Source organism: Paenirhodobacter populi (assembly GCF_004022215.1).
Lineage (GTDB): Bacteria > Pseudomonadota > Alphaproteobacteria > Rhodobacterales > Rhodobacteraceae > Rhodobacter > Rhodobacter populi.
In genome coordinates this window covers 113,009-168,946 of sequence record NZ_SAUZ01000006.1, presented here as the reverse complement: position 1 = coordinate 168,946, position 55,938 = coordinate 113,009, and the positions used below count along the sequence as shown (strand labels likewise).

The window sequence follows — 55,938 nt, the reverse complement described above, 5'->3', positions numbered from 1 at the left end:
GCCAGCCCTCGACCCCCGCTCCGGCGCTGGCGCGGCGCGCGCTGGCGGAGGCGCTGGAACAGGACACCCTGGGCTATACCGTGGCGCTCGGCCTGCCGAAGCTGCGCGAGGGGATCGCCGCGCTTTACCGGCGCTGGTATGGGGTCGACCTCGATCCGGGCCGGGTGGTGGTGACGGCGGGCTCCTCGGGCGCCTTCGTGCTGGCCTTCTCGGCGCTGTTCGACGCGGGCGACCGGGTGGCGCTTGGCGAGCCGGGCTATCCGAGCTACCGGCAGATCCTGCGCGCCATGTCGGTCGAGCCGGTGGGTTTCCCGACCCGCGCCGAAAACCGCTATCAACCCGTGCCGGAGGAGATTCCGCAAGATGTGCAGGGGCTGATCGTCGCCTCGCCGGGCAATCCCTCGGGCACGATGCTGGGCAAGCCGCAGCTTGCCGCGCTGATGGAGACCTGCGCCGCGCGCGGGATCAGCTTCATCTCGGACGAGATCTATCACGGCCTGCATTACGGCCCGCGCGCGGTCTCCGCGCTGGAGGTCTCGGACGAGGCCTATGTGATCAACTCCTTTTCCAAATATTTCTCGATGACCGGTTGGCGGATCGGCTGGATGGTGGTGCCCGAGGATCATATCCGCATCGTCGAGCGTCTGGCGCAGAACCTGTTCATCTGCCCGCCGCACGCAAGCCAGCTGGCCGCGCTCGCCGCGCTGGATGCGGTGGACGAGCTTGAGGCGAACCGCGCGATCTATGCCGAAAACCGCCGCCTGATGCTGGAAGGGCTGCCCAAGGCCGGGTTCACGAAGATCGCGCCGCCCGACGGAGCCTTCTACATCTACGCAGACGTGTCCGATCTGACCACCGACAGCGGCGCCTTCGCGCGCGAGATCCTCGACAAGGCCGGGGTGGCGGTGACGCCGGGGCTGGATTTCGATCCGCTGCGCGGGGCGCGGACCCTGCGGTTTTCCTATGCGCGCTCGACCGCCGAGATCGCCGAGGCGCTTGAGCGGCTTTCCGCCTTCATGGCCGCACGCTGAGCCGTTCCGTCCGGCGCCGCTCCGGGCTATAGTCGGAAAAAACGGAGCAGGCGAAAATGGGGACAGGCTTTGGCGCGCGCGCGGGTGCGGCGGTTCTTGCGGTGCTTTTCTGGCTTGGCCTTGCCGTGGCGGGGCTGGCGCAGCAACAGCTTTCGGGGCTGGCGCGGCTTGATCCGGCGCGCAGCACCCTGCTCGACGACGCCCGCGGGGCCGAGATCGTTCTGGGCATCAGCCAGCCGGTGCCGTTCCGCGCCTATCTGCTGGATGATCCGCCACGCCTTGTCGCCGATTTCCGCGAGGTCGATTTCGGCCGCGCCCGGCCTGACGCGCCAGCCGAGGGCGGGCTGATCCGCGACATCCGCTGGGGCGGTTTCCGGCCCGGCTGGTCGCGGCTGGTGGCGGAGCTGACGGGGCCGGTGCGGCTGGACGCGGCGGTCGAGGAAACCGGCGAGACGCCGCGGATCGTCCTGCGCCTCTCGCCCGCGAAGCCCGAGGATTTCAACGCCCGCGTGGGTGCGCCCGCATCGGCGCTGTGGGATCTGCCGCAGCCCGTGGACGGCGGGCCGCCGCATCTGCGGCAGGACGGATCGGCGCCGCTGCGCGTGGTGCTCGACCCCGGTCACGGCGGCATCGACCCGGGGGCCGAGTTCGGCGCGCTCGACGAGGCGGTGCTGACCCTGACCTTCGCGCGCGAGCTGAAGGAGATGATGACCCGCGCCGGCATGCAGGTGACCCTGACCCGGGACGAGGATGTCTTCGTGTCGCTCGAGGCGCGGGTCACCAAGGCGCGGGCGCTTGGCGCGGATCTGTTCCTGTCGCTGCATGCCGATGCGCTGCCCGAGGGGCAGGCCACGGGCGCGACGATCTATCTGCTCAATGACACCTCGGGGGACCGGGCCTCGCAAAGGCTGGCCGAGCGGCATGACCGCGCGGATCTGCTGGCGGGGGTCGATCTGACGGGGCAGGACGATTCCATCGCCTCGATCCTGATGGACATGGCGCGCTCGGAAACCCAGCCGCGGTCCGAACGGCTGGGCCGGGCGCTGGCCGCGTCGATCAAGGGGGCGGGGCTCGGCATGCACCGCCACGCCATCCAGCACGCCGATTTCGCGGTGCTGAAATCGCCGGACATTCCCTCGGCGCTGCTGGAACTGGGGTTCCTGTCCTCGCCGCGCGACCGCGAGAACCTGCTCGACCCGGAATGGCGGACGCAGATGGCGCGGGCGATCCTGACCGGGGTCGAGGTCTGGGCCAGTGCCGATGCGGCCGAGGCACGGCTGCTGCGCCAGTAGCCCCGCGAAAAGCGGCTTCCCGCCCGGCTGACGGCATCTTGTTTTGACCCGCGCGCGCCTGCGCGATATAGGGCTGTCCTGATCCGGGGCACGGCCTGCCCCATGGGGGTGACTGTTGATCCGTTTCGTCCTGTCCACTTTCGGGGGTATCTTCTCCTGGATCGTCACCGCGATCTTCTTCGTCGCGCTGACGGTCGGAGGCGTCTTCTGGATGTATTCGCGCAACCTGCCGAGCTACGAGCAGCTGGCGCAGTATACCCCCAAGACGATCTCGCGGATCTATTCGGGCGAGGGCAAGCTGATCGACGAATTCGCCGAGGAACGGCGCATCTTCGTTCCCGCCGACCAGATGCCCGATCTGGTGAAAGAAGCCTTTGTTTCCGCCGAGGACAAGAATTTCTATTCCCACGGCGGGTTCGACGCGCGCGGCATGGCGGCGGCGGCGGTGGATGCGGTGCGTTCGGGCGGGCAGGACATGCGCGGCGCCTCGACTATCACGCAGCAGGTGATGAAGAACTTCCTGCTCGACGGCTCCCGCTCGATCGAGCGCAAGATCAAGGAACTGATCCTTGCCTCGCGCGTGGAAAAGGCGCTGTCGAAGGACCGGATCCTCGAACTCTACCTGAACGAGATCTATCTGGGCCAGAACTCCTACGGCGTGGCGGCGGCGGCGCAGACCTATTACAACAAGACGCTGGACCAGTTGACGGTGGGGGAGGCGGCCTATCTCGCGGCGCTGCCGAAGAAGCCCGCCGGCCTGCATCCGGTGCGCAACTACGACGAGGCGGTGGAGCGGCGCAACTACGTGCTGCGGCGTCTGTATGAGGACGGCCACATCGACAAGGCGGTGATGGAGGCCGAACAGGCCGAGCCGCTGAAGACCGTGCAGCGCGGCGACTATCCGCCCTTCCGCGAAACGCTGCCGCCGCGCGACTATTTCACCGATGAGATCCGCCGCCAGCTGTCGCGCAGCTTCGGGCAGGACGAATTCTTCGGCGGCGGGCTGACGATCCGCGCGACGATCGACCCCGACATGCAGGCGCAGGCGGCGCAGGCCTTGCAAGCCGCGCTGGAGAAATACGACCGCGGCCGGGGCGTCTGGCGCGGCACCGGGGCGACGATCCCGGCCGAACAGCTCAAGACCGAAACCAACTGGCGCGCCGCGCTGCTGAAGGTGCCGACCGACAAGGCCCCGCGCGATGTCGCAGGCTGGCATCCGGCCGTGGTGCTGGAGGTCGGCGACCGCTCCGCCCGCATCGGGATCGAGGGCGTGCCCGAGGATGAGGACGGCCATTTCATCACCGCCGCCGATGTGACCTGGGCGCGCAAGCTGCGCAGCGACGGCACGCTGGCCGCGCGGGCCAAGGTGCCGGGGGATCTGGTCTCGGTCGGCGATGTGGTGCTGGTGAAGCTTTTGCAGACCGACGGCGGCAGCCGCTGGTCCCTGCGGCAGGTGCCGCTGGTCGAAGGCTCGTTCATGGCGATGGACGTGAACACCGGCCGGGTCATCGCCATGCAGGGCGGGTTCAGCTACCAGTCCTCCGTCTTCAACCGCGCGACGCAGGCGATGCGCCAGCCCGGGTCGAACTTCAAGCCCTTCGTCTATGCGGCGGCGCTGGATGCGGGCTTTTCGCCCGAGACGATCGTGGTCGACGCGCCGATCGAGGTGAACACCCCGCAGGGCCTGTGGCGGCCGAAGAACTCCTCGAACCGCTATTACGGCCCGACGCCGATGCGGACCGGGCTCGAACAGTCGCGGAACCTGATGACGGTGCGGATCGCGCAGGAAATCGGCATGGACACCGTGGCGGGCTATGCGGAAAAGTTCGGCGTCTACAATCCGATGGGGCATTATCTGGCGAATGCGCTCGGCTCGCAGGAAACGACGATGTTTCAGCTTGTCTCGGCCTATGCAATGTTCGCGAACGGCGGGCAGAAGGTGGAACCGACGCTGGTCGACCGCGTGCAGGATCGCTGGGGCCGCACGGTCTATCGCCACGACCAGCGCGTCTGCGACGATTGCGGCGATCTGAACCTGCGCAACGGCGTCGGCCCGCGGATCGAGACGCGACGCGAACAGCTCATCAATCCGATCACCGCCTATCAGATGATCTCGATGATGCAGGGCGTGATGAACCGCGGCACCGGGCGCGGCATTTCCGTTCCGGTTCCGGTCGCGGGCAAGAGCGGCACGACCAACGACGCCAAGGACGTTTGGTTCACCGGTTTCAGCTCGAACATCGTGGCAAGCTGCCATATCGGCTACGACCAGCCGCGGACATTGGGTGACAGCGCCTTTGGCGCGACGCTCTGCGGCCCGGTGTTCCAGCAGTTCATGACGGCGGCGGCCAAGGTCTATGGCGGGTCCGAATTCAAGGTGCCGCCGGGCGGCTATTGGGCCAAGTTCAACCGCTTCACCGGCGAACGGCTGCCCGACGACGCCACGGGCGATTTCGTGCAGGCCGAATACATGCGCGAGGGCCAGGATCTGATCGCGATGGGCGTGGTGGTCGACGGCGGTTTCGCCATGGGTCAGAACCTGCCGCTGTTCCAAGAGGGCGAGACGGATACCGGCGAAGCCGCCATCACCACGTCGAGCGGCCAGCAGAAGATCGTGCCCGGCAAGGCCGATTTCGGCACCGTCAGTTCGGGCGGACTATACTGATCGGCCGGGGCTGCGGCGACGGGCGTGCTTGCCCGAAGCCCGCCCAGGCTGTATCACGCGCCAGATAAGCAAGGGGAAAAGAACAGATGCGCGCCGAGACGCAGAATATCGTGGACGCCATCCGCAAGACGCTGAAGCTTCTGGGCCAGCGGATGGACGTGGAAACCGCGCCGCACCGGCTGGAGGAATTCAACGCCCTGATCGAGGATGGCGATCTGTGGTCCGATCCCGCGCGCGCGCAAAAGCTGATGCGGGACCGGCAGGTGCTGCTCGACCAGATCGAGACCTACAAGCGCATCGACCGCGACCTGACCGATAATGTGGACCTGATCGAACTGGGCGAGGCCGAGGGCGATGCCGACCTGATCGGCGAGGCGGAAAAAAGCCTGAAGGATCTGAAGGTTCTGGCCGACCAGAAAGAGCTTGAGGCGCTGCTGGACGGCGAGGCGGACGGCAACGACACCTTCCTCGAGGTCAATTCGGGCGCGGGTGGCACGGAAAGCTGCGACTGGGCCTCGATGCTGGCGCGGATGTATGTGCGTTGGGCCGAGAAGAAGGGCTACAAGGTCGAGCTGCAATCCGAAACGCCGGGCGAAGAGGCGGGGATCAAGTCGGTCTCCTACAAGATTTCCGGCCCGAACGCTTATGGCTGGCTGAAATCGGAATCGGGCGTGCACCGGCTGGTGCGGATCTCGCCCTATGATTCCGCGGCGCGGCGGCATACGTCGTTTTCCTCGGTCTGGGTCTATCCGGTGGTGGACGAGAATATCGACATCGTGGTGAACCCGAACGACATCCGGATCGACACCTACCGCTCGACCGGGGCGGGCGGGCAGCACGTCAACACCACCGACTCGGCGGTGCGGATCACCCACTTCCCGACGGGCATCGTCACGACCTCGTCGATGAAATCGCAGCACCAGAACCGCGAGGCGGCGATGAACGCGCTGAAGGCGCGGCTCTACCAACTCGAACTCGACAAGCGCAACGCGGCCATTTCGGCGCAGCACGACGCCAAGGGCGAGGCCGCCTGGGGCAACCAGATCCGCTCCTACGTGCTACAGCCCTACCAGATGGTGAAGGACCTGCGCACCGGATACGAGACCTCCGATACGCAGGGCGTGCTGGACGGCGACCTTGACGGGTTCATGGCCGCGACACTGGCACTGGGCGTCGAAGGCAAGAGCCGCGCCGACGCCCAGGCGGAGGGCTGACCGGATGGCGGCGCGGGTCTATATCACCGGCGCCGCTGGCTCGGGCACCTCGTCCCTCGGTCGGGCGCTGGCGGAACACCTCGGGGTGCCGCATCTCGATACCGACGATTTCTTCTGGGCGCCCACCGACCCCCCCTATACCGAACGCCGCCCGGTCGAGGAACGGCTGGCCCTTATCGCCGCCGCGCAACTGGCCGAGGGGCCTGAGGGCGGCTGGGTCCTGTCCGGTTCGGCCGATGGCTGGGGCGAGATGGCGATAAACGGCACGGGCCTGATCGTCTTTCTGGTCACGCCGATGCCGGTGCGCCTTGCCCGCATCCGCCGCCGCGAGGGGGAGAAGTTCGGCGACCGCATCCGCCCCGGCGGCGATCTGTTCCACAATCACAGCGAATTCCTGAAATGGGCGGCGGCCTATGACGACCCCTATTTCCGCGGTCGCAGCCTGCAACGGCACCGCGAATGGCTGGCGGGCCGGTCCGAGCCGGTGCTGGAGCTTTCGGGCGCGCAGCCGGTCGCGGACCTGGTAAAAAGCTGTCTCGCCCGCCTCGGGGCGTGACGGCGGCGCGCAATCCGCCCTTGCCTGATTTCCGCCCGCCCATTACTAAGCACCGCACCGGGTGATTAGCTCAGTTGGTAGAGCGCTTCGTTTACACCGAAGATGTCGGGGGTTCGAGTCCCTCATCACCCACCATTCCCAACAGATCGCAGACCATTCCCCCTGATGCGGGCATTCCTGAAACGGGTAAAACCCGCTCATACATGACCGCAAACCCGCGAACCTCCCTTTCGTGTTTCCATAAATATCCCGGGGGTGAGCCCGGAACGGGCGAGGGGGCTGGCCCCCTGCTCCCCTATCCGCGCGCACCCGGTTCCGGTTTCTAAACCTGATCCCGGCGCGTCTGCCCAAGATATTCCGCCAGCACCGGCGGCGGATCGTCCAGCAGCACCCCGGTCGGCTGCGGAGCCAGCGCGCGGCCCTCGGCCACCAGCACCGTTTCCGGGCACAACGCTCGGGCGTCCTGCGGATCGTGGCTGACCATCAGCACCGTGGTGCCCTGTTCACGCGCCATCTCGGCGCATAGCGCCAGCATCTCGCCCTTCAGCGCCGGGCCGAGCGCGGCGAAGGGTTCGTCCAGCAGCAGCATCGGCCGCGCCCGTAGCAACGCTCGGGCAAGGGCCACGCGCGACTGCTGTCCGCCCGAAAGCTGCGCGGGTTTGCGCGCGCCAAGGCCGGTCAGCCCGACGCGGGCCAGCGTGGCCTCGATCCGGTCCCGGTCCTGCGCCGACAGCCGCAGCTTCGGATCCAGCCCAAGTCCGATGTTCTGCGCCACGGTCAGATGCGGGAACAGGTTCTGGTCCTGAAACAGGATCGACAGCGGCCGGTCCCCCGGCGGCATCCCGGTGATGTCCGCGCCGTTCCACAGGATGCGCCCCGATTGCGGCGCAAGAAAGCCGGCGATCGCCGACAGCAGCGTGGTCTTTCCCGCGCCCGAAGGTCCCATCAGCGCGACGCGCGCACCTGTCGTGATCGCCAGATCGGCCTCCAGCCGGAAATCGCCCAGTTGCAGGTGAAGGTTATCGAGGGTCAGCATTCTGTCCGATCCGGTCGAAGGCCCAGAACAGGGCGAAGGTCAGCGCCATCAGCAGGCAGGCCGCCGCCGCCGCAAGGTCCATCCGATAGGCGCCCATCAGTTGATAAAGCGCAAGGGGGAGCGTCTGCCTCTGCCCATCCGAAAACAGCGTGATGACGCCCAGATCGCCCATCGAGAACGCCGCCGCCAGCCCCGCCGAAAATCCCAGCGGCCGGGCAAGGCGCGGCAGATCCAGCAGCCGCAGCCGCGCAAGGCCGCGCAGGCCGAGCGAGGCGGCCAGCCTGTCGTAATCCGCCCTGAGCGCGCGGGCCTCGGGCATCAGCAGGCGCAGCGCGAAGGGCAGGCTCATCAGCGCATTGGCCAAGAGCGTGACGGGCAGGGCAAGCGTCACGGGATTGACGAAGGGGCGCAGGATCAGGAACAGCCCCGTGCCCAGCACCAGCGACGAGGCGGTCATCGGCAGCGTGCCCGCCACCTCGGCCCACCTTGCGCGCGGCGCGGCCAGCGCCAGAGGCAGCGCCAGCGCGAGCGTCAGCACCGTCGAGCCAAGCGCGATCGCGACCGAGGTGCCCGCCGCGCGCAGGATCGAGGGCGGCAGGTCGAACAGCGCGGGCAACCCGCGCAGCAGGATCGTGGCCAGCGGCAGCAGCAGGAACAGCGTCGCCGCCCCCAGCACCAGCGCATCCTTGACCCGCGCCCCGCGCACGGGCGGCGCATCCGCCCGGTCGAGCCCGGCGCCAAAGGCGGGCGGCGCGGTCAGCGCAAGGCTCGCCAGCAGCGCTATAACCGAAACGCCGATCTGCACGAGGGCCAGCGCCGCTGCGCGCCCGGCATCGGCGTCGAAGCGGAAGGCCTGATAGATCGCCAGCTCCACTGTCGTCGCGCGCGGGCCGCCGCCCAAGGTCAGCGCGATGGCGAAGGAGGTCAGGCAGACAAGGAAGATCGCCAGAAACGCGCCGGGCAGGACGGCGCGCAGCATCGGGCGCTCGATATGGCGGGCGACCTCGGCCCGGCCGAAGCCGAGCGCGGCGGCCAGCCGCAGCCGCTCGGAGGGCACCGCCTGCCAGCCGTGCAGCACCATCCGCACCGCCAGCGGCAGGTTCAGGAACACATGCGCAAGGATCACGCCCTGCGCCCCATAGACCGTCACCCCCGGCAGGCCGAGCGCCTCCAGCCCCGCATTCACCATCCCCCGCCGGCCGAAGACCGCGACCAGCCCCATCGCCGCGACGACCGTGGGCAGGATGAACGGCGCCCCCATCAGCGAGATCAGCAAGCCCCGCCCCGGAAACCGCCGCCGCGCCAGCGCGCGGGCGACCGGCACCGCCAGCAGGCACGACAGCACGGCCGAGACGGCGGCCTGCCAGAGCGTGAACCACAGGGCATCTATGTCGCCGGAGCCAAGACCCGACAGCCCTCCGGCGTGCCGGATCACCGCCGCGAGAGGGCCAAGGATCGCCGCCGCCACAAGGATCGCGGCAATCCGGGCGGGCCAGCCCTGCGCCGTCAGGGTCCGGACCGCCGCGCGGGCGGGGTGTCGCGGCGCGGCCCCGGCGGGTTTCACCGGCGCAGGGCCTGACGCCATTCTTCGGTCGCTGGGGCGCGCAGGGCCTCGGCTTCATCTTCGCTGAAGAACAGGGTTTTCTCGGGACGGGGCAGGGCGGCGAAGGCCTCGGGCAGGAAGCCGGGCTTCTCGATCACCGGATAGGACCAGTTCGCCGTGGCGATCATGCCCTGAAAATCGTCGGACAGGATGTAGTCGAGGAATTTCTGCGCCAGTTCCGGCTGCTTGGCGTTTTTCAGCGCCGCCGCCGTCTCGGTCAGGAAGTAGTGCCCCTCGGGGAAGATCGCGGCGGCCTTGGTGTCGTCGTTCTCCGCGATGATGTGATAGGCGGGCGAGGTGGTGAAGGACAGCACCATATCGACCTCGCCATCGGTAAACAGGCCATAGCTTTCGGACCAGTCCTGCGTCACCGTCAGGATCTTGGGGGCGAGCTTTTCCCACGCCGCTTCGGCCTGATCGCCATAGATCGCCTTGACCCAGAACAGCAGCGCAAGGCCGGAGATCGAGGCCCGTGGATCCTGAATGGCGATCTTGTAGGCATTGGCGGGCGCGTCGAGCAGATCCTGAAACGACTGCGGCGGATCGGAAAGCTTCGTCTTGTCGTAGATGAAGGCCGTCTCGCTCCAGTTGAACGGCAGGAAGGTGTCGTCGGTCCATGCGACGGGCAGGGTGAGGCGGGAGATATCCTCGTTATGGGGCGCGAAAAGGCCGGTGGCGCGGGCGCGGGCCAGAACGTCGGTGGTCAGGCCGATGACGGCATCCGCCCCGGTCCGCTCGCCTTCCAGAAGGATGCGGGGCAGCACGTCGCCCGCGACGAATTTCAGGTCGCAGTCGCAGATCTTCTCGAAGCCTTCCTCGATCTTCGGCCCCGGGCCCCATTCCGAGGTGAAATATTCCGGCGCATAGACCGTCAGCACGGGCTTGTCCGCGGCGAAAGCCGCCCCCGACACAAGGGACAGCGCGCAGAGCGGGGCCGCCAGCATGTGGATCCTGTTCATTGTTCCTCCGCATTCCAACTCTGGCCGACGGGCGGAGCGAAGCCGGGGAACCCGGATACCTTCCCTCCGCCGGTGCTAACCGGTTCAGGTTCAACGGGTTCGCGGTATCCGCATCTCAGCCGGGCGCGCTGGGCACCCCCGGCACCCCGAGGTGACATCAAGCATAGGCGATGGCGCGCGTCCCGCAAGGGGAATCCGCTTGAGCGTCCGCCCCCGCCCCGCTATCCCGAAAGGGACAGCTATCGGGAGGCCCGGGATGAGCTACAACACCTTCGGACATCTGTTCCGCGTCACCACTTGGGGCGAAAGCCACGGGCCCGCGCTTGGCGCGACGGTGGATGGCTGCCCGCCGGGCATCCCGGTGGACGAGGCCTTCATTCAGGTGTTCCTCGACCGCCGCCGTCCCGGCCAGTCGAAGATGACCACGCAGCGGCAGGAGGCCGACCGGGTCAAGATCCTGTCCGGCGTGTTCGAGGGCCGCACCACCGGCACGCCCATTCAGCTGATGATCGAGAACACCGACCAGCGCAGCAAGGATTACGGCGAGATCGCCCGCCAGTTCCGCCCCGGTCACGCCGACATCACCTATCACCAGAAATACGGCATCCGCGACTATCGCGGGGGCGGGCGGTCCTCGGCGCGGGAAACGGCGGCGCGGGTCGCGGCGGGCGGCGTCGCTCAGGCGGCGCTGCGCGCGCTGGCGCCGGGGCTGCGGATCACCGGCTACATGGTGACGATGGGGGTGAAGCAGATCGACCGGCTGCGCTTCGACCGCGAGGAAATCCTGCGCAACCCGTTCTTCATCCCCGATGCGGCGGTGGTGGACGAATGGTCGGATTACCTCGAGGCGATCCGCAAGAACCGCAATTCCGTCGGCGCGACGATCGAGGTGGTGGCCGAAGGCTGCCCCCCCGGCCTCGGCGCGCCCATCTATGCCAAGATGGACAGCGATCTTGCCGCCGCGATGATGTCGATCAACGCGGTCAAGGGCGTCGAGATCGGCGAGGGCATGGCCGCCGCGCGCCTCACCGGCACCGACAATGCCGACGAGATGCGCATGGGCGGCAACGGGCAGGTCGTCTACGAAAGCAACCATGCGGGTGGCATCCTTGGCGGCATCACCACGGGCGAACCGATCGTGGTGCGCTTTGCGGTCAAGCCGACCTCCTCGATCCTGACACCGCGGGATTCCGTGGACGTCGAGGGCCATGACGTCGAGGTCGTCACCAAGGGTCGGCACGATCCCTGCGTCGGCATCCGCGCCGTGCCGGTGGCCGAGGCGATGATGGCCTGCGTCATCCTCGACCATCTGCTGCTCGACCGCGGGCAGACCGGCGGGGTGCGCGGCCGCATCGGCTGAGCCGGGCTTGCCGCAAACGGATTGCGGTCCTAAGTTAGACGGACTGACCCGGAAGGGAAGCCGATGACCGCCACAGATACGACGCCGACGATCCGCAAGGGACGCAAGTTCGCGCAGGTGCTGGAAGGCGCCCGCACGATCTTTCTGCGCGACGGGTTCGAGGGCGCCTCGGTCGACGAGATTGCCCGCGTGGCCGGAGTGTCGAAGGCGACGCTCTACAGCTATTTCCCCGACAAGCGGCTGTTGTTCCTTGAGGTCGTGCGGGGCGAATGCGCCCGCCGCGTGGACGATGCGGAACGGCCCCTGCAGGCGACCACCTCGGCGCCCGAGATGCTCTGCGCCGTCGGCAGCCGGATCGTCGATTTTATCGTGTCGGATTTCGGCGTGGCGATGTTCCGCTTCGGCGTGGCGGAAGGGGAACGTTTCCCCGACATCGGCCGCGATTTCTATGAAGCCGGGCCGATGATGCTGCGCCGTCGGCTGGTGGCGCAACTGCGCGAATTCGCCGCGCGGGGCGAGCTGGCGATCGAGGATTTCGATCTGGCGGCGGATCAGTTCGCGGAATTGTGCAAGGTCGATATCCAGTCGCGGCTGATCCTTGGCGTCAGCAGCCGCATCACCGCGCGCGAACGCAACCGCACCATCGCCGGCGCGGTCGAGATGTTTCTGGCGCGCTATGGGGCGGCGCGGACGTAGCGTGCGGCGCCGGTTCCCAGAATGACGAAAAGGTCGCCCTGCGCGGTGATCCATTCGCGCCACGTCTGGCCTTGTCGGGCCTGACAGACGTCGAGGTCGGGCAGGGCTTTCAGCATTTGCGGATTGACGGACTGCATCGGCAACATGCCGTCTGGCGCTGTTTTGAGAAGTCGATGCAGGGCTGTGCGCAGCTTTTCGTTCTGCGTGGGTGCCGCAGCGGCCGGGGGTGCCGCTGGCGCGGCGACCGGAGGCGCTGAGATCGGCTGCGTGTTCTGGTTGGGGACGGATTGGGGCAAAACCGTATAGCTTTGTGCCGCCTTGCGCAGGCGTTGCGACAGGTTTTCCGTGCCGATGCAGTGAAATGGCATCCGCCGCTCGCGCAGGTAATGCGCCAGATGGCAGAAATCCCCGTCTCCCGTCGCCAGCACGATCCCGGTCACCGCGCCGCCCAGAATCAGATCAAGCGCCTCGATGCAGATCAGCAGATCGGTGGCGTTCTTGCCGGTGCCGGAATGGATGAAACGCAAATGGGCCTCTTGCAGCCAGCCATTCGCGGTGGCGGCGTTGCCATAGACCCTGCGCACGGACAAAAGACGCTTGTGCGATGCGGCCCTGAGGATTTCGGGATAGAGACTGGATCGGATATTGTCTCCGTCGATCAGCAGTGCGAAGGTTGGTTCGGTCATACTCTGGCCCGTGGTTTTGGGCATCAGATCCCGGCAATGCGGCGAAATCGCGGCTGGGGCGGGGTCAATTCTGGCGCAGGCGGGCCCACAGCCTGCGGTGCAGCGCGAACAGCAGCACCGTCAGCAGGCCCAGCAGTCCGACGGCAACGAAACCCGCGCGCTTGCGAGCCTCGAGCTTCGGCTCCGCCGTCCACATCAGGATGGCCGAGACGTCCTCGGCCATCTGCGGCAGGGTGGCGGGGGTGCCGTCCTCATAGGCGACCATGTCCTCGAACAGGACCTGCGGCATCGCGGTCCAGCCGCCCGGGAAGACGGGGTTGCGGTAATAGACGGTGCCCGCCTCTTCCTTCGTATCCTCGGTGAAGGCGGCGAGATAGGCGGCGATGTATTCCGGCCCGCCCTGACCGCGCCAAAGCTGGGTCAGCCCGGTGCCGAAGGGGCCGTGGAACCCGGCGCGGGCCTTGGCCATCAGGCTGAGGTCGGGACCCATCCCCTCGCCCTCGCGGGTGGGGAAGGGGTCTGTCGCCTGACGCGGGCGATCCGCGCCATCGGCGGTCGGCACGGGGTCGAGCAGGTCCATCAGGTCGCGCAACCGATCCGCCGTCAGCATGGGGCCGCCCGGCTCGGTCAGGCTGCGCAGGGGCACGTATTTCAGCCCGTGGCAGGCGGAGCAGACCTCGGAATAGACCTGAAGCCCGCGGCGGAGCTGCGCGGTGTCATAGGTGCCGAACGGCCCCTCGAACGAATAGGCGATGTCGGGGACGGGTTGCGCCAGCGCGGGTCCGGCGCAGAGGATGGCGATAAGGGCGGCGCGGATCATTTCCCGGCCTCCTCGATCGTGTCGGGGGCGGGGCGGGACTTTTCGAAACGCGGCAGCAGCGGCAGGATCACGAGGAACCAGAGGAACCAGTAACCCGTCGCCGCCAGCGCTATCCCGTCGTAGGGAAAGGCGGCGGGCCGCGCGCCGACCCATGTCAGCACCGCGAAATCCAGCACCAGCAGCCAGAATCCCACCCGGAACAGCGGCCGTTGCGCGCCCGAGCGCACCGCCGACCGATCCAGCCACGGCACGAGGATCAGCACCAGCAGCGATCCGAACATCGCGAGGACGCCGAACCTTTGCGCGTCGATCACGCCAAAGGTCAGCCTGTCCGCCGCGATCACCACCCAGACATCGGCGGTGAAGGCGCGCAGGATCGCGTAGAAGGGCAGGAAATACCACTCCGGCACGATATGCTCGGGCGTCACCAGAGGGTTCGCCTCGATGTAGTTATCGGGATGGCCAAGATAGCCGGGCATGAAGGCGGTGACGGCGGCAAAGATCACCAGCACCAGCGACAGCGCCGCCAGATCCTTGATCGCGAAATACGGCCAGAAGGGCAGGGTGTCGCGCCGCCGCCCCTCCGGATCGCGGCGCGGCTCGACCCCCGCGGGGTTGCTGTTGCCGGTGGTGTGAAAGCCCCAGACATGCAGCGCCACCAGCGCGACCATGATGAACGGGATCAGGAAATGCAGCACGAAGAAACGGTTGAGCGTCGCATTCCCCACCGATGGCCCGCCCAGCACCCATTCCTGCAAGGCCGGGCCGATGCCGGGGATCGCGCCGAAGATGTTGGTGATGACCGTCGCCGCCCAATAGGACATCTGCCCCCAGGGCAGCACATAGCCGGTAAAGGCCACTGCCATCATCGCCAGATAGAGCATCATGCCGATGACCCATGTCAGCTCGCGCGGGGCCTTGAAGCTGCCGTAGTAGAGGCTGCGGAAGATGTGGACATAGACGGCAAGGAAGAACAGCGAGGCGCCGTTCTGATGCACGTAGCGCAGCACCGCGCCGCCGTTCACGTCGCGCATGATATGCTCGACCGAGGCGAAGGCCAGCCCGATCTGCGGCGTGTAATGCATCGCCAGAACCACGCCCGTGGCGATCTGCATCACCAGGCAGAAGACCAGCACCATCCCCCAGATCCACCACCAGTTCAGGTTGCGCGGCGTCGGGATGCTCAGCGTGTCATGGATCAGCGCCATGACCGGCAGACGCCGGTGCAGCCATTTGCCAAAGCGGGTGCGGGGGGCGTAAGGCATGCTCAGCCCAGCCGGATCGTCGTGTCGTCGATGAACCGCGCCAGCGGCACCGGCAGGTTGCGCGGCGCGGGGCCTTTGCGGATGCGGCCCGCCGTGTCGTAATGCGATCCGTGGCAAGGGCAGAACCAGCCGCCGAAATCCCCCGCGCCGTTGCCGACCGGCACGCAGCCCAGATGGGTGCAGACGCCGACCATCACCAGCCATTCGCCCGCCTCGTCCAGCGTGCGGTTCCCGTCCTGCGCATCCGTGCCGGGACGGTTGGCGTTTTCCGCCTGTCGGTCGATCAGCGCGGCCAGATCGACGGCGCGCGCGGCCGCGATCTCCTCCGGTGTGCGGCGGCGGATGAAGACGGGCTTGCCGCGCCATGTCACCGTCAGTTGCATGCCCGGCTCGACGGCGGAGACATCGACCTCGACCGAGGCCTCGGCCCGCACGTCGGCCGAGGGGTTCATCTGGTCGATCAGCGGCCAGACCGCCGCGCCGGTGACCACCGCCCCGGTGCCAAGCGTCGCATGGCACAGAAAGTCGCGGCGATTGCCGGTTTCATCCTCTGGGGGCATGGTCACTCTCCTTCGGGGCCATTTCTATCCGCCCCCGCCGCCCCCGTCGAGCCCGCCTCCCGCCGCACCTCGAAGGCCGCGCAAAAGGCGCGCGCCTCTCCCCTTCATTCTTCCATAAATATCCCGGGGGTGAGGCCGCAGGCCGAGGGGGCTGGCCCCCTGCGCCCTCTCCGCCGGGCGGATCAGTCCGGCGCCAGCATATAGCCCAGCCCGCGCACCGTCTGCAGGTAGCGCGGCTCGCGCGGATCCGGCTCGATCTTGCGACGCAAACGGGTGATCTGCACGTCGATCGCGCGGTCGCCGGTCGTTTCGTCCGAGGGCGCGGTGCGGTCGCGGCCAAGCTCGTCGACCAGATCGGTGCGCGTCACCACCTCGCCCGCGCGGGCGGCGAAGATCCGCATCAGCACGCCCTCTGTCGCGGTCAGACGCACCGGGCTTTCGCCCTGCCACAGCTCGCCCCGGTCCTGATCGTAGCGCAGCGGGCCGAGCGTCAGGTATTTCGGCCCGGTCGCCACTTCGGAGGGCATCCGGCGCAGGATGGCGTTGATCCGCAGGAGCAGTTCCTTCGGCTCGAAGGGCTTCGGCAGATAGTCGTCGGCGCCGGCCTCCAGCCCCTCGATCCTTTCGCGCGTTTCGCCGCGGGCGGTCAGCAGCAGGATCGGCGTGCGCATCTTGCGGCGCAGGTCATGCGTCAGGCTCAGCCCGTCCTCGCCGGGCATCATCACGTCCAGAACGATCAGGTTGAATTCCAACCCCGCCAGCAGTTTGCGCGCATGCGCCGCGTCGCGCGCCGTGGTGACCAGAAAGCCGTTGCGGACAAGGAATTTCTGCAACAGGCCGCGGATCCGTTCGTCGTCGTCGACGATCAGCAGGTGGGGGGCATTGGCTTCCGCAGGCATCAGGGCTGATCCTTCAGCATCTGATAGTGGCGGCGCATGTCGGGGTCCATCATCTGTTCCAGCACCATGCGGAACCCGGCCACTGCCTGCGGCCCGGCGGCGCGATAGGCCCCGCGCATGCGGTTGCGCTGCGCCTCGGACAGTTCGCGTTCCAGCACCTGCCCCGCCTCGGTCAGATACAGATGCCGCGCGCGGCGATCCCGCCGGCCGATGCGGCTTTCGACCAGACCATCCTCGATCAACGTGCGCAGCACGCGGTTGAGCGACTGCTTCGTCACCCCCAGCACGGACAGCAGCGTCGTCACCGTCAGCCCCGGCTCGCGGTTGATGAAGTGGATGGCGCGGTGATGCGCCCGGCCGTAGCCGTGCTTTTCCAGAATCCGGTCCGGGTCGGCGGTAAAGCCGCGGTAGGCGAAGAACATCGCCTCGATCCCGCGGCGCAACTGCTCGTCGGTCAGGAACAGCAGGGTTTCTCCGCCCTGCGTGCCGCTGTCTGCCATGTGTAACCTTCCTCGCTTTTCCGCGATTTTAGGGCAGCCTTGTTGACTTTCCAAGAATCAATTGTTACCGACGCGCATCTTTTGCGCAACTTTATGACCATGATGGCCGATAACGGCGCAATATTAGCAAAATTCCGGGGGATGAAGGAGCGTAAAATGACCGGGTCGTATGAAGATCGCGATGGCTGGATCTGGATGGACGGCAAGATGGTCGAGTGGCGCAACGCGCAGGTCCATGTCCTGACCCATGCGCTGCACTATGCCTCCTCGGTGTTCGAGGGCGAACGTTGCTACGACGGCAAGATCTTCAAGGGGGTCGAGCACAGCCGGCGCCTGCGCAGATCGGCCGAGCTTCTGGACATGGAAATCCCCTATTCGGTCGAAGAGATCGAAAAGGCGAAATACGACATGCTCAAGGCGAACGGCTGGACCAACGCCTATGTCCGCGCGCTGGCCTATCGCGGCGCGGGGGACGAGATGGGCGTTTCCGCGGTCCACAATCCGGTGCGTCTGGCGATCGCGGGCTGGGAATGGGGCGCCTATTACGGCGACGCCAAGATGAAGGGCGCGAAGCTCGACATTTCCAAGTGGAAGCGGCCCTCGCCGGAAACCATCCCGGTGGCGGCGAAGGCCTCGGGCCTTTACATGATCTGCACCATGTCAAAACACGCGGCGCAGGCCAAGGGATGCTCGGACGCGCTGTTCTTCGACTATCGCGGCTATGTGGCCGAGGCGACCGGGGCCAACATCTTCTTCGTCAAGGACGGCGAGGTGCATACCCCGCTGCCGGATGCGTTCCTGAACGGCATCACCCGGCAGACGGTGATCGATCTGCTGAAGCAAAAGGGCATCCGCGTCTGGGAACGCCATATCGAACCCTACGAGATGGAAGGCTTCGAGCAATGCTGGCTGACCGGCACGGCGGCCGAGGTGACCCCGGTCGGCGAGATCGGCCCCTATGCCTTCGAGGTCGGCGCGCTGGCCCGCGATATCGCCGAAACCTACGAAAGACATGTCCGCGCCTGAGGGGTCGGGGCGCCCCGAAGGGGGCGCCGCGCTCAGGTGACGGGGCTTTCCTGCCGGTCGATGCGCAGGAATTCCTGCACCTTGCGGGCCGTGCGCGTGGTCACCGGGCGCTGACCCAGTTCCTGAACCGCGGGATGGACGCCTTCGCGCCGGGCGAGATCCAGAAAATGCTTCACCCTTGCACCTTCGGCCTTCGGGTTCGCGCGGTCGATGAGATGACGTGTCATGGGGCTGCCTCCTTCAGCTGGTTCATGTTCCCCATATAGCACCGAATCGGACCTATTGCGATGGCGCGAAGCGTCGCAGGCCGTAAACGATACGTCAGCCCTGCGGGGTGGAGGCCTTGCGCTGCTTGCGCCGCTCGATCCCCAGCTGCCGTTCGCGGAAGATGATCAGCACCCCCGCCGCGATCACCACCGCCGCGCCCAGGAGCGTCGTGGCGGCCGGAACCTCGCCGAAGATGTAATAGCCGATCACCAGCGCGAAGAGGATCGAGGCATAGTCGATCGGCGCCAGCAACGAGGCATCCGCATAGCGATAGCCCGTCGTCATCAGGATCTGCGCCGCCCCGCCCAGAAGCCCCGCGCCGATCAGCAGCACCGCCTGTTCCGGCGTCGGCATGACCCAGCCGAAGGGCAGGGTGAACAGCGACAGCGCCGAGGCCGTGCAGGCGAACCAGAAGGCGATGGCCGTGGGGCGCTCGAAATTGACCATGCGGCGGATCTGCACCGCCGCCAGCGCCGAAAACCCGGCCCCGATCAGCGCCAGCATCGCGCCGAAGGTTTCGTTGCTGGTGCCCATCGTCTCGCCCACATGTCCGCCAAGCTGCGGCCAGAGCACGATCAGCACCCCGGTCATGCCGATGACCACCGCCGAGATCCGCACGATCCGCACCCGCTCGCCCAGAAACAGCGCCGCGAAGACCACCGTCAGGATCGGCGCGGCATAGCCGATGGCCGTCGCCTCCGGCAGCGGCAGGAAGGCGAGCGCGGCGAAGTTCAGCGCCATCGCCGTGGTGCCGATGATGCCGCGCAGGATGTGGCTTCCCGGTTGCTTCACCGCCAGCCCGCCGTGCAGCCCGTGCACGATCACCAGCCAGCCCAGAATGGGGATGATGCCGAAGAAGGAGCGGAAGAACACCAGTTCGCCCGGCGGCACGGTATCGGCCGTGGCCTTCAGCATGGCGGACATCGCGACGAACAGCACGACCGACGTGAGTTTCAGCGTGATGCCCTTGATCGAGGAGGAGGGGACGAACTCGGCGGCGGGCATGATGCCGCTTCCCTATCCATCCATGCGGGGGGTTGCAATATGCGGTTTAGCGGCCCAGCCGAACCAGCGCCCACTGCGCTGCTTCTGCCACGGTCGGGTCCGGATCGGCGGTCAGCGGCCGCAGCGCCGGGGCCAGTCCCGGGTCGGCGGAATTGCCGATCGCATAGGCGACGTTGCGCATCATCCGGTTACGCCCGATCCGCTTGATCGGCGAGCCCGCGAATCGCGCGCGGAAGGCCGCATCGTCCAGCCCCGCCAGTTCCGCCAGCGGCGGCGCGCCCACCCGTGCGGCATAGCCGATCTCGCGCGCCTCGGCGGCGAACTTGTTCCACGGGCAGGCGGCCAGACAATCGTCGCAGCCATAGATCCGGTTGCCCAGCAGCGACCGCAATTCGGGATCGACCGGCCCCTTGTGCTCGATCGTCAGGTAGGAAATGCAGCGCCGCGCATCCAGCCGGTAGGGCGCCGGAAAGGCCTTGGTCGGGCAGGCGTCCAGACAGGCGCGGCACGATCCGCAATGGCTGACCTCGGGCGTGTCGGCGGGCAGCTCGAGCGTGGTGAAGATCGCCCCCAGAAAGAACCAGTTGCCCAGATCGCGCGACAGCAGGTTGGTATGCTTGCCCTGCCAACCCAGCCCCGCCGCCTGCGCCAGCGGCTTTTCCATCACCGGCGCGGTATCGACGAACACCTTGATCTCGCCCGGCAGGCCGCGCCGCCCGGCCTCTTCCAGCAGCCAGCGCCCGACCCGCTTCAGCCGCCGCTTCACCAGATCGTGGTAATCCTTGCCCTGCGCATAGACGCTGACCGCGCCGCGGTCGGGCATCCGGGTCACCGCGCGCGGGTCGTAACCGGGGGTATAGACCTCGGCCAGCATGATGACGGATTTCGCCGCGGGCCAGAGCGCCGCCGGATCGCCGCGCCATTCCACCCGCTCGGCCATCCAGCCCATGTCGCCATGATAGCCCGCATCCAGAAACGCCCGCAGCCGCGCCATCGCCTCGGGGATGGCATCCGGGCGCGTCACGCGCAGCGCGGAAAACCCCTCGGCCAGCGCCCTGTCGGTCAGAAGGGCTTTCAGCGCTTCCACCGGCGTTCCATCTGCGCGCATGCCAGAACCACCCGGACGACTCCCTTTCCCCTTCGTGTTTCCATAAATATCCCGGGGGTGAGCCCGGCACGGGCGAGGGGGCTGGCCCCCTGCACCCCCTCCACGGATACCGCGATCAGGATATCACGATCCGGCCCCGCCAGTCCCCCGGCAACGCCGCCTCAGAAATCCAGTTCCGCATATTGCGGCGCGGGCGGCATCCCGGGCAGCTGATCCGCCAGCAGCGAGCGGAACGCCGGGCGCGACTTGATCTTGGCATACCAGTCCTTGACCGAGGCCTGCCGGTCCCAGTCCACGTCCGAGATATAGTCGAGACAGCTCAGATGCGCAGCGCCGGTGAAATCGGCGAGCGTCATCACATCCCCCGCAAGCCAGCGGCGCTGATCCAGCAGCCAGCCCATGTAGTCGAGGTGGAACTTGATCGCGGCAAGCCCCTCCTTCACCGTGCGGCTGTCGGGGTGGCCCTTCTTCATCACCCGCTTCCAGACCCGTTCGTTCATGATCTTGCGGGTGACCTCGGCGTTGAACTTGTCGTCGAACCAGCCGCAGATCCGGCGCACCTCGTAGCGCGCCTCGGCGCCGCGCGGCATCAGCGGCGGGTTCGGATGCGTTTCCTCGATATATTCGCAGATCGCCTGGCTTTCCGGCAGGGTCAGGTTCTCGGTGCGCAGGATCGGCACCTTGCCGGCCGGATTGCGGCGCAGGAAATCCGGGCTCGGGTCCCAGTATTTCTCTTCGACCAGCTCGACCTCGATCTTCTTTTCCGCAAGCGTCAGGCGCACCTTCCGGCAGAAGGGCGAGAGCGCGACATGATACAGGCGGTTCATCGACTGTCCCGGATTGTGGTGATTTCCCCTGTGATACGCGCGGGCGGACGGGGGATCAATGGCCGAAGGGTTAATTGCGCCGGCCTCGGCCCTTTGGTGCCGGTTCGGGCAGCAGCTCGGCCAGCAGGTCGATCAGCCCGCGCAGCCAGTCGGCATCCTCCCAGAGATCGGCCTCGATCCGCCACCAGGGTTTCGCGCCGGGGTAGGGGAAGCCCTCGACCGGATCGCCAAGGTAGGCCGTCACCGCGGGCAATTGCCGCACGAACAGCGCATCGTCGCACAAAAGCGCCAGCGTCTTGTTGCCCTGCTTCACCGCATATTCGCCGAACATCCTGTGCAGCCGGACCCGGCCGCCCAGTTGTTCCAGCAGGAAGTCCGCCGTTTCGGGGGCCGTCGCCATCAGAAGCTCCGCCGTGCGCGCAGCGCCGCCGAGATCGTGCCATCGTCGAGGTAGTCGAGCTCCCCCCCGATCGGCACGCCCTGCGCGAGGCTGGTGATCCTCACGCCTGTCGGTTCCAGCGTCTCGGCGATGTAATGGGCGGTGGTCTGCCCCTCGACCGTGGCGTTGAGCGCGAGGATCACCTCCTGCACCCCCTCCGCCCCGATCCGGTCGAGCAGCTTCGGGATACCCAGTTCCTCCGGCCCGACGGCTTCCAGCGCCGACAGCGTGCCGCCCAGAACATGGTAGCGTCCCTTGAAGGCATGGCCGCGTTCCATCGCCCAGAGGTCGGCCACATCCTCGACCACGCACAATTCGCCCGTGGCGCGGCGGGGATCGGCGCAGATGTCGCAGATCTCGCCGGTCGAGATATTGCCGCAGACCGCGCATTCCCGCGCCGTATCCGCGACATGGCCCATCATCTGCGCCAGCGGCGCCATCAGCCCGGCGCGCTTGCGGATCAGGTGCAGCACCGCGCGCCGCGCCGAGCGGGGGCCAAGCCCCGGCAGCCGCGCCATCAGCGCGATCAGGTCCTCGATCTCGTCGCGCGCGCCGGACATCAGAGCGGCGGCAGGTTCACGTCGGTCGGCAGGCCGAGTTCTTCCAGCAGCTTGCGCTGTTCCTCCTGCGCCTTGACGGTGGCGCGCGCCTGCGCATCGCGGATCGCGGCAAGGATCAGGTCCTCGACGATCTCCTTTTCCGAGGCGACGAGGATCGACGGATCGATGCTCAGCCCCGTCAGTTCGCCCTTCGCCGTGGCGCGCACCTGCACCAGCCCCGCGCCCGATTCGCCGGTGACGGTGATCCGGCCCAGCCCGTCCTGCAGCGAGGCCATGCGTTCCTGCATGTCCTTTGCCGCTTTCATCATCTTGGCCATGTCACCAAGCTGACCCAGTCCCTTGAACATCGCCTTCTCCTCGGTTGGCAGGGGTCAACCGTCCTCGAACGGGTCCCATTCATCTTCGACTTCGGGCAGGGCTTCGGCCTGCTGTTCCTGCACGATGTCGCGGGCGAGAGTGATATCCTCGAATTGGGCGGCGGGGAAGGCCGCGAGAATGGCCTGCACCACGGGGTTGCCCTCGCGGGCCTCGTTCTCGGCGGCGATCCGCCCGGCGTCGCGGACTTCGGCGATGGTGGGGGCGCCGCCCTCGTTGACAATGCTGACGCCCCATCGCGCGCCGGTCCAGCCCTGAAGCCGCGCCTGCAACACCTGCGCCAGATCGCGCGGCGCGCCGGGGGCGGGAACGAATTCGATCCGGCCGGGGCTGTAGGCCGCCAGCCGCAGGCCGTTCTCGACATCGACGAGCAGCTTGACATCGCGCATCCGGCGGATCAGCTCGACGACGTTTTCAAAGGTGGCGAAGGCGGCATAGGCGCCGGGCGCGGCCGCCACGGCCACCGCCGCGCCGGAAGGTCCCGCAGAAGCAGGCCCGGCCGTCAGCGAAGGCCCGCGCAGGATCGCCCGTGTCGTCGTGGCGGCGGCACCGCCATTGGGCGCCGGGCCGCCGCGTCCGGCGGGGGAGCCATTGCCGGATTGCAGCTTGCGCAGCAGCGTTTCCGGATCGGGCAGGTCGGCCACATGGGTCATGCGGATCAGCGCCATTTCGGCGGCCATCATCGCGTTCGGGGCGGCGGAAACCTCCTCGATCGCCTTGAGCAGCATCTGCCACAGCCGCGACAGCACCCGCATCGGGATCGCCGCGGCCATCGCCTGCCCGCGGGTGCGTTCCTCGGGCGGCACGGTCGGGTCGTCGGCGGCCTCGGGGGTGATCTTGATGACCGAGACCCAATGGGTGATCTCGGCCAGATCGCGCAGCACCGCCATCGGATCGGCGCCGTCGGTATATTGCGTCGAAAGCTCCGTCAGCGCCGCCGCCGCATCGCCCTTCAGCACCATGTCGAAGAGGTCGAGCACCCGCGCCCGGTCGGCGAGCCCGAGCATCGCCCGCACCTGATCCGCGGTGGTTTCCCCTGCCCCATGCGCGATCGCCTGATCGAGCAGCGACATCGCATCGCGCACCGATCCCTCGGCCGCGCGGGTGATCAGCGCCAGCGCGTCGGGCGCGATCTGCGCATGCTCCAGCCCGGCGATCTTCGCCAGATGGGCCATCATCACCTCAGGCTCGATCCGGCGCAGGTCGAACCGCTGGCAGCGCGACAGCACGGTGACGGGCACCTTGCGGATTTCCGTCGTGGCGAAGATGAATTTCACATGCGCGGGCGGTTCCTCAAGCGTCTTCAGCAGCGCGTTGAAGGCCGAGTTCGACAGCATGTGCACTTCGTCGATGATGTAGACCTTGTAGCGCGCCGAGGTGGGCGCATAGTGGACGGAATCCAGCACGTTGTTGCGGATGTCGTCCACCTTGGTCTGCGAGGCGCCGTCCATCTCGATCACGTCGACATGGCGGCCTTCGGCGATGGCGCGGCAGTTCTCGCATTGCAGACAAGGCTCGGTCGTCGGGCCGCCCTTGCCGTCGGGGCCGGTGCAGTTCAGCCCCTTGGCGATGATCCGCGCGGTCGTCGTCTTGCCGACCCCGCGCACCCCGGTCATGATGAAGGCATGCGCGATCCTGTCCGCCGCGAAGGCGTTCTTGAGCGTGCGGACCATGTCCTCCTGCCCGATCAGATCGGCGAAGGTGGCGGGGCGGTATTTGCGGGCAAGAACCTGATAGCCGGTGGGCGCCGTGTCGGGCATGTGGGGATCCTTTTGTCGCGCGCCAGTCTAGTGTCCGCGCCGTCCGTGTCAAATCACCTGCGCAGCACCCCCGCGCCCCGGCCGGCGGGGAGGGTAACGAATCAATTAACGCGTGTTTTTCAGGTGACGATTTTCATCAACTTTATCTTAACTATTTTGTGCGGGACCGGACCGTGGCCGATCGCACACAGTTCGCGGCCTGTCTGTCAACCTCGCAGGAACAATGTCTGGGCGTCTGCGGTGGATGTTTCCGTTTCAGCTAATATACGGATTTTTATGGTAAAAATTCAATTTCAACTACTGTGATCCCCATCATTTGATCTACATTCTGCCAGTGCACAGTCGGATGTTCCGCTGTTATGCCAGTTCTGGAGTGTATTCATGTTCAAGACCATTCTTGCCGCTTCGGCCATCGCATTCGCGACCCTTCCGGCTGCTGCGGCCACCCTCAGCGACTATATCCCGGCCGACTCGTACATCGGCGGCCACATCTATGTCGCCTCGACCGGCGAGGTCTCCGTGACCTACATCGGTTCGGATGCCGCGTTCACCAACGTGTCCTATTTCGTGAAGGACGGCAGCGATCAACTGCTGTTCACCAATGTCACCGCGGGTCAGGGGACGATCAGCCTTGGCTCCTTCACGGCGGGCACCGAGCTGGTGTTCTCGATGACCTCGATCGGCGGGGGCAACGTGCAGTCCTTCCTGACCGGCACCGAATATGCCAAGGCCGGTTATGTCAACGATTACGGCTTCGTCGTCGCCTTCGAAGACACGATCAACGGAGATGACGACTACAACGACCTGGTGTTCGGCGTGTCGAACGTGACCTCGACGTTGCCGGCGGTTCCGGTTCCGGCCGCGCTGCCGCTGATCGCCAGCGCCTTCGGCGGCCTGCTGGTGCTGCGTCGCCGCCGCCGCGCCTGAGCGCAAGAGTTAGTGACGTACGAGTGCCGCCGCCTCCGGTTCAGCCGGGGGCGGTTTTTTCATGCCGTGACGCCGGTCGGGCAGGGCATGCCAATGTATGGGGGAGGGGTGAGAGGCTGGACATCGACCCAAGCGGGGCTCGTTGCGGCTGCTTCCTTCCGGACCTGACCGGGTTGGCGAGGCGCTCGCCCGCGCCAACCTCTCCCGGCTCATATAGAAAGCCCGGGCCGGATTCGCAAGGCCCGGGTTTCACCGGCCTGCCAGTGCGCGGGGCATGCGCCTCAGCGATGCGGGCCGAATGTCCGCGGGACGCCGGGGCGCTGCCGTTCCGTCTGTCCGGGGCGGGAAAAATCCATCCGCATCCGCAGGAAGCCGTCCGGCGTGGTTTCCCCCGCCGTCAGTCCGAGCCGGTGCAGATCATGCAGGCAGGTCCGCGCGGCGGGGGCGGTGTCGAACCAGGCCACGGCCCCCGGGACCGGGGTGAAATGCCAGACCGGCCAGATCTGCGGGACGATCGTGCCCTGCCGCCGGATCGTCTCGATCACCACGCTGCGGGCGCTGGTGGAAAAGTGCAGGATCTGCACTCCCTGACCGAAGAAGCAGGAAGCGGCGCGGTGGCTGTCCGTGGCGATCAGGAACATGTCCGTCGCGCGCACGGGGCGGCCCTGATGGCGCAGGTCGCGGATCCGCCGCGATCCGGCATCCAGCAACGCGCCATTCACCGCATAGCGCGCGGGTTTGCCCAGGTCGATCTCATAGGTCAGCCCGTAGAGCGCATCGAAATTGTAGAACGGAAAGTCCGGATCCAGCAGGGGCTGGTCCGTGGCACCGGGCCGGAGCCGTTGATAGATGCTGGCCGACCATTCCAGCCATTGCGCGATCTGCTGTCCGGAAAGGCGGATCGCCGCGATCAGGTTCGGATAGGCGTAAAGGTCCAGCACATCGCGGATATGAAGCGGGCCGGAGCCGATGTCGACAAAGCCCGAAGGCCCACGGTGCCCGCCGAACCGCGCGGGCCGGACCGCCGCGAGGATCGGCAGATCCGCCTCGGGCAGATGCGCGACCGCATGGGCAAGGAAATCCGCCTTGGCCTCGGCCACGAGGCTCATCGCCGCATCCGGCGCGACGAGCGAAAAGAAGCTGTTCAGCGGCACCGCCGTCCGGCCGAGATCGCAGGCAAGCACCGACCGGATCTCGGCATGGGCCTGTCTGGTCAGCCGCACGATGGCATCCTGTTCCGGCGTCGGCCGGCCCGCTCTGGCCGTGCTGGCGGAAGGCTGGCCCACGGAAAGCAGGTGGCTGTGCGACCGTTCGACCCGCCACGGACCTTCGCCATCGCGGCACAGGGTCAGGTCGATGACGCCAAGGTGCGATCCCCAGTATCCCGGCAGGACCGCCGGTTTTCCATGCAGGCAGCCGTTCGCCGGATCGACCCCGGTGGCCAACGGGCCATCCGGATGCGGGAATTGCAAATGGCTGTGTCCGCAGATGAGGACGTCTATCCCCTCGACAGCGGCCAGCGGAACGGCGACATTCTCGGCCGCGTCCGGCGCGCCCGGCGGGGCGATGCCGGTATGGGCAAGGGCAATGACCAGATCGGCGCCCGCCGCACGCAGCGCGGGTATCTGCGCCTTCGCGGTGGCGACGATGTCGCTTGTCGTCAGCCGGCTGCCGAGCCGGATCGATTGCCAGATTGCGGTCTGGGCCGGGACGAAGCCGATCAGCCCGATCCGGATCTGCCGCGGGCAGCCCGTTTCATCCGTCATGTCCCGCGTCAGGATGGTCCAGGGGGGCAACAGCGGATCATGTATGCCGCCCTTTTCCTCGTGAAACGCATTCGCGCAGATATAGGGGAAGGTCGCATCCCGCATGACCCGGATGAGGAAATCCAGCCCGAAATCGAAATCATGATTGCCCGGCGCCGCAGCATCATAGCCAAGCGCGTTCATCGCACGGATCAGGGGATGGATCTCGCCGGGGTGGATGCCGCGTTTCTGGCCCCAGTAATCGGCCAGCGGGCTGCCTTGCAGCAGATCGCCATTGTCGAACAGCAGGCTGTTGGGGGCGCCCCGCCGCGCCCGCGCCACGAGGCTGGCGATGCGGCTCAGCCCGCCGTCATATCTGGGCTGGTCGGTCGTATAGTCGAAGCCGCGAAGAGAGCCGTGCAGATCCGTCGTTGCCAGCAGCCGCAGGGACAGCCGTATGTCGCAAGCGTTCGGAAGCGGATTGGAAGAGGATGCCACAGATGCGGCATGCGCGCAATCAGAGGGAAGGCATCTGTTCATTCAGCAAGAAAATCCTGCGCCCTGACAAAGCATGCCTATCAGAGCGTTTCGGAACCAGTAACAAAACAAGGCTACAAGATCACATCTTACGTCGCAATGAAACATTCATGCAGAAGTCATCTTATCTGGGGCTGTTGCGCGGCTGGCGCGGGGCCGCGACGGGACCCGGGCCTTGCCTGATTGGTTTGCGTATCCATCGGCGTGTGAGCGGAGAGGGTGAAAGGGCGCCAGCCCCTCGGCTGGACGTCCTTCCACTGGCAGACGTCTGATCCGCCTCATCCCCGGGATATTTGAGGAAGGATGACGGGCAGAAGGGGCGGGGCGTGTGTTTCGGTGACGTTCCGGGGCGCGCGTGGCCTCGGGGCAGGCTTCTGGTTGCGGCGGAGGGTCACATCTGGTCAGCGGCCTCGGGGCGTGGCACAAGCGGTCGTCACAGCCCGTGGAGTTCCCATGCAGCCATCCGATCCCGCCCCGGAACGCATCCCCGCCTTTCTGGCAGGTCTGGCCTTCACCGGATCCGGGCTCGACCGCGCGGTGCCGCTGCGCGCCGATCCGGAAACGCGCGCCCGGCTTGCGCAGGATGCCGGAACGCGATTCGTGGCCTTCTGGCGCGGGCGGGCGCTGCTGGATCCGGGGACCGTCGATCCGGTGACCGGCGCCGGGCTCTATCCGCTGCGCCCGGGCGCCCCGCTGTTGCGGCATATGGTGTCCGACCCCATCTTTCTGGGTCTGTCCGAAGGGCAGGCGGTTTTCGCCGCGGATCTTTCCGGCTGGGCGCCCGAAGGGGAGGGGCCGGACCCGCAGGCCTTCGCCGATCCGCGCCTGTGGCATCCGCCGGGCGTGCCCGACAGCGCGAGCTTCACCGAATTGCGCGGCGCGCTGACGGCGCTCGACGCGCGGGCGGGCGAGCTGGTCGCCATCGCCCGCGCGCTGATGCAATGGCACGAGACGCATGGCTTCTGCGGCCGCTGCGGGGCGCCCTCGCGGGTGACGCTGGGTGGCTGGCAACGCTGGTGCCCGGCCTGCGACAGCCACCATTTCCCGCGCACCGATCCGGTCGTCATCATGCGCATCATCCGCGGCAATCACATCCTGATGGGGCGTTCGCCCGGCTGGCCCGAGGGGATGTATTCCTGCCTCGCCGGTTTCATCGAGCCGGGCGAGACGGTCGAGGATGCCGTCCGCCGCGAGGTGTTCGAGGAAAGCCGGGTGCGGGTCGGGGCGGTGCGCTACCTGACCTCGCAGCCATGGCCGTTCCCGACGCAGTTGATGATCGCCTGCGAGGGCGAGGCGCTGGACGACACGATCACCATCGACCCGGTGGAGATCGAGGACGCACTCTGGATCAGCCGCGAAAGGCTGGCCGACGTGCTGGCCGGGACCGATCCTGTGATCCATGCGCCGCGCTCCGGCGCGGTCGCCGGCTGGATGATGCGGCAATGGCTTGCGGACCGCCGCGCATGAGGTCACGCTGCGGGGACTGATACACCGCCCACAGGGAATTTGCGATGATACTGACCGGGAAAGTGGACATTGCCGCGCCCGCCGATACGGTTTTCGGCAATGTCACGGATTTCGACCTCTGGGTGCCGCAGGCCCGGCGCAAGGGGGTGACGATGCGCCGCACGGATGGCGGCGGCGATCCGGTGCCGGGCATGACCTGGGAAACCGATTTCCGCTTTCGCGGCAAGATCCGCCACATGGATTCCGAGGTGGTCCGCCTTCTCCGCCCCGAGGAAATGGCCATCCGGTCGCTGTCCCGCGGGTTCGAATTCTTCGTGACGCTGCAGATCGTCGCGCTGGCCGCGGCCCGGTCGCGGCTGCATGTCTCGCTCGAGGCGAAGCCGCGCACGCTTGGCGCCCGGCTGCTGCTGCAATCGGCACGGCTCGGTCAATCCGGGCTTGAGGCGAAATTCCGCAGCCGCATCGAAGGTTTCGGCCGGTCGCTGGAACGTCCCCTTGGGGCCTGACCTCAGGTGAAGCGGCGCGGATCGGCCGGATAGACGCCCAGAAGCGTCACGTTCGAGGTGAAATACCGCAATTCGTCCAGCGCGAGGCGGACGTTGGTATCGTCCGGATGGCCCTCGATATCCGCATAGAACTGCGTCGCGGTGAAGCTGCCCTCGACCATGTAGCTTTCGAGCTTGGTCATGTTCACCCCGTTCGTGGCGAACCCGCCAAGCGCCTTGTAGAGCGCCGCGGGCAGGTTGCGCACGCGGAAGACGAAGGTGGTCATCATCCGGCCCTGTCCGCGCTTCTTCAGGTCGGGGGTGCGGGACATGATGAGAAAGCGGGTGGTGTTGTCCTGCTTGTCCTCGATATGCCGGGCGATACAGTCGAGCCCATAGATCTCGCCGGCGAGTTCCGAGGCCAGCGCCGCCACCTTCGGATCGCCCTGTTCCGCGACGATCCGGGCCGAGCCGGCCGTATCCGCGCCAGTGATGCGGTTGATGTTCTGCGCCTGCAGGAAGTTCCGGCACTGACCCAGCAGGACCGTGTGGCTCATCGCCGATTCAACCGCTTCCAATTTGGTTCCCGGCAGGGCGAGCAGGTTGATATGCACGCGCACGAAGGCTTCGTCGACGATATGCAGCCCCGAGGTGGGCAGCAGCGAATGGATATCCGCGACCCGGCCATAGGTGGAATTCTCGATCGGCAGCATCGCCAGATCGGCGTCGCCCTTGCGCACCGCCTCGATCACGTCCTCGAAGGTGCGGCAGGGCAGGACCTCCATCCCCGGGCGCGCGTCGCGGCAGGCCTGATGCGAATAGGCTCCGGGTTCGCCCTGAAACGCGATCGTGCCGGAATATTGCAAGGTCATCTGGGCCTCCTGTCGTTCGGCCCTCTCCTATACTGCGCCGAAGTGCAAAGGAAGTGGGCCTGCGGCGCAGGGGCGCGGCAAAATCACCATCTGTGGCGCGAATGCCGGAATGATGCGGCTTCTCACGCAGTTGCAACTTGCACCCCGGCGCGTTGCGCCTTTAGCTGTCAGCCGTGTGACAGGGGAGCAGCGGATGAAACGGAAGACCATCGCCCACCAGCAGCGGATCGTGCCGGGCGTTACGCGGATGTTCGGGGCGGCGCTGATCGGGGCGGCGATCTGGATGGGCGCGCAGGGGGTCAGGGCGCAGGAGGCGACGATCACCGCCTCGGCGATCTCGACGCTGGGTGATCTGAAATATCCGCCCGATTTCGCCCATCTCGACTATGTGAACCCGGATGCGCCGAAGGGCGGCGAGATCTCGGAATGGACGCTTGGCGGGTTCGACAACATGAACCCCTTCACGCTCGAAGGCCGGGCGGCGGCGCTGTCCTCGGTCCCGCTCGAAACCCTGCTGACCGGCACCGACGACACCGTGGGCGAGGCCTATTGCCTGCTGTGCGAAAGCCTCGAATATCCCGAAAGCAAGGATTGGGTGATCTTCACCCTGCGCGACGGGATCCGGTTTTCCGACGACACGCCGCTGACGGCGGAAGACGTGCTGTTTTCCTACGAACAGCTGCGCGACAAGGGGCTGAGTTCGTTCCGCGCGGTGGTGACGCAGCAGGTCGCCTCGGCCGAGGTGCTGGATGAAAAGCGGATCAAGTTCACCTTCACCCCCGATTATCCGCGCCGCGACATCATCCAGTCGGTAGGCTCGCTGCCGGTCTTTTCCAAGGCGCAGTTCGAGCGCGACGGGATCGACCTCGAACGTTCCTCGCCCAAGCCGTTCATCGGCTCCGGCCCCTATGTGTTCGACAGCACCCGCGACGGCCGCACCGTGGCGTGGAAGCGCAACCCCGACTATTGGGGCGCGACGCTGCCGATCAACGTCGGGCGCTACAATTTCGACCGGATCCGCATCGAATATTACGGCGACTATCAGGCCGCGTTCGAGGGGTTCAAGGCCGGCACCTACACCTTCCGCAACGAGGCCTCGGCGCTCCAATGGGCGACGGGATACGATTTTCCGGCGGTGCAGAAGGGCTGGGTGGAAAAGGCCGACCTGCCCAACGGCAACATCGCCTCGGGCCAGTCCTTCGCGATCAACCTGCGCCGCGAAAGGTTTCAGGACATCCGCGTGCGCGAGGCGCTTGGCCTGATGTTCAATTTCGAATGGTCGAACGAAACGCTGTTCTACGGGCTGTATTCGCGGGTGAATTCCTTCTGGGAAAACTCCCCCCTTGAGGCGCAGGGCACGCCCTCGCCGGCGGAGATCGAGATCCTGAAGCCGCTGGCCGCCGATCTGCCCGACGGCATCCTTGACGATCCGGCGGTGCTGACGCCCACTTCGGGCACGCGGCAGCTTGACCGCGGCAACATGCGCAAGGCCGCGGCGCTGCTGGAAGATGCGGGCTGGGTCGCGGGCAATGATGGGCTGCGCCGCAACGCCCGGGGCGAAACGCTGCGGGTCGAGATCCTGAACGACAGCCAGACCTTCGACCGGGTCATCAACCCCTATATCGAGAATCTGCGTTCGATCGGGGTCGATGCCTCGATGTCGCGGGTCGATGACGCGCAATATGAAAACCGCCGCCGCAACCATGATTTCGACATGATCACCGCGCAGCTGGGGCAGGACGAAATTCCGGGCGCCGGTCTGCAGCAGTATTTCGGCTCGCAGAACGTGGGCGATGTGTTCAACGCCATGGGGCTGGCCAATCCGGCCATCGACAGCCTGATCCGGCTGGTCGAGGAGGCCAATACCCATGACGAGCTGGAACCGCGGGTCCATGCGCTCGACCGGGCGCTGCGGTCGCTGCGCTTCTGGGTGCCGCAATGGTTCAAGGCCAGCTACACCGTCGCCTATTACGACATGTACGAACATCCGGAAACGCTGCCACCCCATGCGTTGGGGGAGCTGGACTTCTGGTGGTATAACGCCGACAAGGCCGAAAAACTGAAAGCGGCTGGCGCATTCTGATGGGTTTGCCCGCCAGAATAGTGCGAAAATGACAAGAGGCAGGAACGCATGGGCGCCTATATCCTGAGGCGGTTGTTGCTGGTCATCCCGACGCTGTTCGGGATCATGCTGGTGAACTTCACGCTGACGCAATTCGTCCCCGGCGGGCCGATCGAACAGATCATCGCGCGGGTGCAGGGCGAGGCGGATTCGATGCGCAACATCTCCGGCGGCGGGGATGCGGGCGCGCAGGGCGCGGGCGGCATGGACGAGGGCGGCTATCAGGGCGCCCGCGGCATCTCGCCCGAGCTGCTGGCGCAGCTTGAGGTGCAGATGGGCTTTTCCCGCATCGTCTGCGACGACGGCTTCACCGGCACGCCGAGCCTGCGCGATCCCGCCTGCCACCGCGAGCCGATACCGGCATGGAAGCGCTTCTTCTCGATGATCGGGGATTACCTGACCTTCGATTTCGGCAAGAGCTTCTTTCACAACAAGACGGTGATGGAGCTGGTGGCGGAAAAGCTGCCGGTGTCGGTGTCGCTCGGCCTCTGGTCGACGCTGCTGGCCTATCTGATCTCGATCCCGCTGGGTATCCGCAAGGCGGTGCGGGACGGATCGCCCTTCGACACCTGGACCTCGGGCGCGATCGTCGTGGCCTATGCGATCCCGGGGTTCCTGTTCGCCGTCATGCTGATGGTGCTGTTCGCGGGCGGATCCTACTGGAAGATCTTTCCGCTGCGCGGGCTGACCTCGGATAATTTCGACCAGCTCAGTTTGATGGGCAAGGCGCTCGACTATCTGTGGCACATCACCCTGCCGACCGTGGCCATGACGATTTCCGGCTTCGCCACGATGACGCTGCTGACGAAGAATTCCTTCCTTGACGAGATCAACAAGCAATATGTCATCACCGCCCGCGCCAAGGGCCTGTCGGAGCGGCGGGTGCTGTATGGCCATGTCTTCCGCAACGCCATGCTGATCGTGATCGCGGGCTTTCCGGCGACGTTCCTTGGCGTGTTCTTCGGATCCTCGATCATCGTGGAAACGATCTTCTCGCTCGACGGGCTGGGGCTTCTGGGCTTTCAGGCGGCGGTGGAGCGGAACTATCCCGTCATCTTCGGCACGCTCTACGTCTTTGGCCTGATCTCGCTGGTCGTGGGGATCCTGTCGGACATGACCTATGTGCTGGTCGATCCGCGGATCGATTTCGAGAAGAGGTCCGGCTGATGCTGTCGCCGCTCAATCAGCGCCGCCTGCGCAATTTCCGTGCCCATCGCCGGGCTTTCTGGTCGCTCATCATCTTTTCGGTGCTGTTCGGACTGTCGCTGCTGGCCGAGGTGGTGGCGAACGACAAGCCGATCATCGTCAGCTACCGGGGCGAGCTGTATATGCCCGTCTACCGCTTCTACCCGGAAACCACCTTCGGCGGCGATTTCCGGACCGAGGCGATCTACAAGGACCCCGCCGTGCAATGCCTGATCCGCACCGGCGGGCGGGAGGAATGCTGGGACGACGACCCTGAAGCGGTCGAGAAAGAGGCCGCCGAAACCGGCATGGTGTCCGGCGAGAAGATCGAGAAGGGCTGGATGATCTGGCCGCCGATCCCCTACAGCTACCGCACCATCAACAATGTCGGCACCGCGCCAAGCGCGCCGGACCGCAACCACTGGCTTGGCACTGACGATACCGCGCGCGACGTTCTGGCGCGGGTGATCTACGGCTTCCGCATTTCCGTGCAGTTCGCGCTGATCGTGACCTTCGTGGCCTCGGTCATCGGCATCGCGGCGGGGGCGGTGCAGGGCTATTTCGGCGGCCGCACCGACCTGATCGTGCAAAGGCTGATGGAGATATGGTCCTCGACCCCCTCGCTTTACGTCATCATCATCCTCTTCGCGATTCTGGGGCGAAGTTTCTGGCTGCTGGTGTTCATCGTGATCCTGTTCGGCTGGCCGGCGCTGACGGGCGTGGTGCGGGCGGAATTCCTGCGCACGCGGAATTTCGAATATGTCCGGGCGGCGCGGGCGCTTGGCGTCAATGACCGGACGATCATGTTCCGCCACATCCTGCCCAATGCGATGGTGGCGACGCTGACGATGCTGCCCTTCGTCATCACCGGGGCGATCTCGACGCTCGCCTCGCTCGACTACCTCGGCTACGGGCTGCCCAGTTCGGCGCCCTCGCTCGGCGAACTGGCGTTGCAGGGCAAGCAGAACCTTCAGGCGCCGTGGCTGGCCTTCACGGCGTTCTTCACCTTCTCGATCATGCTCTCGCTCCTCGTGTTCATCTTCGAGGGCGTGCGCGATGCGTTCGACCCGCGGAAAGTGTTCAAATGACCCCCGTCCTTCAGGTCGAGAACCTGCGTATCTCCTTCCGCGCCGATGGCCGTCTGGTGCCGGCGGTGAAGGGCGTGTCCTTCACCGTGAACAAGGGCGAAACCGTCGCGCTGGTGGGGGAATCCGGCTCGGGCAAATCGGTGACGGCGCTGTCGACGGTGGCGCTGCTGGGGCCGAACGCGTATCTGGAAGGTTCGGTCCGCTATGACGGGCATGAGATGGTCGGCGCGCCCGAGGCGGAACTGCGCCGGGTGCGCGGCAACGACATCAGCTTCATCTTTCAGGAGCCGATGACCTCGCTCAACCCGCTGCACACGATCGAAAAGCAGATCGGCGAAAGTCTGGAACTGCACCAGCATCTGACCGGGGCCGAGGCGCGGCGGCGGATCGTCGAGCTGCTGACGCAGGTGGGCATCCGCGACCCGGAAACCCGGCTGGCCGATTATCCGCACCAGCTTTCGGGTGGGCAGCGGCAGCGGGTGATGATCGCCATGGCGCTGGCGAACGGGCCGGAACTGCTGATCGCGGATGAACCGACGACGGCGCTCGACGTGACGATCCAGGCGCAGATCCTCGACCTGCTCGCCGATCTGAAACGCGCCGAGGGGATGAGCCTGCTGTTCATCAGCCATGACCTGAACGTCGTGCGCCGCATCGCCGACCGGGTCTGCGTCATGTCGCAGGGCGAGATCGTCGAACAGGGCCGGACCGAGGAGATATTCGCCAATCCGCAGCATCCCTATACGAAAAAGCTGCTGGCGGCGGAGCCGAAAGGGCAGGCGGGGCCGGTGCCCGCGGATGCGCCGGAACTGCTGCGGACGGATCACCTGAAGGTCTGGTTCCCGATCCGCCGCGGTCTGCTGCGCCGGGTGACGGGGCATGTGAAGGCGGTGAACGACGCCTCGCTGTCCATCCGGGCCGGTGAGACGCTGGGGATCGTCGGCGAATCCGGCTCGGGTAAGACGACGCTGGCGCTGGCGCTGATGCGGCTGATCGAAAGCGAGGGGCCGATCCTGTTCATGGGGCGCGACATATCCGGGCTTCAGGCGCGGCAGTTGCGGCCCCTGCGGCGCGACATGCAGATCGTGTTTCAGGATCCGTTCGGATCGCTCAGCCCGCGCATGACCGTCGGCCAGATCATCGCCGAGGGGCTGACCGTGCATGAGATCGACCCCGGCCGCGACCGCCGCGTGATGGTGGCCGAGATCATGGAGGAGGTCGGCCTCGACCCCGCCGCGATGAACCGCTATCCGCATGAATTCTCGGGCGGGCAGCGGCAGCGGATCGCCATCGCCCGGGCGATGATCCTGCGCCCGAAGATGGTGGTGCTGGATGAACCGACATCCGCGCTCGACATGACGGTGCAGGTGCAGATCGTCGAGCTTCTGCGCGATCTGCAGCGCCGCCACGGGCTTGCCTATCTGTTCATCAGCCATGACCTGCGGGTGGTGCGGGCGATGTCGCACAAGATGCTGGTGATGCGAAACGGCGACATGATCGAACAGGGCACGACGGCGGAAATCTTTTCTTCACCAAAGACCGAGTACACCCGGACCCTGATCCGGGCTGCGCTTGGCGAGGTGGTGTGAAGGTCCTTTTCGTTCATCAGAACTTTCCCGGTCAGTTCCTGCATCTCGCCCCGGCGCTCGCCGCGCGCGGGCATGATGTGCGGGCGCTGACGGCGGAAACGAACAGGCGGCCCGCGCCGGTGCCGGTGCTGAAATACCGCTGGTCGGGGGAGCCTGCGGCGCAGGGCCTTGGCGCGCGCTATGCGCAATCGGCGGAACGCGGCTGGCGCGCGGCGCGCGCGGCGCAGCAGATGCGGACGGAACAGGGCTATGTGCCCGATGTGGTCTTCGGCCATCCCGGCTGGGGCGAAACGCTGTTCCTGCGCGAGGTCTGGCCCGAGGCGCGGCATCTCGTCTATGCCGAATGGATGTATCAGGGCGCTGGGCTGGACAGCGGCTTCGACCCGGAATTCGCGCGCCCGGCGCTGGCCGGCCGGGTGTCGACGGTGGCGCGCGCGGCGCATCTGGTGCAGGCGATGATCGGGGCCGATGCCGCGCTGTCGCCGACGCGGTTTCAGGCTCAGACGTTCCCGGCGGAGCTGCGTTCCAAGATCACCCTGTGCCACGACGGGATCGACACGGCGCGGGTCCACCCCGATCCCGCGGCGCGCTACACCCTGCCGGACGGCAGCCGCACCTTCCGCGCGTGCGACGAGGTGCTGACCTATGTCAGCCGCTCGCTGGAGCCATACCGCGGCATCCACACCTTCCTGCGCGCCCTGCCCGAGGTTCTTGAGGCCCGCCCCGGGGCGCATGTGCTGATCGTCGGGCAGGAGGGGCAGAGCTACGGCCCCGCCCCCGCCACGGGCAGCTGGAAGGACCGCTTTCTGGCCGAGCTGGACGGCAGGCTGGACCTGTCGCGCGTGCATTTCACCGGCCGGGTGACCTATGCGGATTTCATCTCGATCCTGCAGGTCGGCCGGGTCCATGCCTATCTGACCTATCCCTTCGTCCTCAGCTGGTCGCTGCTTGAGGCGATAGCGGCGGGGGCGATGGTCGTGGCCTCGGACACCGGACCATTGCGCGAGGTGATCGAGGATGGCGTCACCGGCCGGTTGGTCGATTTCTTCGACGTTCCCGGCTGGTCGCGCGCGCTGATCGCCGCGCTGGCCGATCCCGCCGCCCATGCGCCGCTACGCGCCGCCGCCCGGGCACGGGTCGTGGCGGACTATGACCTGAACACGGTCTGCCTGCCGCGCCTGATCGATTTTGTGGAAAGCGGCCCGTCCCGCTGACCCGGCATACTCCGTCACGACAGCGCGCCAACACATCTCAAAACCCCCCCCGACGGGCTGAGGGGGGTGCCAAAACCTGTTCCCGCGATGTCTCGGAGAAGTATGCTCTCCAATGTGGCCCAAGCATGCACATCGGCTGGCATCGAAGACCTGAAAATGGCCGCATAGGGGAGTTTTGTTCCGCGCCGTTGTCGCAAAGACGAGTTTCAACACACCCTCGGCTCCTTGCCTTTCGTGTTTCCATAAATATCCCGGGGGTGAGCGCGGAACGCGCGAGGGGGCTGGCCCCCTTTCCACGCCTCCGATCGCGCCGCGGGCAGTATTCATGATCATGTCGGCCGCATGATGCTGACCTGACGCGGCTAAAGCATTCGCAGCTGCGGAACCGCATCCGGAAACGGGATCGCCGGAGTCACGCAAAGACGCGGAAGTAATCCACCAGCATATGGGCCTCGTGATCCTCGGGGCGCAGCGGATCGGGATAGGGCACGTCATGCAGCAGGGCGAGCGTCAGCAGCGGCCAGAACCTGTCGTTGTTGACGTCGAGTTCCGCCGATCGGTTGACCAGCCACACCTGCGGCTTGCCGGTCGCCGGATCACGGATCGGCTGGCGGTTGAAATAGATGATGCAGCGGTTGCGGGCCAGCAGCACGCCATAGCGATTGTAACCTTCGGTCAGATCCTCCTCGGTCTCGACCCCGCTGCCGGTATGGCGTTCGCCCGGCTCGCCCCATTCGTGCAGATAGGCGCCGTATTGATGCGGCTCGAAGCCCTTGTGCTCGACCACATCGACCTCGACGCTGGTGCGCGAGGTCAGGATGCTGCGCGCGTTCAGCAGCCAGAAGGCCGGCCAGGTCAGCGGATGGGCAGGAAACCGCATCCGGGCCTCGAAATAGCCGCGCCGCCAGCCCTTCAGGATCGTCCCGTCCGGCCGCGCGGATTGCAGGTTGCCGGAGATCCACTGATATTCCGGATCGTCGTTGCCGTAGTAGCCGGGCACTTCCATCTGCCGTCCGATGTAGCGGGCCGAGATGCGCAGCGCCTTGCCATTCTCGGTTTCCGGATCGTCGACGATGGCATAGGGGTTGAACCCTTCGGCGCCCTCGATCCCGGCGAAGGCGGACCGGCCGTAAAAGCCGCTGTCGAAGGTCGTGGCCTTGCGGCCCGCCGACCAGACGGCGGGGTCGATCGTGGCGAACTGGTCTTCAAAGATCATGCGGCGGCTGATCGTCGGATCGGCCTCGGGATCGTAGGTCGAATCCCATGCCAGCGCGGCGGTTCCCGGCATGGCGATCAGGCCGCCGGCCGAGATCAGCAGCGCACGGCGGGACAGGGGATGGGGCATTCTCTCCTCCTCAGGGATCTGTCGCCGGTCAGGCGGCGACGCGCTGCCGGGGGGACTTGCCCGCGCGCGCAGTGACATAGACGTCGAGGGTCTGGCGCATCACCCGCCCGATCGTCAGGTTGTCGATGTTGATCTGGCTTTTCGCACGCCAGTCGGCCAGCGCGGCCGGATCCGACAGCAGTTGATCCAGCGCCTCGGCCAAGGCGGGAGGGTCCCCCGGCGGCACCAGAATCCCGGCCGCGCCGCGATCCAGCATTTCGGGAATGCCGCCCACCCGGGTGCCGATCACGGCGCAGCCGGCCTCGCGCGCCTCGGACAGCACCAGCCCGGCGGGTTCGTCATGCGACGGCAGCACGAAGATATCCGCCCCGCGCATCCAGGGCGAGGGATCGCGCTGTCCGCCGGCGAAGGTCACCGCCGCGCCGCAGGGCAGGGCGCGGGCCATATCCTCATAGGCATCGCGGAACGGACCTTCGCCCACGATATACAGCCGCGCCTCGGGGTGGCGGGCGTGGACGATGGCGAAGGCGTCGATCAGGTCGGGCAGGCCCTTGCGCGGATGCAGCCCGGCCACGAACAGGATCGCGGGATGGTCAAGCGGTTCCCGCATCGCCTCCCGCCCGCGAAAGCGGACGGTGCCGATGGTGCCGTTCAGCACGGTCACCAGCTTGCGCGCGGGGATGCCGCGGGTCTCCATCGACTGGCGCACCGCCTCGCTCACCGCGATGACGCGGGTGCCGAGGCCCATCAGCACGGCGCTTTTCTCAAAGGCATTGTGGACCGTGGTGATCAGCGGCACCCCGGCAAGCCGGCACACCGGCCATGCCAGAACCGCGCTGGTCATCATATGGGCATGAACGACATCGGGCTGCCAGTCGCGCACCAGCCGGCGCAGCCGCAGCACCGATCCGGCAAGGATCAGCGGCTTGCGGTTGTGGTCGATCCGCGCGGTCTCGACCCCCTCCCGCGCCAGCAGGGCGTCGAAATCGCCGCCGCCGCTGGCGATCATGACCTGATGGCCATCGGCGCTTTGCGCGCAGGCCAGATCGACCGCCGCATGGACATGCCCGTTCAGCTGGTTGGTATGGTTCAGGATGTGCAGAATGCGCATCCGCCTGTTCGTGCCGGTCATTTCATCGCTCCGGCGGGCAGCCACTGGTTCAGCAGATCGCCCATGCGGGCGCGAAACAGCGGCTCGGAGAATTCCCGGCTATGGGCGAGGATGGCGGGCTGATCGACCTTGAAGCGGTCCATCCGTTCCACGCCGTCGAGGATCGATTCCTCGGACTGGGTGTCGAAGAACAGGCCGGACACGCCCTCGGTCACGGTTTCCAGCGCGCCGCCCCGGGCGAAGGCCAGCACGGGCCGGCCGCTGGCCATGGCTTCCAGCGGCACGATGCCGAAATCCTCCTCGCCGGGGAAGACGAGGGCGCGGCAGCGCGCGTAATGGTCGCGCAGCACGTCGAAGGGTTGCGGGCCGAGGACGGTGACCGTCGGCCCCGCCATGCGGCGGATCTGTTCCAGCATCTCGCCGCCGCCGATCACGATCAGCCGCCGTCCCAGCCGGTTGAACGCCGCCACCGCCAGATCCGGGCGCTTGTAGCTGACCAGCTCACCGACCATCAGGTAGAAATCCTCGGCCGCATCGGGGGCGAGGGGGGTGAAATCCTCGGTCGAGACGGGCGGATAGACCACGGCGGCATCGCGTTCGTAATAGCGCGCGATGCGGCGCCGGACGTTTTCGGAATTGGCGATGAACTTGTCCACGCGCATCGCCGATACCGCGTCCCAGTTGCGGATGTAATGGGTCAGCGGCACCATCGCCATTTGCTTCAGCCGCCCGCTGCGGTCGCGATAGTCGTGATACATGTTCCAGACGTAGCGCATCGGCGAATGGCAGTAGCAGACATGCAGCGCATCCGGGGCGGGGATGATGCCCTTGGCGGGGCCGGCCTCGCAGCTGATGACCAGATCGTAGCCGCGCAGGTCGAGCTGTTCGAGCGCGAGCGGCATCAGCGGCAGGTAGCTGCGGTAGCGCTTCTCGGGCTGCGGCAGGCGGCTGATGAAGGTGGTGGTGACCCGGTGGCGGCGGATCACCGGCGAGATCGCCTCTGGCTTGTAGGCATGGGTGAAGATGTCGGCGTCGGGAAACATCCGGCACAGCGATTCCAGCACCTTTTCGCCGCCCCGCATCGTCACCAGCCAGTAATGGATCAACGCGACGCGCAGGCCGCGACGTCCGATCTGCGGGGCCGGCATTGTCGGCCGCCTATCGGCGACCACAGTGAAACCAGAAACACTCATACCACACCTGTTCACGCTGAAGGGTTGCGCAATCTTCTGAAAGCTGCCGACGGAATATGCTGCCGCTGTTCCCCCCTCAGACCGTTTTGCCGCGCTTGCGGGCGGAGGCGTCCCTGACCGAGGAAATCGCCGCCCGTGTCGTATGCCGCATGCTGCCCGGCCGGGCATCGCCAAGGCCGAGCCGCGCGAACAGCCCGCGCCGTTCGGCAAGGCCCGGCGGGTGGTTGACCGCGACGCCCACCACCGCGACGCCCAGCCGGCCCAGCCGTTCGGAGGCCTGCGTCAGCTCGTCGAAGGTGGTGTGGGTCTCGGCGACGATCACCACCAGATCGGCGTGTCGGGCCAGCGCCAGCGCATCGGCGGATTCGGCCAGCGGCGGCAGATCCAGCACCACGTCGCCGCGCGCCTGCAGATGCCCCAGAAGCCGCGTCAGTCCCCGGTCGCGCATGTCCGAGATCGCCCCCGACTGCGCGCGCAGCGCCGTCGACGGAACCAGCCGGACGCCATCGGCATCCACCTCTTCGTCCGTGGTCCGGCCCGGGTTCGGCACATACCAGTCGGTCAGCCCGCGCGCGCGGCCGTCAAGGTCGGCGTCGATGACCGTTACCTCCTGCCCGCCGGCGCGGATCAGGCGTGCGAGGTTCATCGCGATCATGCTGCACCCGGACCCCGGCGCCCATTCGGCCAGCGCGATGATCCGCCCGCCCGGCTGCGGGTCCAGCCCGCCGGCCAGATCGATCGCGGTGCGCAGGTCCCGCAAACCGTGGGCGCAGGCGCTGTCCGGGCGGATCGTCACGACGACATCGCCCTGCCGTCCGGTCAGGCGCTTTTCCTCGGGGATGAAGGCAAGCCGGGGCATCGCGGTTTCGCGCTCCAGCTTGTCGCCCTCGTGCACGCGCCGGTCCAGCGCGCCGCCAAGCGCCATCGCGAACAGCCCGCTGAGCAGGCCGAGCACCGCGCCCGTCGCCACGATCAGCTTGGGCCGCGGCTCGGACGGCGACAGGGGGCGCAGCGCGGCGCCGATCACCCGCGCATCGGCATCGGGCATAGCGGCCTGCGGCAGGGTGCCGTCGCGCACCGCATTGGCGGCATCCTCGACCTGCGCCGAAAGGGAATCGAGCCGCATCTGCACGAATTCGCCGCCCGAGCTGGCGACGCCCGCCTTGAAGGCGACCGATTGCAGCAGATAGGCGGAGGCGGCGGAATTCGCGACACGCGCCGCCAGTTCGGGGTCGGAGGAGGAATAGGAAATCTCGATCACGTAGGACTGGCCGATGCGGCGTGCCGAAAAGCGGTCCCGGAAGGCGGCGAAGGCGACTTCCTCTGCCTGTTGCGCGGCCGTGGGGGCGGGGAAGGAGGCGGCCTCGGTTTCGGTTCCCGCTGCGGTGTCGTCGGCCGGCACGGTTTCCTCGGCGGGGGAGGCCGCAAAGATACCGCCCAGCAGGTCGATCACATACCGCACCGGTCCCGGCGGCGTCGGTTGCAGTTCCGGAATGGTCGCCAGCCCGAGCGTCTCGAACACCCGGCCTTGCAGCCGCTCTGACCGGATCACCTGCAATTCGCTGTCCACCCGGTTGAGGTCGAGCGTCACCGGCGAGATCGGATCCTGCCCCGCCGCGCCCGCCTGCCCGACCGATTGCAGGATGATCGAGGATGTCGCCGTATAGACTGGCGGCAGGGATCGGGCATACAGCGCCGCAAGGATCATGCAGGCGATGGTCCAGATCATCAGCGGCACCCAGCCGCGCCGGATCATCCCCGTCACGGCACGGATCAGGGCGACCGGCCCGTCCTGCGTCGCCTGCGCGGGTGGGCGGGGCGGCTCGGGGATCGGGATCCGTCGCAGCACGGCCTGTCTGGAGCGAATGGGTGGGGACCGTTCCGGTGGAATGTTCGGCTGTTCAAGCGGCATGGTTTCTCCCTCGTTATAGTTCCGTGGCGCGTTCCGGGGCGATGCGCCCCTTCATCATGTCGGAAATCCCCAGCAGATTGCCCCGCAGCCGCCCGCGTCGGTCGACCCATGGCTCGGGCCGCGCGGACAGGACGAGGTTCTTGGAAAGGTTGCGAAAGATCTGGCCCATGGCCTGGCCCGGCGTCATCGTCCCCTTGCGGATCATGTAAAGCGGATTGACGATCTGCGAATAGCCGAAACGCCGGCCGCTGACGCGCCCGCCCTTGGTGCCCATGTGGACGCCGCGCGCATCGGCGGATTTCGCCAGCCTGCCGTCGCTTTGGCGGGCGAGCGCCGCGGCGAAGTCGCGGTCCTCGAGCCAGCCATACAGCACCAGCTTTTCGTCAAAGCGCAGCGTGCCGATCGCCGGGAAGCGGAAGGCCATGTTGCAGCCATAGGGGCTGTAGGGCGCGATCCACGACCAGTCGCAGGGCGGCGGCGGGGCGGCGGCCATGCGGCAGGCATCCCCGAAGGAAATGCCCGGCCCGCCGATCCCGTCGGCCAGCACCCGCCCGGTAAAGCCCACAAGCGCCGGATCGTCGCGAAAGCTGCGCAGCGCCACGGCAAGCCAGTCGCGGTCGGCGACGAAATCGTCGTCGAAGAAGGCGACCATGTCGGTGTCGGGGGGCAGCGCGGCCAGCGCGGTGTTGCGTTGCGCGGGCAGGCCGGGGGGGCCGGTCAGCACCTCGACCCCCGGCAGGTCGGCAAGGTCGCCCGCGTCGGTGGGATCGGTGCAGGAAATGACGATCCGTTCAGGTTTCAGCGTCTGGTTCGCGGCCAGATGGCGGACCGTGGCGCTGACCACCTCGGGCCGGCCCCGGGTCGCGATGACGACGGCGACCTTGCCCGCGGGCGGGGCGGTGGGCGCGGCCTCGGGCAGATGCGCCGGGTCGCGCAACAGGTCAAGATAGCCTGCCGCCGTCTCGGTCCAGCTGAAGCGCCGCACCTGTTCGCGGCCGCGTCCGGTCAGTTCGGTGCGCAATGTGTTCGACCCTTTCAGTTCAAGGATGTGCCGCAGCCATGCCTGCGGATCGTCGGGTGCGGCAAGCCGCGCGGCGTCGCCGCAGATGTCGGGCATGCTGGCGCGGTCCGACGAAATCACCGGGCAGCCGCGCGCCATCGCCTCGACGATCGGCAGGCCGAAGCCCTCGGTCCAGGAGGGAAAGGCAAGGCACAGCGCGTGATCCATCAGGAAGGCGAGGTCGTCGTCCGACACCGGCCCGGTCAGATGCAGGTTCGGCGCGGCGGCCAGTGTTGCCGCGGCGAAGATGTCGCCGCCGCCGCCGGCGATCACCACATCGATCCCCGCCGCATCGAGTTGCGGCGCCAGATCCGCCAGCAGCGCAAGGTTCTTGTGCCGCGCCTGCGACCCGATCGCCAGCACGTAAAGCCGGCCGGTCAGCAGGGCGGGGGCCTTTTCGGCCCGCTCCGCGTTCCAGCGCAGCGCATGTTCGTGCCCGTTCGGCAGGACGGCGATATCCGAGGCGCGGATCGGCAGGTAGCGGGCGATCTGCCGGGCGGAGAAATGCGAGACCGTGGTGATCCGCGCCGCGCGCCGGGCCAGCAGCGGTTGCAGCAGCCCGTAGACGGTCCGGAACCCGCGCCCGTAGCTTTGCGGCGCGGTGAAGATATTGGCGTCGTGGATGCAGACGATCTGATCCGTCTTGACTGCCGGGGCGGTGTTGCACAGGTTCAGCAGGCGGCCCTCGCTGCGGGCGGGCAGGGTGATCTGTTCCCACAGATGCCCCGACAGCGCCCCGCCGGCCGTCATCGGCAACGCGGCATGGCCCGGATCCGCGGTCCCCTGCGGCGCGACGATCCGGCCGGTGGCGCCTTGCTGCGACAAGAGCCGGTCGAGCGCCGCCACCACGTTCAGCGCATACCTTTGCACCCCGGTGACCTTCTGGGTCAGGAACCGGCCGTTGATGGTGAAATCCGCTCCTGACGAAACGGGGGAGCCTGACGAAACGGGGGAGAGGGTCATGCGACGATGCCTCCCTGCGTGGAAACGCCTGCGGGGGCGCGGCTTGGCGCGGCGGCTTCCTCGGGGCGGGCGGCGGCGATGCCGGCGAGGACGTAGAAGAACAGGCCCTGATCGATCGTGGTCGCGACCATCAGATCGCCCGCCATCAGGCACAGGCAGCCGTTGCGCGCGGCGGTGCGGACATCGGTGGGGAAGCTGCCCTTCGGTCCCGGGTTGCGCAGGAAGGCGGTGGCGAAGAACACGGCATAGAGCGCCGTCCCGATCACGCCGACCCCGCCCAGAAGCCCGGTGAGGAGACTGGAGCTGCGGATCGTGCCGAGCCCGACCCCGATCCCCGCGGTGTCGAAGAAATTGCCGATGGCGTAGCTGTTCCAGGAACTGCGCTCGACCCCGGAATCGGTGTCCATCTTCGACAGCAGGATCCTGTCGAAATAGCCATGCAGTTCCGCCAGAATCGCCGGTTGCAGCAGCAGCGTCAGCGTCAGCAGCAGCGCGATCAGCGGAATCGCCATCACCGCCGCCGTGCTGAACCATGCGCGCGGCGCCGTGCCGCAACGCGACAGCGCTGTCAGATACAGCAGCCCGAGCGCCACCGGAATGCCGGCGAGCCCCGTCGACGAGGTCGACAGCCCCGTCAGCACCAGCGAGGCAAGCGCCAGCACCCCCGTCAGCCGGGGCTTGTAGCCGCACAGCCACAGCGTGCCGGTCACGCCCAGAACCCCAAGCGAGGATCGCGCGAAGGACGAGGCCTCGGTGAAGGCGCCGACGATGCGTTTCAGGCCCTCGGCCTCGGCCTCGGTGTGCAGCGTGTAGCGGGCGTTGCGCATGAAGCCCATCAGATCCGCGGTGCCGGTGAAATAGGTCGCAAGATCCATCACCGCAAAGAAGGTGTTGCCGATCGCATAGGCCAGCAGTCCCGCCACCGCCGCCCGGAACCCCGCGGGCGAGGCCGCCGCCGCCGCCACCAGCGCGAAGCACAGCAGGTTGGCGATCATGTAGATGCTCTGGGTGATGTTGCCTGACACCGGGCCGAGCGGAACGGTGGATCCCGCGCTGTCGAATTCGGTGGAGCCGAGCGGCACGATCTCTGTCCAGCCGGCCATGACGCGCGGATACAGAAAGGCCGTCGCCACCGCGTAGATCACCAGCGACGCCAGCCAGAAGCCGGGCCGGTCCGGATGCAGGACGCGCAGAAAGGCCGTGCAGCTTTCTTTCCGGCTGAGGATGGCCACCGCGCACAGACCAAGCAGCACATGGCCCGGCGGAATGTTCCCCGATCCCAGGAACATCGCCGAGGCCGCGCCGAAGACCGTGGCGAAGATCGTCAGCACCAGAACGTTCCGGTAATCGGCGAACAGGCACAAAAGCCCGATGCCGATCACGAAGAGGCCGATCGGTTCTATGCTCATGCGGCCACCGTGGGGAAAGGGGATCCGAGGCGGGCCAGCCCCGCCATGAAAATGCGTGTCTTGAAAATGCCGGTCGTGACAATGCGAGCGGCGGCACGAAGCCGCCGCCTGCTTCCGGGTGCCCGCGAGGGGCACCCGCATGTTGGTTTTCCGCTCACCGTCCGGTCCGCAGCGCGACGGAGCGCGCCGTCAGCAGCAGGATTTTCAGGTCCTGCAGAAACGAAACGGAACGGGCGTAATCCACGTCCATCGCGACACGTTCATCATAGGTCGTGTCGTTGCGGCCGCTGACCTGCCACAGGCCGGTGATACCCGGTCTGACGCGGGCATAGCTGTCGAAGTCGGTGCCGTAACGGGCGATCTCCTCCGACACGATGGGCCGCGGGCCGACGAGGCTCATTTCCCCGCGGATCACGTTCCAAAGCTGCGGCAGTTCATCCAGACTGGTCTTGCGGATGAACCGCCCGAACCAGGTAACCCGGGGATCGTGGGTGAGCTTGTGCGTTTCGCGCCATTCTTCCGCCGCGGCCGGATCCTGATGCAGAATGGCGGCAAGCCGCTGTTCCGCATCGATCACCATGGAACGGACTTTCAGGCAATGAAACCTGTCGCCGCCGCGCCCGATGCGATGATGACGAAAGATCGCCGGGCCTCCGTCCCGACGCGCCATCAGCAAAAGCACCAGAATGACGGGCGAGGCCATGAACAGAATGAAACCCGCCGCGCATATATCGAAAATCCGCTTGCCCGCCTTTTCATAGAACCCGGATTCATATTCGGATTCAACGACGGTATTTTCGCGGATGTTCTGGAAATCGGTAATACTGGGCGGAACATTCGAGATTATCGAATTCGGTCCAATATCATAGTTGGAAACAGAAATTGCGGCAGTGGTGTCTTTAACTATGTCAGGGGTATTCGTCCTGAAAATCTCACCACTGTCGCGGTGCAACGCCGCGTCCATACACACATCTCCTCGAAGCTACAAATGAGGAATTACTCGTTAAAAAGTGAGGCAATTTAAGGATATGAGAAGCACCGCTTCCGATCAACGATTTTATGCCGCGGTGCGCCCTGCCGCAGCCGGGACGAAGGCGGAGCCGGTTGACCCTTGGTGAAGTCATGGCCCCAAGTCATTATTTATTAACACTTCCTAACGGGGTGACCCAACGGCATCCGGATGCAAATTTTTCTCGCATTATTCTTGGTCAGGCGGGGGGAAACCGGCCAAACGGCGGATTGGGGGCGTAATATGTTCAGACAAATCCCGGTCAGCGCACGTCTATGGGGTGATTCGCGGGGGCGTGATTCGTGAATCAATGCCAAGATCGCAACAAGTGTTACGATCGGCTGATTCATGCGAGTTTTCCACAGGCTATGCGCGGATCGTCGCGCATCCGGGGACAGGCGCATTCCACCGTCCGGGGCGGCATCCGCCGGTGTCAGGCAAGGAGGCAGCGGCTGCCGCACCGGCCCCGGATCCGGACCCGCCACACATCCGATCACATTCGGGTGAGGAAAATGATTGCCAAAACGCGGGTTTACAGGTCAGCTAGCGTATCGGATCCGTGTCGGACGGGATGCCTCGGCGCCTTCCCGAACGGAAAGGGCGGGGGACGGCATGCTCGCAGCGAAGGCGATGAAGGGGGCGGGGTGGCTGGTCTTGTCACGCTTCGTCGGACGGCTCATCGATTTCGTCACGCTCATCATTCTGGCGCGCATTCTTGTCCCGGCCGACTTTGGCCTCACCGCCATCGCCGCAAGCCTGATCGCAATCGTGGAAATGGTGCTGGAGGTGCCGATCGTGCAGGCCCTGCTGCGGCGGCAGAGCTTCGACAAGTCGCATCTGGATACCGGGTTCACCATCAACCTGCTGCGCAGTCTGATAGTTACGCTGGTGATCGTGGCCATCGCCTGGCCCTTCGCGCAGGCCTATTCCGACATGCGGCTGGTGCCCGTCCTGCTGGCCCTGTCCATAGCCCCGGTGGCAAGGGGCCTCGCCAGCCCGGCGATGGTCGTTTTCGCGCGCGACATCAGCTTTTTGCAGACCTTCATCGTGGAGCTGAGCGGCAAGACCTTCGCCTTTGCCTTCGCCGTGACCATCGTGCTGCATGGCGGTGGATATTGGGCGATCGTGGCGAATTCGGTGCTGGCGGCGGTGGCGGGGATGGTGGTGTCCTATATCCTCGCGCCCTATGCGCCGCGGCTGACGCTGTCGCGGCTGTCGGATTTCATGACCTTCGCGGGCTGGTTCACCGCGGCGCAGATCGTCACGGCGCTGAACGGACAATTCGACCGGATCCTGCTGGGGCGGTTCCTCGACAAGGGCACTTTCGGCCAGTATGTGCTGGGCAACGACCTGTCCATCTTCCCGACGCAAAGCTTCATCGGGCCGGCGATGCAGTCGGTCATGGCGGCGTTTTCCAGCATCAACACCGATGCGGAGCGGATGCGGCTGGCCTTTCTCAAGGCGGTGCGCGCCGTCATGCTGGTCTCGGTGCCGGTCTGCACGGGCATCGCCGTCAGCGCCGACCTGATCGTCGAGCTGCTGCTTGGCCCGAACTGGCACCTTGCCGCGAGCCTGCTGCAATTCCTTGCCCTGACGGTGCTGCCGATCCCCTATTACCAGACGCTGTATTCCTTTTGCCTCGCGACGGACCGGCCCGCGCAACTGATGAAGATCAGCCTGATCGAGCTGGCGCTGCGGCTCCTGCTGATCCCTTCGGGGTTCTGGCTGATGTCGCTGGACGGGGTGGTGGGCGCGCGGCTGTTGATCGCCGGCGGGATGTTCCTTGTCTATCTGTTGTATGTCCGCAGGCTGGCGCAACTATCCCTGCGGGTGCAGATCCTCAATATCTGGAAGATGGCCGTCGCCGCGATGGCGATGGCGCTGATGGTGACGGAGCTGCGCGTGGGGCTGGCGCCCCTCGAGCTGCCCGCGCTGGCCGAGATGCTGCTGATCGCGCCCGCGGGGCTGCTGTTCTATGCGGCCGTGCTGTTCGCGACGGGGATGCGGCTCAGCCGCGCGGCGGGCCACTTCGCGCTGCACGACCGCTGGCTGTGATCACTGGCCGGGGGGCGTATCCTGCGCGGGCGCCTCGATGAAGTTCACCTGCAGCACATCGCCCGGCTGCAACGCGGCCGTTTCCTCGACGGTTGAGGTCTTTGGCCCCGTCGCTGTCTGCCGCACCAGCCTGAAGATCGGCCGCAGGTCGGGGTTGACGCCAAGCGCCTCCTGCCCCCGCAGCGAGGCCGCCTGCAAAAGCTGCCGGGCCGTCTCGGTCTTTTCGTGGTTCTGTTCCAGCAGCGCCCGTGTTTCGGTCAGATCGTCCAGCGCGGTCTTGCGGTAGCGGGCCTGCACGTCCACCGCATCGCGGCTGGCGCGGGACAGGCTCTGCTGCGCGCGGAGTTTGGACAGCTGCACGTCGAGCATGATGCTCTGCACCGAGACGCGGGAATTTTCCGCATCGATCTGCCGGGTGGCGGGGGTCAGGCCACGGTCGCGCAGCTCGGTGCTCAGCCGCACCTGTTCGCTGAGCAGTTCATACTGCCGCTCCATCGCCTTGTTCTTTTCGTCGAGCGAGACGAGTTCCTCTTCCAGCAGCTTTTTCGAATCCTCGATCGCGGTCAGCTCGGTCGTGACGGCATCGCGGTTGGCGTGGAACCGCTGCGTTTCCTCGCGCATCGCGGTGACGACGCGGGGATCATAGCTGCGTTCGGTCAGATCGGCGGGAAACACCAGCTCCTCCGCCGCCTCCGCCTCGGCGCCAAGCCGCACGAGCTGCGCCTCCAGCCCGATCTGTTCCGCGCCAAGCGCTCGCAACTGGCCCTGCGCGCTGATGACCTCGCGCTCGATCCCGGCGACATCGGCCGAACGCAGGAAACCCTGCGCGATGCTGATCGCCTGCAAGACGGTCAATCCGGGCTCAAATTCATATTTTCCAGGCTGTTGTACCGCCCCCATGATGAAGAACGGGCGATAGGTCAGCACCTCGACCGCGACGGAAGGGGTCTCCGACAGGCTGGCGGTTTCCTTCAGCGCCTCGCCGATATCGGTGGCCAGACTCTCGGTGGTGCCACCGGCCGCGGTCAGCCGTCCAAGGATGGGCATCGACACGGTACCGTCCGCGCCCACCGAGAATTCGCCGTTGAGCGGTGTCCACGGATAGGCCTCGCCGGTGTTGCGGCGCAGCGAATGCACGCGGACCATGATCTTGTCCTGCGGGCCCAGCAGGTAGGGGGCGGACAGCGACGCTTCTTCGGCCCATGCGGGCACGGCGACAAGCGCGAGGCTTGTCGACAGCAGGATCACCCCGATGGATTTCATGGCCGGAATCCCCCCGCGCTGCACGGCGTTGCGGAGGAATGCGGGTCTCTCGACGGGGGCCGGAGGCCTTGCCCCGGAGAGACGGCAGCAGATACGGAATTCATGGCGACAACCTGTCAAACATATGATCGTTACGGGAGGCCGCTGTTTCGTCCGGAAAACGGGCGGGAGGCCACCCGGGCAAATCAGCCTGTTCCGTTCCGTCATGCAGCAGCGCGAATAGTCGGAATGGCGCAATTGTGCCCGAGCTTCGCCATTCCGGCAATAGCCCGTCGCAATTCATCGGGAAAAGTTGCTCCTTTGCGGAATTCTCCCGAGGAACGAATTGGAATTGGCGATTGCAAAGACCCACCCTCATTCCGTGCAATTTGCGTGGACAGGTCATTGGGGCCGTGCCATGCTTCGGCATCAGCAAGCATATCCGACGTGATTCTGCGCCCGATCCGTTCATCCGGTTTCTCGTAGGGATCCGATCCGGATATTGAACCGAATAGTCCGGAAGATCCGGACGCAGACAACGACGCCATCCGGGGAAAACATTCTCCCACTGGATGCTTCTGTTTTGTGTAACGAGTTTAGCGGCCGCCTCCTCATGGGGCCGCATGTGAAAGGTTTGATGTGCGCGTTCTTGTTACTGGTAACATGGGCTATGTCGGCTCGACCGTTTCGAAATTCCTGCGCGAGGCGCATCCGGATGCCGTTCTGCACGGCTACGATGCGGGCTATTTCGCCCATTGCCTGACCGGCGCCGCACGACTGCCGGAGACGGCACTCGATGCGCAGTTCTTCGGCGATGTGCGCGATCTGCCCGCCGAGATGCTCGCGGGCTATGACGCGGTGGTGCAGCTCGCCGCGATCTCGAACGACCCGATGGGGCATCGGTTCGAGCGGATCACCGAGGAAATCAACCAGACCTCCTCCATCAGCCTCGCCAAGGCGGCGGCGGCGGCGGGGGTCGGCCATTTCGTCTTCGCCTCAAGCTGCAGCGTCTACGGCATCGCCGAGGGCGGCCCGCGCAAGGAGGACGATCCCCTCAACCCGATCACCGCCTATGCGCGATCGAAGATCGGCACCGAACGGGCGCTGGCCGGGCTGAACGGCGACATGACCGTCAGTTGCCTGCGCTTCGCCACGGCCTGCGGCATGTCGGATCGGCTGCGGCTGGATCTGGTGCTGAACGATTTCGTCGCCTCGGCGCTGGCGACCGGGCGGATCACCGTCCTGTCGGACGGCACGCCGTGGCGGCCGCTGATCGACACCGAGGACATGGCCCGCGCCATCGACTGGGCGATCAGCCGCGATCCCTCGGCGGGCGGCCGCTATCTGGCGGTGAACGTCGGCAGCGAGGACCGCAACTATCAGGTCCGTCAACTGGCCGAGGCGGTGGCCGGCGCGCTGCCGGGCACCGATGTCAGCATCAACACCGACGCCCCGGCCGACAGCCGGTCGTATCAGGTGGACTTCAGCCTCTACCGCAGCCTCGCCCCGGATCATCAGCCGCAGGTGACGCTGGCCCAGTCCATCGCGGCGCTGAAGGACGGGCTGACCGGGATGCAGTTCCACGACGCGGATTTCCGCAATTCGCAGATGATCCGCCTGAAGGTGCTGGAGGCGCATATGGCCGCCGGGCGGCTCGACGATACGCTGGTCTGGCAGGGCGCGGCCCGGCGGGACGGGGGCGGCGAAGCGCAACCCCGGATGGCGATGCAAGCGTAACAGTCAGTGGTGGTGTTCCATGAAAGTAGCGATTCTGGCGGGTGGTTTCGGAACCCGCCTCAGCGAAGAGACGCAGATCCGCCCGAAGCCGATGGCAGAGATCGGCGGGCATCCGATCCTGTGGCATATCATGAAGATCTATTCCCACTACGGGATGAAGGACTTCGTCATCCTCGGCGGCTACAAGGTCGATTTCATCCGGGATTATTTCCTGCGCTACCGTTCCTCGCGCAGCGATTTCACCATCGACCTCGGCACGGGTGAGGTCGACTGGGTCGAGGCGCGGGGCGAGGACTGGCGCGTCACCGTTCTGGATACCGGCAAGGAATCCCTGACCGGCGGGCGCATCCGGCGGGCGCGGAAACATCTGCAGGACGGGACCTTCTGCCTGACCTACGGCGATGGGGTGTCGAACGTGAACATTCCCGACACGATCCGCCATCACCGCGACACGCGGGCGTGGTGCACGCTGACGGCGGTGGTGCAGCCGGGCCGCTACGGGGTGCTGGATCTTGACCATGAAAGCCACGCGGTCCGCGGTTTCGGCGAAAAGCGGGCAGGGGACGGGGGGCTGATCAACGGCGGCTTCTTCGTCTGCGAGCCCGAGATCTTCGACCTGATCGACGACGACACCACCACCTGGGAGGCCGAGCCGATGGCCCGGCTGATCGACCGGGGCAAACTTGCCAGCTATGTCCACGACGGCTTCTGGCAGAGCATGGACACCCTGCGCGACAAGCAGGTGCTGGAAAACCACTGGGCCGGCGGCGCGCCGCCCTGGAAGGTCTGGAACGACTGACGCGACAGCAATTCAGCGGAGAAAAGATACATGATCATCGTCGATAATGCGCTGCGCAAGCTCGAGGCCGAAGGCAGGGTGATCTCCGTCGCCATCGTCGGCGCGGGGATGCAGGCGCGGGCGCTGGCGCGCTCGATCGAGAAGTCCACACCGGGAATGCGCGTCGTCGCCGTGGCGAACCGCAGCCGGGGCAACGCCGAAACGGTGTTCAGCGATCTGGGCCTGACGCCCACATGGTGCACGACGCCGCAGCAGATCACCGAAACCATCGCCGCGGGCGGCCGTGCGGTCACCACCGATCCGACGCTGTTCGGCCCGGCCGAGGGGATCGACGCGGTGGTCGAATCGACCGGCGCGCTGGAATTTTCCGCCCATGCGGTACTGGCGGCGATCGAGGGCGGCAAGCATCCGATCCTCGTCAACGCCGAACTCGACGCGACCATCGGCCCGGTGCTGAAGGCCAAGGCCGATGCGATGGGGTTGACCTATACGGCGGGCGACGGCGATCAGCCGGGCGTCGCGGGCAACCTTCTGCGCTTTGTCGAGGGGATCGGCGTGCGTCCGGTTCTGGCAGGCAGCATCAAGGGGCTGCACGATCCCTATCGCAACCCGGAAACGCAGGTCTCCTTCGCGGCGAAATGGGGGATGCTGCCCTCGACCGCCGCGTCTTTCGCCGATGGGACCAAGATTTCGATCGAACAGGCGTTGATGGCGAACAGCCGCGGCTGGCGCGTGGCCAGGCGCGGCATGACCGGGCCGGACTTCTCGGGCGGGGATCCCTATGCGCCGCTGGTGCCGCTGGACGAGGCGGTCAAGGCGCTGTTCCCGGTGCTCGATGAACATCTGGCCGCAGGGGCGACGGGCATCGTCGATTACGTCATCGGCGCGCGGCCCAACCCCGGTGTCTTCGTGCTCGGCATGATCGACGATCCGGTGCAGCAGCACCAGCTTGCCTATTACAAGCTCGGCCCCGGACCCTATTACCTGTTCTACGTCCCCTATCACCTGTGCCATTTCGAGGTGCCGTCCTCCATCGCGCGCGCGGTGCTGTTCGGCGATGCGGTGCTGGCGCCCTCGGGCGCGCCGACGGTGGGCGTGGTGGCCGTCGCCAAGAAGGATCTGCAACCCGGCGAAACCATCGCCGAGCTGGGCGGTTTCGAATGCTACGGCATGCTCGAGAACATCGAGGTGATGCGGGCCGACGATCTGATCCCGCTTGGCCTTGCCATCGGCGGCAAGGTCAACAAGCCCATCGCCAAGGACACGCCCATCACCTTCGCCGATGTGGACCGCCCCGCCGGGCGGCTGATCGACACGCTCCATGCGGAGCAGGAGGCGATGTTTTCCGCCCCCGTGCAGGAGGACGTGGCATGATCTTCCACGAAACCACGCTCAAGGACGCCTGGCTGATCGAGCCGGAACCGCGCGGCGACGACCGCGGCTTCTTCGCCCGGATGATGTGCCGCGAGGAATTCGACCGCCACGGGATCAAATCCGATTTCGTGCAGCACAACATGTCCGTCTCGGCGCAGAAGGGCACGGTGCGGGGGATGCATTTCCAGCGCGGCAAGGATGTGGAGGCAAAGCTCGTCCGCTGCACGCGGGGGCGCATCCTCGACGTGATCGTCGATCTGCGCGCCGATTCGCCCAGCTACATGCAGCATGAGGGGTTCGAGCTGACCGCCGACAACCACCACATGCTCTTCGTGCCCGAGGGCTTTGCCCACGGCTTCCAGACCCTGACCGAGGATTGCGAGGTCTTCTACGCCGTCAGCGCCGCCTATGCGCCCGCGGCCGAGGGCGGCCTGCGCCACGACGACCCGGCCCTTGGCATCGACTGGCCGCTGCCGGTGGTCAGCCTGTCGCCCAAGGATGCCGCATGGCCGCTGCTGCAACCCGATACGCCCGCGGTATTCGGGGCGACGCCCGAACGCGCCGGCGTCGCCTGACCGCCGGATCGGAGCGCCCCTATGCAACAGGATCCTTCCCTGCGGCCGCCGACGCGCCGCTTTCTTGTCCTTGGCCGATGCGGGGACAAGTCGCTGCACAAAAGCTGGACCGCCGATACCTCGGTCCGGCGCAACTGGGACCTTCAGCTCAATTCCTACGCCAAGGATCCGGCGAACTGCCCCGATGAGGATCTGCCCACGGTCTTCGACCACGGCACCAAATGGGACAGTATCGCCCGGCATTTCCGTGCCCGGCCGGAATTGCTGGACCGTTACGACTACATCATGCTGCCCGATGACGATCTGCTGATGAAGGCGGGCGACATCAACCGCCTGTTCGAGATCGCCGTCGCCTACGACCTGACCATCGCGCAGCCGGCGATGACGCCCGAAAGCTACATCTCCTATCCGATC

49 protein-coding genes, 1 tRNA gene, 1 other RNA gene and 1 riboswitch (2 of these 52 only partly in view) are annotated in these 55,938 nt (G+C 66.5%); of the genes, 23 read left to right on the top strand and 28 right to left on the bottom strand.

Features of this window, described 5'->3' with window-relative positions:
• The 6 genes from D2T30_RS07540 to D2T30_RS07515 all read left to right on the top strand — a co-directional run.
• A protein-coding gene (locus D2T30_RS07540; protein ID WP_128208368.1) for a pyridoxal phosphate-dependent aminotransferase crosses the window boundary here: on the top strand, nucleotides 1-1,031 show its 3' portion. Its footprint begins 109 nt before the window's first position; 1,031 of the gene's 1,140 nt are visible here — the last part of the coding sequence; its start codon lies beyond the left edge, outside the window; its stop codon occupies nucleotides 1,029-1,031.
• Between the two features lie 56 nt (nucleotides 1,032-1,087).
• Nucleotides 1,088-2,323, top strand: a complete 1,236-nt coding sequence (locus D2T30_RS07535; protein ID WP_128208367.1) for an N-acetylmuramoyl-L-alanine amidase — start codon at nucleotides 1,088-1,090, stop codon at nucleotides 2,321-2,323.
• A 115-nt stretch (nucleotides 2,324-2,438) separates the two neighbouring features.
• Entirely contained in the window at nucleotides 2,439-4,988 is a 2,550-nt protein-coding gene (locus D2T30_RS07530) for a penicillin-binding protein 1A (protein ID WP_128183581.1), read from the top strand.
• An 86-nt stretch (nucleotides 4,989-5,074) separates the two neighbouring features.
• Nucleotides 5,075-6,202, top strand: a complete 1,128-nt coding sequence (gene prfB / locus D2T30_RS07525) for a peptide chain release factor 2 (protein ID WP_128208366.1) — start codon at nucleotides 5,075-5,077, stop codon at nucleotides 6,200-6,202.
• 4 nt (nucleotides 6,203-6,206) lie between these two features.
• Nucleotides 6,207-6,758 carry a P-loop NTPase family protein gene (locus D2T30_RS07520; RefSeq protein ID WP_128208365.1) on the top strand — a complete coding sequence of 184 codons (552 nt, stop codon included), beginning with the start codon at nucleotides 6,207-6,209 and terminating at the stop codon, nucleotides 6,756-6,758.
• A gap of 59 nt (nucleotides 6,759-6,817) precedes the next feature.
• Nucleotides 6,818-6,893, top strand: a tRNA-Val gene (locus D2T30_RS07515).
• Between the two features lie 187 nt (nucleotides 6,894-7,080).
• Here the strand turns inward: D2T30_RS07515 and thiQ are convergent.
• From thiQ to D2T30_RS07500, 3 genes are read right to left on the bottom strand one after another with little or no spacing between them, the layout of a single operon-like run.
• Nucleotides 7,081-7,794: a thiamine ABC transporter ATP-binding protein gene (gene thiQ / locus D2T30_RS07510; RefSeq protein WP_128208364.1), complete on the bottom strand. Its 714-nt coding sequence runs from the start codon at nucleotides 7,792-7,794 to the stop codon at nucleotides 7,081-7,083.
• Nucleotides 7,778-9,379: an ABC transporter permease subunit gene (locus tag D2T30_RS07505; protein ID WP_128208363.1), complete on the bottom strand. Its 1,602-nt coding sequence runs from the start codon at nucleotides 9,377-9,379 to the stop codon at nucleotides 7,778-7,780. The genes thiQ and D2T30_RS07505 overlap by 17 nt, the downstream gene beginning before the upstream one ends.
• The gene (locus D2T30_RS07500; protein WP_380727357.1) at nucleotides 9,355-10,356 is read right to left on the bottom strand and encodes a thiamine ABC transporter substrate-binding protein; all 1,002 of its coding nucleotides are present in this window, start codon (nucleotides 10,354-10,356) and stop codon (nucleotides 9,355-9,357) included. The genes D2T30_RS07505 and D2T30_RS07500 overlap by 25 nt, the downstream gene beginning before the upstream one ends.
• 44 nt (nucleotides 10,357-10,400) lie before the next feature.
• Nucleotides 10,401-10,515, bottom strand: a riboswitch (TPP riboswitch).
• 97 nt (nucleotides 10,516-10,612) lie between these two features.
• Here D2T30_RS07500 and aroC point away from each other — a divergent pair.
• A complete protein-coding gene (gene aroC / locus D2T30_RS07495; protein ID WP_128208362.1) occupies nucleotides 10,613-11,716 on the top strand; it encodes a chorismate synthase in 1,104 nt (367 codons plus the stop codon).
• 63 nt (nucleotides 11,717-11,779) lie between these two features.
• Complete coding sequence (locus D2T30_RS07490) at nucleotides 11,780-12,412, top strand: TetR/AcrR family transcriptional regulator (protein ID WP_128183569.1); 633 nt, start codon at nucleotides 11,780-11,782, stop codon at nucleotides 12,410-12,412.
• Here D2T30_RS07490 and D2T30_RS07485 read toward each other — a convergent pair.
• The 6 genes from D2T30_RS07485 to D2T30_RS07460 all read right to left on the bottom strand — a co-directional run bounded on the left by D2T30_RS07485 (nucleotide 12,391) and on the right by D2T30_RS07460 (nucleotide 17,142).
• A complete protein-coding gene (locus D2T30_RS07485) occupies nucleotides 12,391-13,098 on the bottom strand; it encodes an NYN domain-containing protein (protein ID WP_164884245.1) in 708 nt (235 codons plus the stop codon). The genes D2T30_RS07490 and D2T30_RS07485 overlap by 22 nt on opposite strands.
• A 64-nt stretch (nucleotides 13,099-13,162) precedes the next feature.
• Nucleotides 13,163-13,918 (bottom strand): cytochrome c1, encoded by a 756-nt coding sequence (locus D2T30_RS07480; RefSeq protein WP_128208360.1) that lies wholly within the window; start codon nucleotides 13,916-13,918, stop codon nucleotides 13,163-13,165.
• On the bottom strand, nucleotides 13,915-15,183 hold the full coding sequence (locus D2T30_RS07475; protein ID WP_128208359.1) for a cytochrome b: 1,269 nt from the start codon (nucleotides 15,181-15,183) through the stop codon (nucleotides 13,915-13,917). Before D2T30_RS07475 ends, D2T30_RS07480 begins: the two co-directional genes overlap by 4 nt.
• Nucleotides 15,184-15,185: 2 nt before the next feature.
• Nucleotides 15,186-15,743, bottom strand: coding sequence for a ubiquinol-cytochrome c reductase iron-sulfur subunit (petA, locus tag D2T30_RS07470; protein ID WP_128208358.1), 558 nt, complete (start codon nucleotides 15,741-15,743; stop codon nucleotides 15,186-15,188).
• Between the two features lie 182 nt (nucleotides 15,744-15,925).
• Nucleotides 15,926-16,642: a response regulator gene (locus D2T30_RS07465; RefSeq protein ID WP_128183559.1), complete on the bottom strand. Its 717-nt coding sequence runs from the start codon at nucleotides 16,640-16,642 to the stop codon at nucleotides 15,926-15,928.
• On the bottom strand, nucleotides 16,642-17,142 hold the full coding sequence (locus D2T30_RS07460) for a MarR family winged helix-turn-helix transcriptional regulator (protein WP_128183557.1): 501 nt from the start codon (nucleotides 17,140-17,142) through the stop codon (nucleotides 16,642-16,644). The genes D2T30_RS07465 and D2T30_RS07460 overlap by 1 nt, the downstream gene beginning before the upstream one ends.
• A gap of 156 nt (nucleotides 17,143-17,298) precedes the next feature.
• Between D2T30_RS07460 and D2T30_RS07455 the strand changes: the two genes are divergently transcribed.
• Nucleotides 17,299-18,168, top strand: a complete 870-nt coding sequence (locus tag D2T30_RS07455; RefSeq protein WP_128208357.1) for a branched-chain amino acid aminotransferase — start codon at nucleotides 17,299-17,301, stop codon at nucleotides 18,166-18,168.
• 32 nt (nucleotides 18,169-18,200) lie between these two features.
• Here D2T30_RS07455 and D2T30_RS07450 read toward each other — a convergent pair whose 3' ends face one another.
• The 8 genes from D2T30_RS07450 to D2T30_RS07415 form a co-directional block, all read right to left on the bottom strand.
• The gene (locus tag D2T30_RS07450) at nucleotides 18,201-18,395 is read right to left on the bottom strand and encodes a hypothetical protein (RefSeq protein WP_128208356.1); all 195 of its coding nucleotides are present in this window, start codon (nucleotides 18,393-18,395) and stop codon (nucleotides 18,201-18,203) included.
• A gap of 94 nt (nucleotides 18,396-18,489) precedes the next feature.
• On the bottom strand, nucleotides 18,490-19,440 hold the full coding sequence (locus D2T30_RS07445; protein ID WP_128208355.1) for a DMT family transporter: 951 nt from the start codon (nucleotides 19,438-19,440) through the stop codon (nucleotides 18,490-18,492).
• Nucleotides 19,441-19,486: 46 nt separating this feature from the next.
• The gene (gene queG / locus D2T30_RS07440; protein WP_128208354.1) at nucleotides 19,487-20,548 is read right to left on the bottom strand and encodes a tRNA epoxyqueuosine(34) reductase QueG; all 1,062 of its coding nucleotides are present in this window, start codon (nucleotides 20,546-20,548) and stop codon (nucleotides 19,487-19,489) included.
• A gap of 161 nt (nucleotides 20,549-20,709) precedes the next feature.
• On the bottom strand, nucleotides 20,710-21,375 hold the full coding sequence (fzlA, locus tag D2T30_RS07435) for an FtsZ-binding protein FzlA (RefSeq protein WP_128183547.1): 666 nt from the start codon (nucleotides 21,373-21,375) through the stop codon (nucleotides 20,710-20,712).
• Nucleotides 21,376-21,445: 70 nt separating this feature from the next.
• Complete coding sequence (locus D2T30_RS07430; RefSeq protein WP_128208353.1) at nucleotides 21,446-21,775, bottom strand: TfoX/Sxy family protein; 330 nt, start codon at nucleotides 21,773-21,775, stop codon at nucleotides 21,446-21,448.
• Nucleotides 21,775-22,374 (bottom strand): recombination mediator RecR, encoded by a 600-nt coding sequence (recR, locus tag D2T30_RS07425; protein WP_128183543.1) that lies wholly within the window; start codon nucleotides 22,372-22,374, stop codon nucleotides 21,775-21,777. The genes D2T30_RS07430 and recR overlap by 1 nt, the downstream gene beginning before the upstream one ends.
• The gene (locus tag D2T30_RS07420; RefSeq protein WP_128208352.1) at nucleotides 22,374-22,721 is read right to left on the bottom strand and encodes a YbaB/EbfC family nucleoid-associated protein; all 348 of its coding nucleotides are present in this window, start codon (nucleotides 22,719-22,721) and stop codon (nucleotides 22,374-22,376) included. The genes recR and D2T30_RS07420 overlap by 1 nt, the downstream gene beginning before the upstream one ends.
• Before the next feature lie 24 nt (nucleotides 22,722-22,745).
• Entirely contained in the window at nucleotides 22,746-24,509 is a 1,764-nt protein-coding gene (locus tag D2T30_RS07415; RefSeq protein ID WP_128208351.1) for a DNA polymerase III subunit gamma/tau, read from the bottom strand.
• Between the two features lie 381 nt (nucleotides 24,510-24,890).
• Between D2T30_RS07415 and D2T30_RS07410 the strand changes: the two genes are divergently transcribed.
• Nucleotides 24,891-25,436, top strand: a complete 546-nt coding sequence (locus D2T30_RS07410; RefSeq protein ID WP_128208350.1) for a hypothetical protein — start codon at nucleotides 24,891-24,893, stop codon at nucleotides 25,434-25,436.
• A 106-nt stretch (nucleotides 25,437-25,542) separates the two neighbouring features.
• On the opposite strand, the gene ffs is transcribed toward D2T30_RS07410, so the two are convergent.
• Nucleotides 25,543-25,641, bottom strand: an RNA gene (ffs, locus tag D2T30_RS07405) — signal recognition particle sRNA small type.
• A gap of 76 nt (nucleotides 25,642-25,717) precedes the next feature.
• Nucleotides 25,718-27,679 carry a bifunctional 2',3'-cyclic-nucleotide 2'-phosphodiesterase/3'-nucleotidase gene (locus tag D2T30_RS07400; RefSeq protein WP_164884244.1) on the bottom strand — a complete coding sequence of 654 codons (1,962 nt, stop codon included), beginning with the start codon at nucleotides 27,677-27,679 and terminating at the stop codon, nucleotides 25,718-25,720.
• 492 nt (nucleotides 27,680-28,171) lie between these two features.
• Here D2T30_RS07400 and nudC point away from each other — a divergent pair, with 492 nt between their 5' ends.
• On the top strand, nucleotides 28,172-29,185 hold the full coding sequence (nudC, locus tag D2T30_RS07395) for an NAD(+) diphosphatase (protein ID WP_128208348.1): 1,014 nt from the start codon (nucleotides 28,172-28,174) through the stop codon (nucleotides 29,183-29,185).
• 44 nt (nucleotides 29,186-29,229) lie between these two features.
• Complete coding sequence (locus D2T30_RS07390; protein WP_128183531.1) at nucleotides 29,230-29,691, top strand: SRPBCC family protein; 462 nt, start codon at nucleotides 29,230-29,232, stop codon at nucleotides 29,689-29,691.
• 2 nt (nucleotides 29,692-29,693) lie between these two features.
• On the opposite strand, the gene D2T30_RS07385 is transcribed toward D2T30_RS07390, so the two are convergent.
• On the bottom strand, nucleotides 29,694-30,542 hold the full coding sequence (locus D2T30_RS07385; protein WP_128183529.1) for a prephenate dehydratase: 849 nt from the start codon (nucleotides 30,540-30,542) through the stop codon (nucleotides 29,694-29,696).
• Nucleotides 30,543-30,735: 193 nt separating this feature from the next.
• Between D2T30_RS07385 and D2T30_RS07380 the strand changes: the two genes are divergently transcribed.
• From D2T30_RS07380 to D2T30_RS07360, 5 genes are read left to right on the top strand one after another with little or no spacing between them, the layout of a single operon-like run.
• Nucleotides 30,736-32,625 (top strand): extracellular solute-binding protein, encoded by a 1,890-nt coding sequence (locus tag D2T30_RS07380; protein WP_128208347.1) that lies wholly within the window; start codon nucleotides 30,736-30,738, stop codon nucleotides 32,623-32,625.
• 48 nt (nucleotides 32,626-32,673) lie between these two features.
• Complete coding sequence (locus tag D2T30_RS07375) at nucleotides 32,674-33,831, top strand: microcin C ABC transporter permease YejB (protein WP_128208346.1); 1,158 nt, start codon at nucleotides 32,674-32,676, stop codon at nucleotides 33,829-33,831.
• A complete protein-coding gene (locus D2T30_RS07370) occupies nucleotides 33,828-34,937 on the top strand; it encodes an ABC transporter permease (protein WP_128183523.1) in 1,110 nt (369 codons plus the stop codon). The genes D2T30_RS07375 and D2T30_RS07370 overlap by 4 nt, the downstream gene beginning before the upstream one ends.
• Entirely contained in the window at nucleotides 34,934-36,526 is a 1,593-nt protein-coding gene (locus D2T30_RS07365) for an ABC transporter ATP-binding protein (RefSeq protein WP_128208345.1), read from the top strand. Before D2T30_RS07370 ends, D2T30_RS07365 begins: the two co-directional genes overlap by 4 nt.
• On the top strand, nucleotides 36,523-37,740 hold the full coding sequence (locus D2T30_RS07360; RefSeq protein ID WP_128208344.1) for a glycosyltransferase: 1,218 nt from the start codon (nucleotides 36,523-36,525) through the stop codon (nucleotides 37,738-37,740). The genes D2T30_RS07365 and D2T30_RS07360 overlap by 4 nt, the downstream gene beginning before the upstream one ends.
• A 412-nt stretch (nucleotides 37,741-38,152) precedes the next feature.
• Here D2T30_RS07360 and D2T30_RS07355 read toward each other — a convergent pair whose 3' ends face one another.
• The 7 genes from D2T30_RS07355 to D2T30_RS07325 all read right to left on the bottom strand — a co-directional run bounded on the left by D2T30_RS07355 (nucleotide 38,153) and on the right by D2T30_RS07325 (nucleotide 47,697).
• Entirely contained in the window at nucleotides 38,153-39,085 is a 933-nt protein-coding gene (locus D2T30_RS07355; RefSeq protein ID WP_128183517.1) for a glycoside hydrolase family 16 protein, read from the bottom strand.
• 28 nt (nucleotides 39,086-39,113) lie between these two features.
• Entirely contained in the window at nucleotides 39,114-40,217 is a 1,104-nt protein-coding gene (locus D2T30_RS07350) for a glycosyltransferase family 4 protein (RefSeq protein ID WP_206612883.1), read from the bottom strand.
• Nucleotides 40,214-41,344: a glycosyltransferase gene (locus D2T30_RS07345; RefSeq protein WP_206612882.1), complete on the bottom strand. Its 1,131-nt coding sequence runs from the start codon at nucleotides 41,342-41,344 to the stop codon at nucleotides 40,214-40,216. Before D2T30_RS07345 ends, D2T30_RS07350 begins: the two co-directional genes overlap by 4 nt.
• 121 nt (nucleotides 41,345-41,465) lie before the next feature.
• Nucleotides 41,466-43,301, bottom strand: a complete 1,836-nt coding sequence (locus D2T30_RS07340) for a Wzz/FepE/Etk N-terminal domain-containing protein (protein WP_128208343.1) — start codon at nucleotides 43,299-43,301, stop codon at nucleotides 41,466-41,468.
• Between the two features lie 13 nt (nucleotides 43,302-43,314).
• A complete protein-coding gene (locus D2T30_RS07335) occupies nucleotides 43,315-45,324 on the bottom strand; it encodes a glycosyltransferase (protein WP_128208342.1) in 2,010 nt (669 codons plus the stop codon).
• The gene (locus D2T30_RS07330) at nucleotides 45,321-46,733 is read right to left on the bottom strand and encodes a hypothetical protein (protein ID WP_128208341.1); all 1,413 of its coding nucleotides are present in this window, start codon (nucleotides 46,731-46,733) and stop codon (nucleotides 45,321-45,323) included. Before D2T30_RS07330 ends, D2T30_RS07335 begins: the two co-directional genes overlap by 4 nt.
• A gap of 154 nt (nucleotides 46,734-46,887) precedes the next feature.
• Nucleotides 46,888-47,697 carry a sugar transferase gene (locus tag D2T30_RS07325; RefSeq protein WP_128208340.1) on the bottom strand — a complete coding sequence of 270 codons (810 nt, stop codon included), beginning with the start codon at nucleotides 47,695-47,697 and terminating at the stop codon, nucleotides 46,888-46,890.
• 657 nt (nucleotides 47,698-48,354) lie between these two features.
• Here D2T30_RS07325 and D2T30_RS07320 point away from each other — a divergent pair.
• Nucleotides 48,355-49,797 carry a lipopolysaccharide biosynthesis protein gene (locus tag D2T30_RS07320; protein ID WP_128208339.1) on the top strand — a complete coding sequence of 481 codons (1,443 nt, stop codon included), beginning with the start codon at nucleotides 48,355-48,357 and terminating at the stop codon, nucleotides 49,795-49,797.
• Here D2T30_RS07320 and D2T30_RS07315 read toward each other — a convergent pair whose 3' ends face one another.
• On the bottom strand, nucleotides 49,798-51,060 hold the full coding sequence (locus D2T30_RS07315) for a polysaccharide biosynthesis/export family protein (protein ID WP_164884243.1): 1,263 nt from the start codon (nucleotides 51,058-51,060) through the stop codon (nucleotides 49,798-49,800).
• Nucleotides 51,061-51,678: 618 nt separating this feature from the next.
• On the opposite strand from D2T30_RS07315, the gene D2T30_RS07310 reads away from it, so the two are divergent.
• The 5 genes in view from D2T30_RS07310 to D2T30_RS07290 are tightly spaced (at most 30 nt apart) and all read left to right on the top strand, a layout consistent with a single transcriptional unit that may run on beyond the window.
• Nucleotides 51,679-52,776: an NAD-dependent epimerase/dehydratase family protein gene (locus tag D2T30_RS07310; RefSeq protein WP_128208337.1), complete on the top strand. Its 1,098-nt coding sequence runs from the start codon at nucleotides 51,679-51,681 to the stop codon at nucleotides 52,774-52,776.
• Nucleotides 52,777-52,795: 19 nt separating this feature from the next.
• Nucleotides 52,796-53,575, top strand: a complete 780-nt coding sequence (gene rfbF, locus D2T30_RS07305) for a glucose-1-phosphate cytidylyltransferase (protein ID WP_128183503.1) — start codon at nucleotides 52,796-52,798, stop codon at nucleotides 53,573-53,575.
• 30 nt (nucleotides 53,576-53,605) lie between these two features.
• Entirely contained in the window at nucleotides 53,606-54,949 is a 1,344-nt protein-coding gene (locus D2T30_RS07300; protein WP_128208336.1) for an NAD(P)H-dependent oxidoreductase, read from the top strand.
• Nucleotides 54,946-55,524, top strand: a complete 579-nt coding sequence (gene rfbC / locus D2T30_RS07295) for a dTDP-4-dehydrorhamnose 3,5-epimerase (RefSeq protein WP_128208335.1) — start codon at nucleotides 54,946-54,948, stop codon at nucleotides 55,522-55,524. Before D2T30_RS07300 ends, rfbC begins: the two co-directional genes overlap by 4 nt.
• A gap of 21 nt (nucleotides 55,525-55,545) precedes the next feature.
• On the top strand, nucleotides 55,546-55,938 hold the beginning of the coding sequence (locus tag D2T30_RS07290) for a DUF707 domain-containing protein (protein WP_128183497.1). The gene runs 582 nt beyond the window's last position; the window shows 393 of its 975 coding nt (coding positions 1-393); the start codon lies at nucleotides 55,546-55,548; the stop codon falls past the right edge of the window.

What these genes read in the sequence shown, in the direction of transcription:
- D2T30_RS07535 (WP_128208367.1), top strand. Translation starts at nt 1,088, where the DNA reads ATGGGGACAGGCTTTGGCGCGCGCGCGGGTGCGGCGGTTCTTGCGGTG.
- prfB (WP_128208366.1), top strand. Translation starts at nt 5,075, where the DNA reads ATGCGCGCCGAGACGCAGAATATCGTGGACGCCATCCGCAAGACGCTG.
- D2T30_RS07520 (WP_128208365.1), top strand. Translation starts at nt 6,207, where the DNA reads ATGGCGGCGCGGGTCTATATCACCGGCGCCGCTGGCTCGGGCACCTCG.
- thiQ (WP_128208364.1), bottom strand. Translation starts at nt 7,794, where the DNA reads ATGCTGACCCTCGATAACCTTCACCTGCAACTGGGCGATTTCCGGCTG.
- D2T30_RS07505 (WP_128208363.1), bottom strand. Translation starts at nt 9,379, where the DNA reads ATGGCGTCAGGCCCTGCGCCGGTGAAACCCGCCGGGGCCGCGCCGCGA.
- D2T30_RS07500 (WP_380727357.1), bottom strand. Translation starts at nt 10,356, where the DNA reads ATGAACAGGATCCACATGCTGGCGGCCCCGCTCTGCGCGCTGTCCCTT.
- aroC (WP_128208362.1), top strand. Translation starts at nt 10,613, where the DNA reads ATGAGCTACAACACCTTCGGACATCTGTTCCGCGTCACCACTTGGGGC.
- D2T30_RS07490 (WP_128183569.1), top strand. Translation starts at nt 11,780, where the DNA reads ATGACCGCCACAGATACGACGCCGACGATCCGCAAGGGACGCAAGTTC.
- D2T30_RS07485 (WP_164884245.1), bottom strand. Translation starts at nt 13,098, where the DNA reads ATGACCGAACCAACCTTCGCACTGCTGATCGACGGAGACAATATCCGA.
- D2T30_RS07480 (WP_128208360.1), bottom strand. Translation starts at nt 13,918, where the DNA reads ATGATCCGCGCCGCCCTTATCGCCATCCTCTGCGCCGGACCCGCGCTG.
- D2T30_RS07475 (WP_128208359.1), bottom strand. Translation starts at nt 15,183, where the DNA reads ATGCCTTACGCCCCCCGCACCCGCTTTGGCAAATGGCTGCACCGGCGT.
- petA (WP_128208358.1), bottom strand. Translation starts at nt 15,743, where the DNA reads ATGCCCCCAGAGGATGAAACCGGCAATCGCCGCGACTTTCTGTGCCAT.
- D2T30_RS07465 (WP_128183559.1), bottom strand. Translation starts at nt 16,642, where the DNA reads ATGCCTGCGGAAGCCAATGCCCCCCACCTGCTGATCGTCGACGACGAC.
- D2T30_RS07460 (WP_128183557.1), bottom strand. Translation starts at nt 17,142, where the DNA reads ATGGCAGACAGCGGCACGCAGGGCGGAGAAACCCTGCTGTTCCTGACC.
- D2T30_RS07455 (WP_128208357.1), top strand. Translation starts at nt 17,299, where the DNA reads ATGACCGGGTCGTATGAAGATCGCGATGGCTGGATCTGGATGGACGGC.
- D2T30_RS07450 (WP_128208356.1), bottom strand. Translation starts at nt 18,395, where the DNA reads ATGACACGTCATCTCATCGACCGCGCGAACCCGAAGGCCGAAGGTGCA.
- D2T30_RS07445 (WP_128208355.1), bottom strand. Translation starts at nt 19,440, where the DNA reads ATGCCCGCCGCCGAGTTCGTCCCCTCCTCCTCGATCAAGGGCATCACG.
- queG (WP_128208354.1), bottom strand. Translation starts at nt 20,548, where the DNA reads ATGCGCGCAGATGGAACGCCGGTGGAAGCGCTGAAAGCCCTTCTGACC.
- fzlA (WP_128183547.1), bottom strand. Translation starts at nt 21,375, where the DNA reads ATGAACCGCCTGTATCATGTCGCGCTCTCGCCCTTCTGCCGGAAGGTG.
- D2T30_RS07430 (WP_128208353.1), bottom strand. Translation starts at nt 21,775, where the DNA reads ATGGCGACGGCCCCCGAAACGGCGGACTTCCTGCTGGAACAACTGGGC.
- recR (WP_128183543.1), bottom strand. Translation starts at nt 22,374, where the DNA reads ATGTCCGGCGCGCGCGACGAGATCGAGGACCTGATCGCGCTGATGGCG.
- D2T30_RS07420 (WP_128208352.1), bottom strand. Translation starts at nt 22,721, where the DNA reads ATGTTCAAGGGACTGGGTCAGCTTGGTGACATGGCCAAGATGATGAAA.
- D2T30_RS07415 (WP_128208351.1), bottom strand. Translation starts at nt 24,509, where the DNA reads ATGCCCGACACGGCGCCCACCGGCTATCAGGTTCTTGCCCGCAAATAC.
- D2T30_RS07410 (WP_128208350.1), top strand. Translation starts at nt 24,891, where the DNA reads ATGTTCAAGACCATTCTTGCCGCTTCGGCCATCGCATTCGCGACCCTT.
- nudC (WP_128208348.1), top strand. Translation starts at nt 28,172, where the DNA reads ATGCAGCCATCCGATCCCGCCCCGGAACGCATCCCCGCCTTTCTGGCA.
- D2T30_RS07390 (WP_128183531.1), top strand. Translation starts at nt 29,230, where the DNA reads ATGATACTGACCGGGAAAGTGGACATTGCCGCGCCCGCCGATACGGTT.
- D2T30_RS07385 (WP_128183529.1), bottom strand. Translation starts at nt 30,542, where the DNA reads ATGACCTTGCAATATTCCGGCACGATCGCGTTTCAGGGCGAACCCGGA.
- D2T30_RS07380 (WP_128208347.1), top strand. Translation starts at nt 30,736, where the DNA reads ATGAAACGGAAGACCATCGCCCACCAGCAGCGGATCGTGCCGGGCGTT.
- D2T30_RS07375 (WP_128208346.1), top strand. Translation starts at nt 32,674, where the DNA reads ATGGGCGCCTATATCCTGAGGCGGTTGTTGCTGGTCATCCCGACGCTG.
- D2T30_RS07365 (WP_128208345.1), top strand. Translation starts at nt 34,934, where the DNA reads ATGACCCCCGTCCTTCAGGTCGAGAACCTGCGTATCTCCTTCCGCGCC.
- D2T30_RS07355 (WP_128183517.1), bottom strand. Translation starts at nt 39,085, where the DNA reads ATGCCCCATCCCCTGTCCCGCCGTGCGCTGCTGATCTCGGCCGGCGGC.
- D2T30_RS07350 (WP_206612883.1), bottom strand. Translation starts at nt 40,217, where the DNA reads ATGACCGGCACGAACAGGCGGATGCGCATTCTGCACATCCTGAACCAT.
- D2T30_RS07345 (WP_206612882.1), bottom strand. Translation starts at nt 41,344, where the DNA reads ATGCCGGCCCCGCAGATCGGACGTCGCGGCCTGCGCGTCGCGTTGATC.
- D2T30_RS07340 (WP_128208343.1), bottom strand. Translation starts at nt 43,301, where the DNA reads ATGCCGCTTGAACAGCCGAACATTCCACCGGAACGGTCCCCACCCATT.
- D2T30_RS07335 (WP_128208342.1), bottom strand. Translation starts at nt 45,324, where the DNA reads ATGACCCTCTCCCCCGTTTCGTCAGGCTCCCCCGTTTCGTCAGGAGCG.
- D2T30_RS07330 (WP_128208341.1), bottom strand. Translation starts at nt 46,733, where the DNA reads ATGAGCATAGAACCGATCGGCCTCTTCGTGATCGGCATCGGGCTTTTG.
- D2T30_RS07325 (WP_128208340.1), bottom strand. Translation starts at nt 47,697, where the DNA reads ATGGACGCGGCGTTGCACCGCGACAGTGGTGAGATTTTCAGGACGAAT.
- D2T30_RS07320 (WP_128208339.1), top strand. Translation starts at nt 48,355, where the DNA reads ATGCTCGCAGCGAAGGCGATGAAGGGGGCGGGGTGGCTGGTCTTGTCA.
- D2T30_RS07315 (WP_164884243.1), bottom strand. Translation starts at nt 51,060, where the DNA reads ATGAAATCCATCGGGGTGATCCTGCTGTCGACAAGCCTCGCGCTTGTC.
- rfbF (WP_128183503.1), top strand. Translation starts at nt 52,796, where the DNA reads ATGAAAGTAGCGATTCTGGCGGGTGGTTTCGGAACCCGCCTCAGCGAA.
- D2T30_RS07300 (WP_128208336.1), top strand. Translation starts at nt 53,606, where the DNA reads ATGATCATCGTCGATAATGCGCTGCGCAAGCTCGAGGCCGAAGGCAGG.
- rfbC (WP_128208335.1), top strand. Translation starts at nt 54,946, where the DNA reads ATGATCTTCCACGAAACCACGCTCAAGGACGCCTGGCTGATCGAGCCG.